We start from the raw sequence: 55918 nt of genomic DNA on the forward strand, positions 1-55918 counted from the left end.
CTCTCTTTCCCAATCTCTCTGCTACCTTCTCTAATGCATGGAGCTCTCCCTCAGACTCAACGTTGACCATTAAAATCTCTCTTTCAAGGGAAAATAAGAGCTCATCTTCCCTCTTTCCAACCCCTGCAAATACAACCTTTTTAGGGTCAATTCCCGCAGTTAAAGCTCTGAAAATCTCCCCCATAGAGACCGTATCTGCTCCGGCTCCAAGCTCCTTTAAGACCTTTAAAACGTGGACGTTTGAGTTTGACTTGACGGCAAAACAGGTTGTGTGGGGAACGCCTGAGAAAGCAGAGTCAAACTCGTTAAACCAGTGTTCTAAAGCTCCTCTGCTGTAAACGTAAACTGGAGTTCCGATAGATTCTGCAACTTCTTTTAGAGAAACCCCTTCAAAGCAGAGCTCCCCGTTTTTGTATCCCAGCTTCGGGTAAATCTCCTTCATTTAACCACGCTCCTCTTCTCTTTTGCTCTCTGGAAAAACTCTTTAAGCCCTTCTTTATCCTCTTTCTCTATGAGTTTTTCAACCTCCTCAAGAGCTGCTTTAAAGGTTTTCAGCGAGTTTAACAGGTTTTCCCTGTTGGCTATGCAGATGTCCCTCCACATTATCGGATCGCTCATGGCTATTCTGGTAAAGTCTTTGAAACCGCCGCCAGTATAATCAAAAAGGTTCGTCTTTACCTCTTCTGAAAGTCTATCTATTGCTGAAACTATTGAGTAGGCAACAACGTGGGGCAGGTGGCTCACAGCTGCAAAGACCCTGTCGTGGTAAAAGGGATCCATCTCTACAATCTCGGAGCCTAAGTTCCTCCAGAGTCTCTTTACTTTCTCAAGGGCTTCTGGATCTGTTCTCTCCGTTGGAGTTACTATGAACTTTGCGTTTACAAAAAGGTTCTCAACTGCGTTCTCAACTCCCGATTTCTCCGTTCCCGCTATCGGGTGCCCACCAACAAAGGGGGCTACTCCCTCAAGGAGTTTTTCGCACTTTATTACAAGCTCTCCTTTAACGCTTCCAAGGTCTGTTACTACAGTTCCCTTTCTTATGTAGGGTTTTATCTGCTCTATAACGGTTTCATAAACTCCAACAGGGGTTGCTATCACAACAAGGTCTGCACCTGAAACGATTGAGTGTTTTATGCTTCCCCTATCTATGAACTCAAGCTCTAAGCCTTTCTCAATGGCTTCAGGGTTTATATCTACGGCCGTTATCTTTCCGGGAAAGCCTTTGAGCTTAAGATTCAGCGCAAATGAACCACCTATGAGCCCCAGTCCTATTATGCAGATTTCATGAAAGTCCCACTCCAAGGGAGCTCTCCTTAAAGGTTTTTAAGTGCTGTCAGAATTTTACAGGAGTTTTCAAGTGCAGAGATGTACATAAGGGCTTCTTCCGGCGTTTTCCCTGCTGCAAAAGGACCGTGGCTGTAAACAACGGCAACAGAGGTTTCTTTAAGCACTTCCGAGAGCTTTTGGGCGACCTCTGGTGAGGAAACAACTTTTTGGGCTTTTACAACGGGGACTTCACCTAAAAGGAGCTTTCCTTCTGAATCTGCAGGGACTATTTTCTCGGTTTTCAGTGAACAGGCAACTGTAAACGGTGAGTGGGTGTGGAGAATCGCTTTAACGCTTTTGTTTGCTCTATAAATTGCTCTGTGAACAACCAACTCCATAGAGGCAAACCTGTCAAGTGCCGGATTCTCTTCTAATGTTGTTAGAACGAAATCCTCTTCTTTCAGGTAGCCTAACATTTTTCCTGAGCGCTTTATCAGAATGTTTTTCCCAATCCTCATGCTGATGTTTCCACCGTGGGTATCTGTAAGACCTGCTTCAAAGGCGATTCTTCCTACTCTTATTAGCTCTTTCCTCTCTTTCAGGAAAGGAACCATTTTTCCTCCAAATGAAAAGGCCGCCAAAAGGCGGCCTCTTTTGTGTTTAGTAGAGATAAAACTTTACTTCTTCCTCTTTCTCAACCTCTCCATAGCTATCTGGATACTGGCCCTTAATCTGTCTATTGCAATTGCCAGTTTTGTTATCTCGTCTTTAACCTCTTCCTCTTTCAATCCTCTTACTCCAAGGTCTAAGTCAAGTTTTCCAACGCTGATATCGTGGGCTGCCTGTGTAAGTTTTTCAATTGGTTTAATTATCTCGTTTTTGGCAAAGTACCAGAAGATTATGAATGCTAAGAGGAGTGCCAGGACGTTCCAGATATCTACCATTTTCATGGCTGTTCCTATAAGGCTTGGTGGAACGATTATTACGCTGATGATTCCACGGAGCTCCCCTTCTTTGTACCCAGAGGCCCTCTTGAAAGCCTCTTCTCCATACTTTGCAATAATGGCCTTCTTGAAGATAGGATCAACCTGATCAGGGGTTCCATGACACTTTAAACAGCCTTTTTCAACCTTGAGGGCTTTTGCAAAACGGAACTTATCTCCGTCCCATCCCCAGTACTCTCCAGATGAGTTTCCTTTCTTAAGCTCTTTCTTTATTTCTCTTATAGCTTTTGCTTCCCATTTATCCGGTTTGTCTGTAGGTGATAGATACCTATCTGAAACTGCTTTAAAGCTCCAGCCGTACTCTATGTTTGTTAGCTCTGAAAGTTCCCTCGTTGCCAGAGCCGGGTTGTGGGCGTAGAAGTGGACTTCATCTAAGTTCTGGAGCTCTTCTCCTGTCCTGTAGCTTTTTAAAACACCGTTCTGGGCATCAAGTGCAACGAGGTAGCCGGTATCGGGGTTGTACTTGTCTTTCGTCCATACAGTTCCAAAGCCTGCTATCCAACGTCTGAAGATAATAACCTGTTGTGCAATTAACCTACCTTCTTTTATAAGCTGTTGCTGGTAATTCTTGTCAAGGAGGTGGAGGAAGGAAGCAGTTGCAAGTGCAACAACTATTATGAAAACGATGAGAACTTTTTGTGAAATGCTCAGATTTTTAATTCCCATCAGCTCCTCCTCTCAACAAGAGTGTTATCTCATCCTTTAACCTCTCCCTGCAGCTCTCCCCCTCTATTAGGCATGTGTCTGGAATTTTCTCTATCAGGTTTTCAACGAAAGTGTCTATCATATTGACAGGAAGCTTTGTTATTTCCATATCTTCAAATGTTTCCTCAACTAAGAACTCTCCCATAGGTCCCATTGCTTCCACCAACAGTTCCCTTATTTTCTCAAAGACTTCTGGGTTAACGAAGCCTGTTTTTTCCTCTGTCTCTTTTTCTTTTGTTGTCGGTTTGGAAATTTCCTCTGCTTCCCTGATGAATCCTTTTTCTTTTAAAGCGTATATCTTTTCCAGTCCGCTCTTAAAAGATTTTGCTCCGTGAAAGATGGCTTTTGCAAGGTTATTTCCTTTAGATATGAGGGAGATAAGCTTCCAGCTTTCCGGATCTATAGTCACCGGTTCTCCTATGTCTTCTGAGAGTTCAAATACGGGGTTTCTCTTAAAGAGCTCCTTAAGTTTTTCTCCCATTTCATCCTGTTCTTTTGTGAAGTCCATCATAACAGCAATAGTATCTATCTCTTCTATGGGTTCTGTTTTTACTTCTTTCTCCAGGAAAGAGAACCTTCCCTTTTCCCACATTGCAATGTAGTGGAGGATAAACTTTACGGCTTCCGATAGGGAGATTTCTCCTTTTCTTACTCTTTCCTTCAGCTCTTCTAAGAACGGGACGTTGGTTTTGAAGTTTATAACTTTCCCATCCTTCAGCTGTAGAGTTATACTTTCTCCATTGCTGTTGAGGAGAACCTCACCAGTTTTCTTCCCGATGCTTACTATCTGGAGCAGATCAAGAATTTCTGAGTAGGAGGAGAAATCGCCCCTCAGTTCCATGGTATCTCCCAGTATTACTTCGGTGTTAGAATAATCCTAACACATATACCAGTATAGGAGAAGTGGGAAATGGCAGTTTCCTACAATGAGGATGTTAAACTGGGTAATTCTGTTTTTCACGTTCAAACAGAGTACTACAAAAAGAGCGGTAAGGTTGTTTCAAACATCTTTAAAGACGGCCTTTCTATAAAGAGGTTAGAAAAGAGTGTTGAAGAAGGAGCAGATGTTGATTCGGCTGTTGCTCAGTTTCACAGTTATGTTGTAGAACGTCTCAGGAGCAGCGTTAAAAAGAGAGTTTCTCAGAAGAAAGGAGTTCTTTCTATTTCTGATTCTGTTAGGGAGGAGCTCCTCAACGTTCTTAACCCATACTTCGGTGTTGCCTCTTCTTTTGTTATAGATGAGGCTCTTTCACATTCTGGAAGTGTTGATGATTTTCTTGATAACCTTCTTGAAGGATTACCGAGTAATATTAGAGATGCACTTAGTGAGAAACTCTCGTCCCTCCTTCCTTCAATTTCGGTTTCCCAGGTGCCTTTAGAGGAAAAGGGCGGTGTAGAGCCAGAAGAGTTTACCGAAGAGAAAAAGGAGAAAGCCCTTAAGATACTCTCAGATTATTTTGGAATAATGTCCCTTTCAGTTCTGGAAGATGCCCTTGAAGAGTGGAAAAGCGGAGACTACAGTGAGCTTGTAGAGCTCATAGTTTCCCACCTGAATGATGAGAAGGAGAGGGAAGAGCTCTACCATAGACTTATGTTTCTATAAACTCAGGATTGAAAGATCTATTAACTTTTTCAGAAAAGAGTTTCAGAGATTGTAGCTCTTTTTCCGAAAGGTGAAAGTTAAGACATTTAAGGTAATTTTCACAGAGTTTTTCCGGGAGATTTAGTTCAGGAGCATATTCTCTGCAAATATCAGGATAGTGTTTTTCTCCATAATCCCTTGATTCTATAAGTTTTCGGTAAAATTTTACTACTTCCTCTTTTTTTCGGCTATAGCTCTCTCTTCTTACTGCCCATAGTGCAAAAACAAATGGAAGTCCGGTCAGGTTAAACCACTCCTCTGCCAAATCGTAAACAAAGGGAAACTTTTTCATCTTCATCAGCTTCAGGGCATCATCACCTATTGCCAGAACTGCCCTGGGGTTCCGCGGCAGTGTATTCTCTTTCAACGAGTAGTAGTAGAAGTTTGGTTCAACACCGTAGACCTCTCTCAGGAGATACTTGAGGAGCTCCTTTGAGGTCATGGAGCTCCGTGTTATCCAGACATCCTTCCTGTGGAGCTGGTGGATGGGGACAGTTGAGAGGAAGAGGACGCTTACAACCCTCTTCTCTGCAGAGATTGAAAGGTCTGGAAGTAATAGGTATTTCTCGCTGTTCTGGATATACTCGTAGGAGGAGATTACAGAGATGTCTAAAAATCCTTCGTTTAGCAGTCTGTTGAGCTCAGATGGAACGTCCTCAACAAACTCCACCCCGGAGCTATCAACAACTCCTTTTATAAAGCCATAGTAGACGGGAACGGTGTTCAAGTATTCAATCTTTCCAACCTTCAGCATCCCTTCTTCAACCTCTCTAAAGTCCTGCAGACCGAGCAGACAGGAGCCGTTGTCGGCATTCCGCACACCTCACACTCGTTAAGCTCAAGTTGCTCTTTAAGCTCTTTCTCAAAAATGGGCTTTGCCTTTTTCAGGAACTCCTTGTAGAACCTGAGCTTCGTTCCGGGCATTTCGTGTTCTAACAGTGCTAAGGCCTGCTTGTATATTTTTGAAGTGGCCTCTTTTGCGTTGGGGCAGCCGGTTTCCATATACTCAATTCTGTTAAGAATTGCGTAGCTTACTGTCTCCTTTTCCGTCAAAAAGCAGAAAGGTTTAACCTTCCTTGCAAATCCTCTCTCTTCAGGGAGAACGGGATACTGCCTTCCTAAATAGCCTATCTCCCACCTCATAGTGTTTGACAGGAGGAGGGCCGACTCGTCGTCTAAGTTGTGTCCCGTTGCAACAACCCTGAATCCTTGTTCCTTAGCGATTCTGTTCATCAGATACCTCTTGAACGTTCCGCACACAGAGCAGACGTCTCTCCTCTTTGCCCCTTCAGCTATCTCCTCTATCGTGTATCCGAACTCCTCCTTCAGGTTAAAGACAATGAGAGGCCTTCCTATCCTCTCTGAGAACTTCCTGCAGACTTCAAGTGATTTTTCTGAATACTCCCAACCTTTTATTCCGAGGCTTATGTGGATTCCGTAGGTTTCGTATCCTAACCTGTGGAGTGCTAACCAGAGCGAGAGGCTGTCTTTACCTCCTGAAACGGCTACGGCAACCTTCTCCTTCCTTGAGAACATTTTGAACTGCTTTACGGTTTTCTGAACCTGCCTCTCAAACCACTCTATGAAGTGTTCTCTGCAGAGGGCTAACCTGTGGTGCCTTAGGTATATAACTGCTTTTGTCCTCTTTCCCTTTGACTTACAGATCTTGCAGAGCATTCCTTACCTGCTTTTGAGTTTTGAACTATTCTATCAGCCCTTTATCTCCTTCAGGGCCTCTTCAATCTCTTCAACGGTTGCCGTTGCCGTTCCCAGTTTCCCTACAACTATTCCTGCCGCAAGGTTTGCTATTTCTCCGGCTTCAACGGGGGTTGCCCCGGCTGCCACCGAGAGGGCAAAGGCGCTTATCACGGTATCCCCAGCTCCTGTAACGTCAAAGACCTGCTTTGCCCTTGTAGGAATGTGCTTAACGCTGTTTTTCATAACTAAAGAGAGACCTTTTTCGCTCCTTGTGATTACAGCGTAGTCAAGTTTGTACTTCTCTATCAGCCGTTTCCCGGCTTCTTCTGCCTTTTCATCAGTGTCAGGTAAAACTTTAACTGCTTGAAAGGTCTCCTTTATGTTTGGTGTCATTGCAGTAACTTCCTGGTAAAGCCTGAAGTTCTTCTCCTTCGGGTCTAAGAATACTGGAACTTCCCTCTTTATCTTCCCTGTGTGTTTGAAGAGCTCCCTCGTTACTACCCCTTTGCCGTAGTCTGAGATTACAACTGCATCAAACTCCCTGTAGTGGTTTAAGAGGAAAGAGATAACCTCTCTCTCTATCTTTTCCGGCAGGTAGTCTCTGCTTTCCCAGTCAACCCTTAGAAGCTGCTGTGAGCCGGCGATTATCCTGGTCTTCCTAGTTGTTGGCCGTGACGTATCGGTTATAAGGGTTTCCGTTTCTACCCCTAAGTTTTTAAGGAGCTCCCTTAACCTCTCCCCTGCCTCATCCTTTCCAACAACTCCTAAGGGGACTGCTTTTCCTCCCAGGGATTTAATGTTGGCAACAACGTTTGCAGCTCCGCCGGGTCTGAGGGTAACTCCTCTTGCCTCAACAACGGGAACTGGGGCTTCTGGAGAGATCCTCTCAACCGTTCCCTTTATATACTCGTCAACCATAAAATCGCCGATTACAAGGATTCTCTTGCCAGTGAAATTCCTGAGAATTTCCCTTCTAAACAAGGCCTTCTCCTTTAAGGCTTACAAACGTTTCTCTTCCAAGGATTATGTGGTCCAGAACTTCAATTCCAAGGAGCTTTCCAGCTTTTAAGAGCTCCCCTGTAATGGCAACGTCCTCCCTGCTGGGGGTAGGATCCCCAGACGGGTGGTTGTGGAAGAGGATAACGGCCTCGGCAAGGTCTCTAACAGCAGGGCTGAAGACCTCTTTCGGGTTGACTGCAGTTTTCCCGGTTCCTCCAACTGAAACGACGTGGACGTTTATGAGAAAGCCCTTCCTGTTGAGGGTCATAATTCCAAAGTGTTCGGTCTCTTTGTGGGAAAAGGGTTTCAGAATTTCAAAGGCCTCCTCGGGAGAGGATATCCTCTCCTTCCTGCTCCCCTTTACCCTCCTTGAAAGCTCAAAGGCGGCCTTCAGCGTTATGGCCTTTGCCCTTCCAAGCCCCTTAAACGAGCTCAGCTCCTCAACCGACGCTTTTGAGAGGTTCTCCAAACCCCCGAAGTGGTTAAGGAGCTCCCTTGCAAGGTCAACAGCGTTCTTCCCGCTGGTTCCGGTCCTCAGGAGAATGGCAATGAGCTCTGAGTCTGTAAGGTTTTCCGCCCCTATCTCTAAGAGCTTCTCCCTTGGCCTGTCAGACGGGGGGAGCTCCTTCAGTCTATACCTCAAGCCTTCAACTCCCTTAAAACCCTTGCACACCTTTCACAGACGTCCGGATACTCCTCATCTTTCCCAACGGTTTCGCTGTAGATCCAGCACCTCTGACACTTCTCCCCTTTGGCCCTTTCTGCCAGAGCTTTAACTCCTTTAACGTCTTCGCTCTCAACTGCCGTTTCCGGCGCCTCTTCAAGGGGAAGAACCTCCGCCTGGGAGGTGATGAAGATGTAGGGGAGCTCCTCCTCATACTCCTTCAGGAGCTTGTAGTCCTCTTCACCTGCATAGACCTTAACTGAAGCCTCCAGGGAGTGGTTTATGAGCCCATCCTTCCTTGCAACTTCCAGAGCCTTGTTTACAACCCCTTTAACTTCAATGAGCCTGTTCCACTTTTTAAGTATTTCCTCGTCAAGCTCCTCACACAGTGGCGGGAACTCCTCTAAGAAGACCGATTCCTTCTCAGCCCCCGGAATGTGGCTGTAGGCCTCCTCTGCAGTGAACGAAAGGATTGGAGCAATTAAAGTTGTGAGGCCGTAGAGTATTCTGTAGATGGCCGTCTGGGAGCTCCTCCTCTTCTTAGAGTCGGGGTGCTCACAGTAGAGGGCGTCTTTACTTATGTCTAAGTAGATTGAGCTGAGCTCAACGGAACAGTACTCGTAAACTCTTCTGAATACCCTGTTGAACCTGTAGCTGTTGTAGTCGTTGACAACGTCGTTCACAACCTGCTGGAACCTGTTTATCGCCCACCTGTCAATTTCGGAGAGCTCCTCGTAGGGGAGTGCCTTTTCTGGGGTGAAGTCTGAGAGGTTCCCAAGCATAAACCTTATGGTGTTCCTAATCTTCTTGTAGGCATCGCTCACCTTTTTGAGGATGTTGTCTGAAATCCTCACGTCCTCTGTGAAGTTCTCACTTGCAACCCACAGCCTTAGAATGTCTGCACCGTATCGTTTAACAACGTCTAAGGGAGATATAACGTTCCCCAGAGACTTGCTCATCTTGTAGCCCTTCTCGTCTAACGTAAAGCCGTGGGTGAGGACTGAGCGGTAGGGAGCTCTCCCTCTCGTTCCGCAGGACTCTAACAGGCTTGCCTGGAACCAACCCCTGTGCTGGTCTGAACCTTCCAGGTAGAGGTCTGCAGGCCAGGAGAACTCCGGCCTCCTCTCAAGGACTGCAGCGTGGGAAGAGCCTGAGTCAAACCAGACGTCTAAGATGTCCATCTCCTTCTCAAACTCGTTTCCGCCGCACTTGGGACAAGTAAAACCTTCAGGCAGGAGTTCTTCAGCGCTTTTCTCATACCAGGCGTCTGCAGATTCCTTCTCAAAGATCTCTGCAACTCTGTCTGCAATCTCCTTGGAGTAGATGACCTCGCCGCACTTCCTGCAGTAGAAAGCAACTATCGGAACGCCCCAGATCCTCTGCCTTGAGATGCACCAGTCGGGGCGCTGCTCAACCATGTTCCTTATCCTTACCCTTCCCCACTCTGGAATCCACTTAACCCTGTCAATTTCAGAGAGGGCAACCTGCCTGAGGGTTGGCTCTCCCCTGTCCATTGCGATGAACCACTGGGGAGTTGCCCTGAAGATTACTTTCCCTTTACACCTCCAGCAGTGGGGGTATGAGTGGGTTATCTTACCTGCGTATAAGAGGTTTCCGAGTTCCTTCAGCTTCTCAATGATTACGCCGTTTGCCTTCCATATTTTCATTCCCTTCAGCCACTGGGGGGCCTCATCTGTAAACCTTCCGTAGTCGTCAACGGGAACTAAAACGGGCAGTTCGTACTTCAGCCCAACTTGGTAGTCCTCCTCACCGTGGCCGGGAGCAATGTGGACAAGTCCCGTTCCCGTATCAGATGCAACGTAGTCTGCGAGAACAACCCTTCCTTCTCTCTCAACGAACGGGTGGGTGTAGGTTATCCCCTCAAGCTCAGTTCCCTGAACTTCCTTAACTACCTCACCTTCAATTCCCGTCTTCTCTTTAAAGTCCTCAAGGAGGGGCGTTGCAACAACGTAGTGTTTCTCGCCGGACTTCAGGATTGAGTAGGGGAGCTCCGGGTTAACGGCAACAGCAACGTTTGCAGGAAGTGTCCAAGGTGTTGTTGTCCAGATTACTAAGTAGGAGTCCTCAGGGAGAACACCTTTTCCGTCTTTTACCTTAAACCCCACGTAGATTGAGGGAGAAGTCTCATCTCCGTACTCAATTTCAGCTTCAGCCAGCGCCGTAACACAGCTTGGACACCAGTAAACCGGTTTCTTGGCCCTGTAGACGAGCCCCTTTTCGTAAAACTTCCCGAGCTCTCTAACAATATCTGCCTGATATTTTGGATCCATAGTTATGTAGGGGTTTTCCCAGTCCCCAACAACTCCCAACCTGATAAACTCTTCCCTCTGGGTGTTGACCCACTTCTCTGCGTATTCCCTGCAGAGTTTCCTCACCTCTAACGGGTCAACCTCGTCTTTCCTCTTCTTTATCTTCTTAAAGACAGCTCTCTCAATCGGCAGGCCGTGGCAGTCCCAGCCGGGGACAAAAGGAGTCTGGTATCCCTGCATCGCCTTAGACTTGACGACAATGTCCTTCAGAATTTTGTTGAGGGCGTGGCCTATGTGGATGTGGCCGTTGGCGTATGGAGGGCCGTCGTGGAGTATAAACTGGTCGTCGCACCTGTGCTCTTCAATCAGTTTCCTGTATAGGTTAAGCTCCTGCCATCTCTTTAACGTTTCGGGCTCCTTTTTGGGTAAGTTTCCCCTCATTGGGAATGCCGTTTTTGGAAGGTTCAGCGTCTCTTTGTAATCTTTACCGCCCATAGGGTTCCTCCTGAGAAAAGTGGCTCTATTTTATCAGAGTTGAAATATAATTCAGGCCGAAATTCTATGTCTTAAAAGGCGGGAAGATGAAAGAGATTGTCAAAGAGAGGGTGGTAGAGGCTGTTAGAGAAATCTACGGGGAAGATGCGGTTTCTGTTGTTGATAGGGCTTCGTTTGAAAAGCCCAAGAGAAAAGAGTTTGGAGACCTTGCAACAAACGTTGCCTTTCTCCTTGCAAAAACTTTGAAACAGCCTCCAAGGGCTATAGCTGAAGAGATTGTAAGGGTTTTAAGGGGAAGGGGAGACTTTGAGAGCGTAGAGGTTGCAGGTGGCGGATTCATAAACTTTAAGCTCTCCCAGTCCCTCTATACAGAGATTTTAAAGTCTGTAGTTGAGACAGATTTCTACGTTTCAGACATTGGAAAAGGTGAGAGGGTTCTCCTTGAGTACGTCTCTGCAAACCCAACAGGTCCCTTACACGTTGGCCACGGAAGGGGAGCCGTTGTCGGAGACGTTCTCTACCGCATTATGAGGCTTACGGGCTACAGGCCTGAGAGGGAGTTCTACGTAAACGACGCCGGCAGGCAGGTAAAGCTCTTAGGACTCTCCATCTACCTTAGGGCCAAAGAACTTAAAGGTGAAAAGATAACCCTTCCAGAGGACGCCTACTCCGGTGAGATTGAGATATGGAGCAGGAACTACATAAGAGAGCTTGCAAAGAGACTCTTAAAGCTAAAGCCAGACCTTTTGGAACTGCCGGAAGATGAGGCCGTTGAGGTAGCTGCAGAGTTTGGAAAGGAGGAGCTCCTCAAACAGATTCAGGAAGACCTGAAGGAGCTCCGTGTTGAGTTTGACAGCTGGTTCAGTGAGAGGGAGCTCTACGAAAAAGGCGAAGTTGAGCGGGTTTTAAAGATTTTAGAGGAGAAGGATTACATCTACGAGAAGGACGGAGCTCTCTGGCTAAAGACAACCCTCTTTGGAGACGATAAAGACAGGGTAGTCCGGCGCTCAAACGGAGAGTTTACCTACTTCGCATCAGACATTGCCTACCACTACAACAAGATAGAGAGGGGCTACGACAGAGGGATAGACATCTGGGGAGCAGACCACCACGGCTACATACCAAGGGTTAAGGCGGCCATTGCAGCCCTCGGTAAAGACCCGGACTGGCTTGAAGTTATCCTCATTCAGCTTGTTAAACTCTTCAGGAACGGTGAAGAGATAAAGATGTCAAAGAGGAAAGGGAACTTTATTCCCCTTAAATGGCTTATGGACGAGGTTGGAGTTGATGCTGTTCGTTTCTTCTTCCTGTTGAAGCGCCACGACACCCCTCTTGACTTTGACTTAGACCTTGCTCTTTCTACAAAAAGCGAAAATCCGGTTTATTACGTTCAGTATGCCCACGCAAGGCTCTGCAGCGTTCTTGATAAAGCGGAAGAGAGGGGATTTAGACCTTCGGCCGACCATCTGAACCTTTTGAACACAGAAGAGGAAAGAGAGCTTATACTTAGGTGCTACAGCCTGAAGTACGAGCTTCAGCAGGCAGCTTTAAAGAGAGAACCCCACAGACTTACCTACTACTTGATAGAGCTCTCCTCTGCACTCCACAGGTTCTACAACAAACACAGGGTTGTAGACAGTGAAAACGGAGAGCTTACCTCTGCCAGACTCTACTTAGTTGAAGGAGTTAGGAAAACCCTTGAGGTTGGTCTTGGTATATTAAACGTTAAAGCACCGAGGAGGATGTAATGGAAGGAGAGAGGAGGGTCCAGATTATTATTGCCGTAATTGCCGCTGTTCTACTTGCTTTTGCCTACGGCGTGGGCTACTACGTAGGGAAGGGAACAGGTATTGAGGAGGAGAAAAAGGTCTGCGAGATTCAGAAGAGACAGCTTATTAAGACCCTTTCCCGAATAACGCCGGTTTCAAGGCCTGAGCCTGTTGAGGAGAAAGTTGTGGGAGCTCCCCCTCTGAAAAAGGAGAAGAAACAGGAAGTTTCCACTTCAACAGCTGTGGCTTCAAAGGAAAATAATGGGAAAGCTCAAAAGGAAACAGTTTCCGAAAATCAGAAAGTTAAAACTGAAGAGAAAACCCAGCAGGAGGTTGTGGCTTCTAAGGAAGCTGTAAAGAAAGAGCAACAGGTAAAAACGGAAAAGCCAGTTATTCCTGTGGTTGAAAGTAAAGTTCAGAAAACAGAGCCGGTTAAGAAGACTGCTGTTTCTGAAAGTGTTGTTTCTAAACAGGAGAGAAAACCTGGAAAGAGATACTACCTTCAGGTTGGTATATTTAGGAACAAGGTTAATGCAGTTAAGCTGGCTCAGGAACTAAACAGTAAAGGTTTTCAGTCAAAGACCGTTTTTGGAAAGAGATACGTAAAGGTTATTGTTGGTTACTACGATTCTCTTCACCAGGCGAGGGTTGTTCAGAGGGAGCTCCGCTCAGCAGGGTTTGATTCAGTCCTTAAGTGGAGGAAGAATTGATAGACACCCATGCCCACCTCCACTTTCCCCAGTTTGATAAAGACAGGGAAGAGGTAATAAAGGAGTGTGAGGAGAAGTTAGACGCCGTTATAACCGTTGGCTGCGACCTTGAAGATAGTAGAAGAGCAATAGAGGTTGCCCAGCAGGGGAAGAACATCTATGCCTCCGTTGGTATCCATCCCCACGAGGTGAAAAACTACTCTGAGAAAGACTACGAGAAAATTATAGAGCTTGCAAAGAGCCCTAAGGTTGTTGCCCTTGGAGAGATGGGGCTTGACTTCTACAGGAACCTCTCTCCAAAAGAGAAGCAGTATGAAATCTTCCTGATGCAGATTGAAGCGGCGAAAGAGCTAAACCTTCCTGTAATAATCCACACCCGAAACGCTGCAAAGGAGATGGCAGAGTTTATAAGGAAACACTTTAACGGCGTTAGAGGAGTTATCCACTGCTTCAGCGGAGAGAGGGAGCTCCTTGAGGCAGCGTTAGACGCAGGCCTCTTCATCTCATACGCAGGCCCCGTTACGTATCCGAAGAACGAGGAGCTCCGCCAGACCCTCAAGTTCGTTCCATCCTCAAGGCTACTAATTGAAACCGATTCACCTTACCTTGCTCCTCAGCCCGTTCGGGGGAAGAGGAATAAGCCCACCTACGTAGCCTACACTGCAATGACGGTTGCAAAAGTTTTAGGCCTCTCCTTTACAGATGTAGACAGAATAACCACTGTAAACGCCAAAAGGCTTTTCAACCTGCCAATGAATCCCGAAGAGGAGAAAGAGAGGCTCGTCTACCAGGTTGGAGATAGGCTCTACATAAACCTTACAACCAAGTGTCCCTGTAGCTGTAAGTTCTGCTTCCGAGGAACGGAGAACTACATACTCGGCTACAACCTGAACCTTTCAAGGGAGCCGATAGCCGAAGAGTACATGTACCGAATAAAGAACCCGAAAGTCTACAGTGAAATCGTCTTCTGCGGCTACGGTGAGCCCTTTGAGAGGTATGAGACTCTGAAAAAAGTTGCAGAGTGGATAAAGAAGTTTGCAAAAGATGTTCCTGTAAGGGTGGATACCTGCGGGCTGGCATACTTGATAACGGGAAACAGGAACATCTTGGAAGAACTGAAAGGACTTGTTGATACATTCAGCGTCAGCGTTAACGCTTCAAGCCCTGAAGAGTATTACAGGGTTGTCCGTCCGAAGTTTGGTGAGAAGAGCTGGGAGGAGCTCCTTTCATTCATAAAAGATGCAAAGGAAAAAGGCTTTAACGTTTTAATCACTGCCGTTGACTACCCGGGGTTCAACAAGCAGGCCTTTGAAAGGTTTGCCAGAGAGCTTGGGGTAAACTTTAAGATAAGACCATTTAAGAGGTTCAAGCCTTGGGAAGAGTAGTTCGGTTTACGGTTTCAATAGACGAGAAACTACTTGAGAAGTTTGATGCCTTTATAGATGAAAAGGGTTACGTAAACAGGTCTGAAGCTGTAAGGGATTTAATCCGCTCAGCCCTTATAGAGAAAGACTTAAAGCCCGACAGCTTCGCCTTTGGAACCCTTACAATCGTCTACGACCACCACCAGAGAGAGCTTGTTGAAAAGATTACAGAGATTGAGCACAGCTACCTTAATAACATCATTTCAACAATGCACATTCACATAGACCACCATCACTGCTTAGAGATAGTTGCTGTTAAAGGAAAGGTTAGAGAGATAAAAGAACTTGCAGATAGAATTTCTTCTCTTAAAGGAGTTAAACACGCAAAGCTTGTATTTACCGGCGTTGAACCTTAGAGGAAACTGTCTATATTCCCGTTGGAGTAAACAGATTGGGAGGTAAAGATGGCTGGCCACTCCAAATGGGCAAACATTCGCCATAAAAAGGCGGCTCAGGATGCTAAAAGAGGAAAGATTTTCACGAAACTTGCAAGGGAAATAACTGTTGCTGCAAGGGAAGGGGGCGGAGACCCTGAATCCAACCCCAGGCTCAGGGCTGCAATAGAGAGGGCACGTAAGTTCAACATGCCGAAAGAGAACATAGAGAGGGCCATAAAGAGGGGAACGGGAGAGATAGCCGGAGAAACCTTTGAGGAAGTTACCTACGAGGGTTACGGCCCCGGTGGAGTTGCAATAATTGTTAAGTGTTTAACCGATAACAGGAACAGAACAGCTGCGGAAGTCAGACATGCCTTCTCAAAACACGGGGGAAACCTTGGAACTTCCGGCTGCGTCTCCTGGATGTTTGAGAGGAAAGGGATTATTGTTGTTCCCGGAGATAAGTATGATGAGGAGACTGTAATGCTTGCGGCCCTTGATGCAGGGGCAGATGACGTTGTTTCAGAGGATGGAAAGTTCATCGTTTACACCCAGCCTTCAGAACTTGAAACTGTGAGGAAGGGTCTTTTAGATGCAGGAATTGAGATTGAAGAGGCAAAGCTTGACCTGATTCCAACGACCACAACGAGAGTTGAGGGAGATACAGCCCTTAAAGTTCTGAAACTGCTTGAAGCCCTTGAAGACCTTGATGACGTTCAGGAGGTCTACTCCAACTTTGACATGCCGGAAGAGGTTATGAATAATGCGTAAATTCTTGATTCTTTTTCTTCTCCTTTCCCTTCCGGCTTACGGTGGAGATTTAAAGAATATGGTTGAGAGGGAGTCTTCTTTTCTCTCTTCCTGCTCTTTTTCTTCAACTTCCTGTGATACTCTGCTTAACATTCCCTGGGATAAGCCATCTTTTCAGTTCTGGCTCTCTTACTACAGGAACAGGTGGAACAGGGTAAAACTCCTTTCGCAGGTTGACTCCTTTAAAGTCCTCTACCCCACAGTTAGGAAGATCTTTCGCCGCTACGGGCTTCCTGAAGATCTCTCACTCCTTGCCATTGTTGAGAGCAACGGGAACCCGGCAGCCGTTTCAAAGGCTGGAGCTGCAGGCCTCTGGCAGTTGATGCCGGGAACTGCCAGAAAGTTAGGACTTAAAGTAAACTGGCTGATAGATGAGAGGTTTGACGTTGTTAAATCCACTATTGCTGCTGCTAAGTATTTGAAGGAGCTCCACTCCCTCTTCCACCGCTGGGATCTGGCCATAGCCGCCTACAATGCAGGCCCTGGAACGATAGAGAAGCGTTTAAAGAGGCTTGGAGCAGACCAGTTCTGGGATCTAACAAAACTTCCAGATGAAACCCTTGAGTATGTTCCAAAGTTTTACGCTGTTCTCTCCGTTGTTAAGTCCTCTAAGGTTCTTAAAGAGAATTCATCTAACAATTTGGTAACAGTTAAAGTAGCTTCAAGGACTACTCTTTCAAGGGTTGCAAGGGCTTTAAAGGTTCCATATTCCGTTTTAAAGAGGTTCAACAAGCAGTTCCGAAGGGGCATAGTTCCGGCAGGATACTATGTTTATCTACCTTCCCGTTCTATTAAAAACTTTAAGGTGTTAAGGTATGCGAAAAACTCTAAAGTTTACGTTTACGTTCCTAAAAGAAGAGAGAAGCTCACAGTTATAGCCCGCCGGTTTGGTGTCCCTGCTAACTTTATAAAAAAATTAAACAGTCTTAGATATAACGTTGCCTTTAAAGGCCAGCCTCTTGTCATTGTGAAGTTGGGAGAAAAGAGAGAGAATGGAAACAGTTAGAGAAACCGATACGGTTATCCTTTTTGACCCGGAAAAAGGAAAAAAGTATTTCTTGAACCTTTCCCTTACCAAGGGGAAGTTCAACACGGAAAAGGGAGAGATTGATCTATCTCAACTTGTAGGAAAACCCTACGGTTCCGCCGTAAAAACCCACAAAGGGCATACCTATCTTCTCCTGCCCTCTACACTTTACGAGTTCATAATGTTCAAGCTGAACCGTTTGACCCAGATCGTTTACCCAAAAGACGCTGCCTACATACTCTTAAGGCTTGACGTTAAGCCGGGAGACACGGTTGTTGAGAGTGGAATTGGAAGCGGAGCTCTCACTGCCGTTTTTGCCCAGGCTGTTGGTGAAGCGGGAAAGGTTATCAGCTATGAAAAGAGGGAGGAGTTCATAAAAAACGCCCTCTCAAACCTGCGGAAAGTTGGGCTTGATTCAAGGGTTGAGGTAAAACACAGGGACATTTCAGAAGGGTTTGACGAGGAAGAGGAGGCAGATGCCCTCTTTTTGGATGTTAGGGAACCCTGGCTTTATTTAGATAAGGCCTACTCTGCCCTGAAGCCTGGTAGGTTTCTGGGGATTTTAGTTCCAACTGCCAATCAGGTCATAGAGACTCTTAAGGTTTTAGAAAGTATGCCGTTTATAGACTTAGAGGTTTCAGAGATTCTCCTGAGGAAGTATAAAACTGTTCCAGAAAGGTTCCGGCCTGAAGACAGGATGCCAGCCCATACAGCTTATCTTATATTTGCAAGAAAAATACCGGAGGGGAACTTTTAAATGGGAGGGCTTGAAATACTAACCAAGTCGGGGATTGTTGGCTATACCATATTTGCCCTTTCAGTTTTTGCACTGGCAGTGGTTATAGAGAAACTTTTAACACTCAGAGTGGGAAAGCTTATTCCTAAGGAAGACCTCAAACTTCTCCTTGACTTTCTCAGACAGGGAAACGTTGGAGATGCCGTTGAGCTCTGTAAGAGGAGGAAGAGTTTCCTCTCTCTCATTGTTCTTGATACTCTGAGGAACCTTGGGGAGCCGACCAAGGAGAACTTCCTCAACGCCTTTGAAGTAAGTGCCAGAAGGCGGTTTACTGAGCTTGAAAGGGGAATGGTTCTCCTTGCAACAACTGCCGCAATCTCCCCCCTTTTGGGTCTTCTTGGAACTGTTCTTGGAATGGTAAAGATATTTGGGGTTTTAACTGGAGGAGGAGCTATAGGGAGCCCCCAGCAGCTCTCTGCCGGTGTGGCAGAAGCCCTTTTAACAACTATTCTGGGTCTTATTGTGGCAATTCCCGCTGTTGTCATGTTCAACTTCTTCAATAAAAAGCTTGACAAGATAGCAGCTGAAGTTGAAGCTGCAGGTGTCCTTCTTGCCAACAACTTTAAGGGGCTCAAGTAGTGAGGGTAGCAACCTGGAACGTTAACTCTATAAGGGTTCGCCTTTCATTAGTTCTTAACTGGCTTGAAGAGACAGAAACAGACGTTCTGGGAATGCAGGAGATTAAGGTTGAGGAGGACCTCTACCCCTACTCATCTTTCAAGGAGACCGGATATACCTGCGAAGCCCACGGACAGAAAGCCTACAACGGCGTTGCAGTCTGCTCTAAGAGAGCTCTCCAGAAAGTAGTTAAAGGGTGGCCCGACGGCGAGGAAGATGAGAAAAGGATAATTACAGCTTACTTCAAGGATTTCACACTTGTTAATGTCTACGTTCCAAGAGGAGGTGAGAGGGGAACGGAGAGGCACGCCTATAAGATCTACTTCCTCACAAAGCTAAAAGTTTTCCTTACAGAGAACTTCTCCCCCTCAGATCCCTTAATTGTTTTGGGGGACTTCAACGTTGCCCGTTCGGAAATAGATGTTTACGACCCGGACATCTGGAAAGGAAGGCCGGGGTTTATGGACGACGAGAGGGAAGCACTTGAGGAATTACTCTCCTTTGGGCTTTATGACCTTTTCAGGGAGAAGAACCCTCAGCTACAGAAGTTCAGCTGGTTTGACATAGAGACCGGTGCTTTCTCAAGACACAGGGGATTGAGGATAGACTACATCTTTGCCACAAAACCTCTGCTTGATGCCTGTTTAAAGTGCGATATTGATTACAACGCCAGGAAGAAGAGAGATAATCTATTACCTTCAGACCACGCTCCTGTTTACGCTGAGTTCAGAATTTAGGCGTATACGCTGATGGAGCTCCCACCGCCTACGTTCTGATTCAGGGAGTTTATCAGAGTCATTATTGTCTGATACATAACTTCCTGAGCCTTAGACATTGCGAAAAGCCCTCTTATCTCGCTTAGAGCTCTCTTCCTCATCTCCTCAGGCATCTTCCCAAGGAGTGAGATTACCTGTTTCATCTGGTCTTCAGGTAGCCGTTTTAAAAAGTTCAGCTGGCCGGAAGACTGGAAGTTCGGGTAGAATAAAGAGTATCCGTAGTTTCCTACCTTTCCTATCACAATTTCCTCTGAAATCGGTTTACATTATTTATTATCGTCAAATCCTGCAAAACTTTGAATTTTGTAAGATATTCCCCACAAATTTCAGGGAGGTTCTGTAATGGAACAGCTCAAGAAAATGATAGAGGAAGCGTGGGAGAACAGGGAGCTCCTCAAGGATGAGAAATATAAGGAAGCCGTAAGGGAAGTTATTGATCTCCTTGATAAGGGAAAGGTCAGGGTTGCAGAGAGGATAAGCGTTGGAAACTGGAAGGTCAACGACTGGGTCAAGAAGGCCATTCTCCTCTTTTTCCCCATTTCAGAGATGAAGGTTATGGAAGTTGGACCCTTTGAATACTACGACAAGATACCCCTCAAGAAGGGCTGGGACAAGCTTGGCGTAAGGGTTGTTCCCCCTGCAACTGCCCGCTACGGCTCATTTATAGAGAGCGGCGCAATTCTCATGCCTTCTTATGTCAACATCGGTGCATACGTTGGCTCCGGAACGATGGTTGACACGTGGGCAACGGTCGGCTCATGTGCACAGATTGGGAGAAACGTTCACCTCTCCGGTGGAGTTGGAATAGGTGGAGTCCTTGAGCCACCAAACGCAACTCCTGTAATCATTGAAGACAACTGCTTCATAGGTTCAAGGTGCATCATCGTTGAGGGAGCAATCATTGAGGAAGAAGCCGTTTTAGGTGCAGGTGTTGTAATAACTGCCTCAACTCGCATTATTGACGTTACCGGAGATGAACCTGTTGAGTACAGGGGAAGGGTTCCTGCAAGGAGCGTTGTGATTCCCGGAACGAGGGTTAAGAAGTTCCCCGCCGGCGAATACCACATCCCCTGTGCCCTCATTATCGGAAAGAGGAAGGAGTCAACGGATAAGAAAACATCACTGAACGAAGTTCTTAGGGAATTTAACGTTCCCGTTTAAGGAGGAAGCCTTGAGCAGCAAGTTCTACGTAACAACGCCAATTTACTACGTTAACGATAAGCCCCACTTGGGCCACGCCTACACAACAACAGCTGCAGATGTTGTTGCCCGTTTCAACAGGTTTTTAGGTAAAGACGTTTTCTTCCTCACGGGAACTGACGAGCACGGCCAGAAGATACAGCAGGCGGCCGAAAAGAGGGGAATGTCTCCAAAGGAGTTCGTTGACTCTTTAGTTCCCGTCTTTAAGGAGCTCTGGAAGAAGTTAAACATCTCCTACGACCACTTCATAAGGACGACAGACCCATACCACGTAAAGGCTGTTCAGCACATTTTTATGGAGTGCTACAAAAAGGGAGATATCTACTTAGGGGAGTATGAAGGCTGGTACTGTATTCCCTGTGAGACCTACTACACGGAAAAAGACCTGTTAGAGGGGAAGCTCTGCCCCGCCTGTAAGAGGGAAGTTGTAAGGGTTAAGGAGGAGAGCTACTTCTTTAGGCTCAGCAAATATCAGGACAAACTCTTAGAGCTCTACGAGAAGAACCCCGACTTCATAGCTCCAGAGTTCAGAAGGAACGAGGTTATAAACTTTGTTAAGCAGGGTCTTAAAGACCTTTCCATCTCAAGGACCAGCTTTACCTGGGGAATTCCCGTTCCCATAAACGAAAAGCACGTTATTTACGTCTGGTTTGACGCCCTTACAAACTACCTCTCAGCCATAGGTTACCCTGAAGATACAGAGAGGTTCAACCGCTACTGGCCTGCAGACCTACACCTGGTTGGAAAAGATATTCTCCGTTTCCACGCCGTTTACTGGCCTGCCTTCCTCATGTCTGCCGGTCTTCCCGTTCCCAAGAGGGTCTTTGCCCACGGCTGGTGGACTGTTGAAGGAGAGAAAATGAGTAAATCTAAAGGAAACGTTATTGACCCGTTTGAGATCGTAGAAAAGTTCGGAGTAGATCAGGTCAGGTTTTTCCTCTTCAGGGAGGTTTCTTTCGGTTTGGATGGAGACTTCTCCTATGAAAAGCTCGTTGCCAGGATAAACGGAGAGCTTGCAAACGACCTTGGGAACCTGTTTAACAGAACCCTCTCAATGTTGAGGAAATATCGGAAGAGCGTTGTTCCAGAGCCGAAAGGTGTTGAGGAGGAGCTTGACGTAAAGCTGAAAAACAAGGCCCTTGCAACTCTTGAGAGTTTAAAGGAGCTCATCCCAAAGGCCGAGCTTACAAAGGCTTTAGATGAAATCTGGCAGTTTGTCGGGTTCGTCAACTACTACATAGACAGGAGAGCTCCCTGGAGCCTCAACAAAGAGGGAAAAGAGGAGCTTGATAGAGTCCTCTACAACATGGTTGAGTCTTTAAGATTCATAACAGCTTTTGTTTACCCCTACATGCCTGAATCTGCCCAGAAGATGGCAGACCTGTTAAGGCTCGGTAGAAAAGTTGAGGATTTACGCTCATCTGAGTTTGAGGAGTGGGGAGGGATAGAGCCCGGAAAAGAGGTTGAAAAGGGAGGGATTCTCTTCCCGAGAATTGAGTATGATAAAGAGACGGGAGAGGTTCGCCTGGCAAAGACGAAGAAAGGTTAAACTTAGATAAGGAAATACACGAAAGAGGACTACATAGAACTCATCGGGAGGGCTCTTGAGGGAGCTCTCCCCCCAAACTCCTTAATAATCTTCTTCGGCTCTATTCTCACAGACCGGTTTTCCAGAACTTCAGATGTTGACGTTGCCATCTACTCTCCGGGTCTTTCAGATTCTGAGTTCTTAAAGCTCTACGATGTAGTTGAAGAACTCCCCATTCTAAGGGATGTTGATATAGTTAACCTTGAGACCGTTTGAAATCCTGAGCTCTTGAGGAAAGTCCTTGAGGAGGGGCTCTTTTGGAAAAGAGACGAAGGGCTTGTGAGAGATTTGAGAGAGCGTTTAAAAAGGAATGAGCTTGTTCACGCCTACGATGAGGAGAGGGCAAGAGAGATTTTTGGTGAGTTAAAAAACCCGGAAATTTCGGAAACTTTTTCTGAAGTTTTAAAGGGGATAAAGGGGGACTGACCCCCTAAGTTCCCATTTCCCACGAGTTGAGGTATTCAACCTGTTCAGGAGTTAGCTCATCTATCTCTATACCCATGGCCTTAAGTTTCAGTTCTGCAACCTTCCTGTCAAGGTGTTCCGGAACAACGTAGACGTCAGGCTTCAGGTTTTTCCCTTCCTTAACAAGGTACTCTGCAGAGAGGGCCTGGTTGGCAAAGCTCATGTCCATAACAGACGCAGGGTGTCCTTCAGCTGCAGAAAGGTTTACAAGCCTTCCCTCTGCCAGCAGGTAGATTCTCCTTCCGTCTGCCATTTTATACTCATCCACAAACGGCCTTACCCTTCTCTTCTCAACGGCCAGTTCTTCAAGTGCCGGTATGTCTATTTCAACGTTAAAGTGTCCTGAGTTGCAGACGATTGCTCCGTCTTTCATTCTCTCAAAGTGCTCTCTCCTTATAACGTGGATGTTCCCAGTTACCGTGCAGAAGATGTCCCCAATTTCTGCTGCCTTCTCCATAGGCATAACCCTGTAGCCGTCCATTCTGGCCTCTATTGCCTTTATGGGGTCAACCTCTGTAACTATTACCTCAGCCCCCATTCCCTTTGCCCTCATTGCAACGCCTTTACCGCACCAGCCGTAGCCGGCAACAACAAAAACTGAGCCTGCAAGGAGCCTGTTTGTTGCCCTTAAGATTCCGTCTATCGTTGACTGCCCCGTTCCGTAGCGGTTGTCAAACAGGTGTTTTGTCATTGCCTCGTTTACAGCTATAACCGGGTAGCGGAGAGCTCCTTCCTTCGCCATAGCCCTCAGCCTTATAACCCCTGTCGTTGTCTCCTCGGTTCCACCGATAACGTTTTCAATTAACTCCTGGTGCTTCATGTGGAGTGTTGAGATAAGGTCTGCCCCGTCGTCCATCGTTATGTGGGGTTTTCTCTTGAGAACTTCCTCTATGTGCATGTAGTAGGTCTCTTCATCCTCTCCCTTAATGGCGAAAACGGGAATGTCGTAGTATTTAACCAGTGCTGCTGCAACGTCGTCCTGAGTTGAAAGGGGGTTTGATGCACACAGGTAGACCTCAGCTCCGCCCTCTTTTAGCGTTCTCATCAGGTTGGCCGTTTCAGTGGTTACGTGGAGGCAGGCTCCAATCCTTATTCCCTTTAAGGGTTTTTCTTCTATGAACCTCTCCCTTATCTCCTTCCTCAGAACGGGCATGTCCATCTCTGCCCACTCAATCCTGTTCTTCCCAAGGTCTGCCAGTGAAAGGTCTTTAACGTGGTATTCCATTCTCTCCTCCTCTCAGGAACTTCTTTATTTTCTCGTAGATCTCAGGGAGTCTGTCAATTAAGGCCTGAATCTTTCTCCACTCCCTGTAGGGCCTTGCAGGGAATCCTGCGTAAGTTCCCGGCTCTTTCAAACTCTTTGTAATTCCAGACTTTGCCGCAACGGTTATGTTGCTCCCTATCTCTATGTGGCCTGCAACTCCAACCTTTCCGGCCAGAGTTACAAAGTCTCCAATCTTTGTGCTTCCGGAAATTCCCACCTGAGAGACGATAAAGCAGTATTTACCTATTTTTACGTTGTGGCCTATCTGGACAAGGTTGTCTATCTTTGTTCCCTCTCCAATTACCGTGTTTCCAAGGGTTCCTCTGTCTATGGTTGTGTTTGCTCCTATCTCAACAAAATCTTCTATTACAACCCCTCCAACCTGAGGAATCTTGTGAATCTTCATCTCCTTTTTGCTGAATGCATATCCGAAGCCGTCTGAACCGATTACGGCTCCAGAGTGAATTCTCACGAACTTCCCTATTTTCACCCTGTCGTAGATTGAGACGTTTGGGAAGATAACCGTGTTGTCACCTATCTCACAGTCCCGTCCTATGTAAGTTCCCGGGAAGATGTAGACGTTGTTTCCTATCTTCGTTCCCCTTGAGATGTGGACGCCGTTCCCGACGTAACACTCCTCCCCTATTTCAACTCCTTCCTCTATCCTTGCGTTTAGGCAGATGCCCGGTTCGGGGAGCTCCTCCGGGTAGAAAATCTCTAAGAGCTTTGCAAAGGCAACGTAGGGCTCTTCACAGATGAGCTGAGGGATTTTGAGCTCTTTGAGGGGAGCTCCCGTCAAAACCGCAGAGGCCTTTGTCTCCTTCAAGAACTTTTTGTATTTGGGGTTTGTGAGAAACGTTATCTCTCCCGCTTCTGCCCTGTGGATCTCTGAAACGCCTGTTATCTCTATATTTTCATCACCAATAACCTGACACCCGATAAGTTCAGCAATTTCGCCTAACTTCATTTCCCGGCCTGCTGGTTGTAGAGTTTGATTATGGTTTCTGTAAGGTCATACTTCGGAGAGGCTGCAATTATCCCGGCCTCTCTTGCGTCAACTATCATCGGGATGTTCTTCTCCTTCTGGTAGTTCTGAATCAGCTTAACAACCTCTTTAATGAGCTCCATCGTGTATTTCTTCTCAAGGTTCATAACCTCAATCTGGGCGTCCTGCTGGTAGCGCTGCAAGTCCCTTATCTTCTGCTGGAGCTGGTCTTCAAGCTTGCTCTTCTCCTGTTTACTGATTACGGGGCTCTGGAGCTTCTGCTTGATCTGTTCAATTTCCTTCTTCATCTGTTCAATCTTCTTCTTAGCCTGAGAGATTTTATTCTCTATCAGAGTTTTGGCCTGCTTTCCCTTTACAGACTCGTTTATTATCTTCTGCATATCAACGTAGTAAACTGCAAAGGTCTGCTGGCTCTTCTTCTCAGCAGAGAAGGATGGAGTTGAAACTCCCGTTATCAACGCTGCTGAGATAACTGCTCCGATTAGTGCTTTTCTCATTTAAACCTCCGTTTTGCTTAGAAATAGCTTCCCATTCCAAAGTGCCACTCAGAGGAGCTCTCCCCCGTTCTCCTGTCAAGCTTCCAGCCAAGGTCTAACCTAATGGGCCCCATGGGAGTTAGAACCCTTAATCCTATACCTGCAGACTTTCTCATATCTCCTAACTTATACTCGTCCCACCAGCCGCCACCGATGTCTAAGAAGCCGATAAGCCTCAGCATCCTGTTGACGTCGTATCCCAGCTCAAAGTTAAATACAAGCTCCCTGTTGGCACCTTCAGGATCGCCGTTTTTATCCTTAGGTCCGGCTTCACCCCACTTGAATCCCCTTACTGTTGTATCGCCGCCAACGTAGAACCTGTAGTCTATCGGCAGTCTGCTTGTGTTTCCGAATGCGTCTGCATATCCAATTTTTGCGTGAACGGAGGCGATAAACGGCAGCTCAATGTCTATAGGCAGGTCGTTAAAGTTGAAGTAGTAGGCATACTCTCCAATTACCTTATAGAAGTCCTTATCGCCACCGAAGAAGTTTCCTGCAACCTGAGTTGTTACCTTGAAGTAGTCTCCCTTATGGGGAAGGAACCTGTTGTCCCTTAAGTCCCTTGAAATGAAACCTGTAACCATTCCAATTGTTTCAGTTCCTTCTTCCTCTTTAACGATATCTGGAGCGTCTTCGTCAATGTCTGTTATCTTGTCCCTCTCTATCAGGTATCCAGCTCCAACCTTCCAGTCTTCCCAGAGCCTTCTTGAGACGAGGGTTGAGAAACCGGTCTTCTTGCTGGTGTAGGTGAAGTACTCATACCTGTTGTGGTAGAGGCTGAGTGATAATGTTTGAGGTTTGTCAAGCCACCACCTGTGGTTGTAGTTGATAAAGAAGTCTAAAACTCTTGAACCAAACTGCAGGTTAACAGAACCTGAATCCCCGGTTCCAAAAAGATTACCTTTTGAAACGCTTAACATTCCCACCAGCTTTGAAACGGAGCTATAACCAGCACCGACAGAGAATACTCCGGTGAGCCTCTCTTTAACGTTTACGTCAACGTCAACCTTGTTTGTTCCTTCAACAACTTTTGGTTTTACGTCAACGTTCTCAAAGTATCCTGTGTTGAAGAGTCTCCTTATGGATCTTTCAAGGCGGACTGTGTTGAAAATCCCCGTCTCATAGAGGTCAAGTTCACGCCTTATGGTTCTATCTCTTGTTGAAATGTTCCCGTTTATCCTTATCCAGCGAACGTATGCCCTTTCTCCCTCGTATATGTGGAAGATTATGTCGGCAGTGTGGGTTTCAGGGTGTATTTTTACCTCTGGAACTGCGTTAGCAAATATAAACCCTAACTCTCCGTACTTCCTGATGATTTTCCTGGCCAGTTCGTCAACCAGTTTCTGGTTGAACCTTTTTCCAGATCTTAATTTCTTCTCAAGCTTCAGGAAATCTTTTGAGCTGAAGAGTCTATTTCCTACGAACTCAATTTTTCCAAACCTGTAAGGTTTACCCTCTTTAATAATTCTATAAACTACTCTGTAGCAGGAATTTCTCTCAAGTTCAACTTCTGGTTGGCCTACAACAACGTCTAAGTAACCCCTTTCTTTGTAGAGCTCCTCAATCCTCTTTACGTCTTCCTCTAAGTTTTCTTGGGAAAGTGGAGCGCTGAACCTGAGGTGGAATATTGATTTTGGTTTTGTTATCAGTACATCTTTTATGTCTCCGGAGCTTATAGCTCTGTTCCCCTTTACTTCAACGTCGCAAACTTCTGCTTTCTTACCCTCGTTTATTACGAAGGTAACTACTGCTCTTGTAGGTGATATCCTGTCTATTGTGTAGTAAACCTTTGTTCCCGGGTATCCCTTTTTGGCATAGAGTTCTTCTATTTTCCTGACAAGTGTATCTAAGTACTTGTAGTCAAGTGGTTTTTGGAGTTTTGTCTCTTTTCCCTCTTCTGTTACTAATCCCAACTCCTCTTTGAGTTTTTTAGATGAAATTTTTGAATTTCCCTTAAAAACAACGTCTGTTATTATCGGTTTTTCTTTAACGAAGTACCTTAGAATAACTCCGTTTTTTCCCTCTTTTGCATCAACAGAGATATTTTCAAAGTAGCCCAGTTTAAACAAACGTTTAATGTCCTGTGCAACTAACTTGGGTGAGAAGGGTTTTCCCGGTTTTTCAGATATGTAGTAGAGAATAGTGCTTGTTGGAACACTTTCATTTCCGATTACTATCACTTTTTCTACTTTTTCTTCAGCACCGTAGGAAAACTGAAATAGAGAAAACAGTAACAACAGGGTCAAGAGGACACTTCTCATTCTTCCCCCAGTTTCAAAGGTCGGTGGTAATAATATCACACCTTTTGGGAAGGTATATAGAGAAGCAACTTCCTCTTCCTTCTTGACTTTCAACTTCTACTTTTCCACCAAGTTTTTCCGTTGCCAGTTTAACTATTGAGAGTCCCAGTCCTGTTCCTCCAGATTTCCTTGAGCGGGAGCGTTCTACTCTGTAAAACCTCTCAAATATGAAGGGTAAATGGGATTTGGGGATCCCATATCCGGTATCACACACTTTAATTTCATCCTCGTTTTTAAGTTGTTTGAAGGAGATTTCTATCTTTCCCCCTTCTCTGTTGTACTTTATTGCGTTTTCTATCAAGTTTTTCAAAATGGCGTGAAGGAGTTTTTCGTCTGCACATACTTCAGCATCTTCTGGAATTTTTATTGAAAGCTGTATCCTTTTTTGAGATAGGAGCTCCGAAACGTTGTTAAGTATCTCCTTTATTAGGGGGAGAATTTTTACTTTTTCTAACTTCAGGGTTAGATTTGTACTCTCTAAAAGAGAGAGGGTTATCAGGTCTTCTATGAGCTGTTCCATGTAGTTAACCCTTTCCTGTGCTTTTGATATGTATTTGAGGGCTTTTGTATTCTCTTTGCACGTTTCTTCAAGTGTCTCAAGAGATATTTTCATTGCTGCCAGTGGTGTTTTGAGTTCATGGGAAGCGTTAGCTATAAAGTCTTTCTTAAGGGTTTCATACTTTTTCATTGGTGTCTGGTCTATAAGGAGCAGGACTTTTTCGTCCATGTCTGAACCGAAAATTACCTGTACGTAGCTGTCTTTTATCTTCTTTTCCTGCCAAACTCTATAACTTTCATTGAAAGCTTCATTTATCATTGATACTACGTCAAAGTCCTTTATTGCCTGGTAAAAGAACTTTCCAATGTCTTTCTCATCTATTCCGAGGAGCTCCCTGGCGAACCGGTTTGTGAATATAACCCTTCCGTAAGGATCCATTACCACTATTCCTTCCTTGATGAGGCTTAGAGCCCTTGCAAGGAGTTTTGATCTGTCAATGGGTGGCTGTTTCCCCTCTTGGCTCTTTTTCTTTAGCTTCTTGAGGAGTTTAACTCTCTTTCTTCTCTCGTTGAGAGCTACAGAGGCAAAGACTAATAGCATCAGAAACAGGAAAATGAGGAGTGCCAGAAGTAGCTGGTTCAAGTTTAGCTCCCGTTTGTGAGGTGTGATTTAATAGTTTATCATTAAGAAAGTAAAAATGACCTATAGGGAGGAGCTATGGCAGTAAGAGTTGCTATTAACGGTTTTGGCAGGATTGGAAGGAGTTTTTATCGGATTGTTCACTCAGATCCAGACGTAGAAATTGTTGCAATTAATGACCTTACAGATGCGAAGACCCTTGCCCACCTTCTCAAGTATGACTCAGTCCACGGCAGGTTTGATGCTGATGTCTATGCCGACGGCGATGAGTTAGTAGTTGACGGTAAGAGGATAAAGGTTTATGCCGATCCAAACCCTGAGGAGCTCCCCTGGAAGGAACTTGAAGTTGACGTTGTTCTTGAGGCTACAGGCCGTTTTAGGGACAGAGAGGGAGCAGGTAAACACTTGAAAGCTGGTGCAAAGAGAGTTGTCATCTCTGCTCCCGGAAAGGAGCCTGACATTACGATTGTTATGGGAGTAAACCACACAGAATACGACCCTGAAAAGCACAGAATAGTCTCAAATGCTTCCTGCACAACAAACTGTCTTGCTCCTGTTGCCAAGGTTTTGCTTGAAAACTTTGGAATTGTCTCCGGATTCCTCACAACAGTTCACGCCTATACTATGGATCAGAGGCTCCTTGATGCTCCCCATAGAGACCTTAGAAGGGCAAGAGCTGCTGCTGTTTCAATGGTTCCTACAACTACAGGAGCTGCAAAGGCTGTTGGTCTTGTTATTCCAGAACTTAAAGGTAAGTTCAACGGTATATCTATAAGAGTTCCAACTCCGGATGTTTCCCTTGTTGATTTTGTCTGTGTAGTAGAAAGGGGAGTTACTGTAGATGAGGTAAACAGGGCTCTGAAAGAGGCTGCCGAAGGAGACCTTAAAGGTATTCTTGATTACTCAGAAGAGCCCCTCGTTTCTATAGACTACCTGGGTAATCCTCACTCTTCTATTGTTGACGGCCTCAGCACAGACGTTATCAACGGAAACTTAGTTAAGGTTATTGCATGGTACGACAACGAATGGGGTTATTCAAACAGACTTGCAGACCTTATTAAGTATATGGCCTCTGTAGGGGTTTAGCCTCTTAGGGGGCTACCCCTTTATGTACTTCCTTAGAGCAAAGTTTTTCCACAGGAATTTCTCTGCCTTAAACCAGTTCTTAAGGATTAAGTCATTTTTCTTGTTCTTTAAAGGTAGAAACTGAAGACTTTTGTCAATAACGGGAACCGCCAAACCGCCAAGGGAACTCTTCTTTATTAAATAACCATCTGGAGTCAATACTGCTATTAAAAAGACGGCAATAGAGGCAAGAATCCATCCCCTTATAACTCCAAAGAAAAAACCCAGCACGTTGTTGACTATTCCCATTGCTGTTTCGTTTACCTTCCTGTTGATGTGGAAGGCTATGTACTTTGAGATTACAAAGGAAATTAGAAAGATGAAGATTCCGGAAACTATTACGGTAGTTTTGTCTGGCCTGCTGACCAGTACTCTGGCAACCAGAGGAGCAAAGATGTATGCGGCGTATAAACTGGCAATAATACCTGTAATGGAGATTATCTCCTCAATAAACCCTTTATTGAAGCCTCTTATTAGGTTCCAGCCTAAAATTATGATTATTAGGCCGTCTAAGACGTTGAGTGTTGTGAGGTTCACCACACCTCCAGGCTGAAGTCTATCCATTTTGCTGCAGTTATTATTTTACTGGTAGATACGAAGTCAACCGGCAGTTCCCTAATAATTTCCAATTTTTCAAGTGTTATTCCGCCGGAGACTTCAACTTTTATACCCGGTTTAGCCTCTTTTAGCCTTAGAGCTGCTTCTTTTACCTTATCTAAAGGCCAGTTATCAAGCATTACTATGTCAATTAAATCAATTACTTCAAGGGCTTCCTGAAGCTGTTTCTGGTTTTCAATTTCAACTTCAATTTTTGTGGTAACCGGTACCTGTTCTGAAACTTTTATAACGGCCGATTTAACTCCGCCAAAGGCTTTAATGTGGTTGTCCTTTATCATGGCGGCATCGTAGAGGCCTAACCTGTGGTTGAGAGCTCCCCCCACCTTAGTAGCGTGTTTTTCCAGTATCCTTAACCCCGGTGTTGTTTTTCGGGTATCAAGTAGCTTTACCTGTGAACCTTTCAGCTTTTCAGCAAACTTCCTCGTTGTTGTTGCAATTCCACTTAGCCGCTGAATCAGATTTAGAGCTGTCCTTTCGGCAGTGAGGATGGAGGGGAGCTCCCCCTCAATCAGACAGATAACTTCCCCACCTTTAAACTTTTCTCCTTCCTGTTTTAACCACTCTATCTCTGTTTTTGGGTTTACCGTTTCAAATGTAATATTAAACGGTTCTACACCACAGAGGATTCCCCTCTCTCTTGCTATGAGCTTTGCCTCTCCTTTTGTTTTATGGAGGGCTCTAGTAGTGATGTCTCCTGCGGCTCCTAAATCTTCGTTGAGAAAGTTTACAATTAGTCTTCTCAAGTATAGAGGGTTCATCTTTCCTCCGGAGGTAGTGTGGTAAGCATTCCAAACCTGATAACCGTTTTTCGGGTCTTTTTAGTGCCGGTTTTCATTATGGCTGTTTTTTACGGTAGATTCAAGGCGGCTTTCCTTACTTTTCTTCTGGCCTCCCTCAGCGATGCTTTAGATGGCTTTCTGGCAAGAAAGTTAAGTCAGATAACTCTTCTTGGGGTTATACTTGATCCGATTGCCGACAAATCTTTGATAGATTCTGGATATATTCTATTTTCTTTCGTTGAAAAGGTCATTCCTGTTTGGCTCTCTGTTATTGTGGTAAGCAGGGACCTCTTGATAGTCTTTGGAGGATGGCTCCTCTCCGTTTTTGGAAAGTTAGATAGTATTAGACCTACACTTTTAGGAAAGTTAACTGCGTTTTTGCAGTTCTTAACGATCCTGGTGGTTCTTGTAAAGGTTAATTACGATATCATTGGATTAAAAGAGCTCAAATTCCTCTTTTACCTTACAGGGGCTTTTACGATTGCCTCTGCAATTCACTATACGTATGCGGGAATAAGAGAGCTAAATGGTGAATAGGTATCTGCCAGAAATTTACCTGTTTTTAACGATAGTTCTTTTACTACTGCTGCTCTTTTCCCTAACGCCTGCACTTTTACCCTTTTTCATAGCTTCTATTCTTGCATATGTATCGCTTCCTATTTTTGACCTGTTTAACCAAATAACAAGAAAGAGGAGAGTTTCTGCTTTACTCACCATACTTACTCTGATTTTAATTTTGATTGTGGCGTTGTTTGTGGTTTTACCTACTGTAATTGGTCAGATTCAAAGTTTTATAAACTACTTACCTACTCTTGCTAAAAAGTTAGATTCCTTTCTTTTCTCTCATTTTGGAAAACACTGGTCAATATACCATCCGTTCAAGATAAAAAATCTTGCAGAGATTTTCCAGGAAATTTATTCAAAGCTGGGATCTATTCCTGTTGGAAGTATAATTTCTAAACTATTCTCTGGAGTTTTTTCAGTTCTCTCTATTGCTATTGATGTTGTTGTTGTCCCATTTCTTACCTATTATTTCTTGATTGAGTCGGATAAAATTCTAAAACTCTACATCTCCCTTGCTCCTGAATCAATACAGCCTGAGCTAAAAAACCTTATAAAAAAGGTTCACTCTGCACTATCAAGTTATTTAGTGGGGCAGATTGCTGTTGCAGTTTTCGTTGGAAGCTATTTAGCTATAGGTCTCTACTTTGTGGGAATTAAATACTCGCTCCTCATCGGCTTTGTTGCAGGTGTTCTAAACATGATTCCCTACGTTGGCTTTTTCTCCGGGCTTCTTCCTTCACTCCTCCTTGCCATATTTGACAACGGTTCCCTTGAGGCGGTTTTGGGCGTTTTAACCGTTTTCCTTACCGAGGCCGGCTTTGAGAACCTAATCTACCCCCTCGTTATGAGCAGAACCACAGGTATTAATCCTATTCTTATACTCCTTTTCATCTTTACAGGCGGTTACTTGGGAGGTTTCTTAGGAATCGTTGTTGCGGTTCCCCTTGCTGTAATGCTGATCCCTATATTTGAGAGTTTTCTTGAGAAAAAAGGGAGAAGAGAAGTTGATAGTAGGGATCACCGGTAATATAGGTTCTGGTAAATCTACTCTATCAAAATTTTTGAGTCTCAAAGGATTTACTGTTTACGATGCTGACAGGATAGGAAAGGAAGTTCTCCAGAAAGAGGCTAAGGATGATGTGGTAAGGATTTTCGGGAAGGAGCTCCTCACCAATTCCGGCCTCATAGATACCAGAAAACTTGGAGCCATTGTGTTTTCAGACCCCGATTCTCTCAAGAAACTTACCGGAATACTTCATCCTCTTATCCTTGAACGTCTTAAGCTTTTGAAGTTTAAATACTCTGATTCTGTAGTTTTTGTTGAGGCGGCCGTGGCCGTTGAGTATGGCTGGCACACTTTTTTTGACAGACTAATTCTTGTGTTTGCTTACAGAGGGCAAAGGCTTTTGAGGGCTGCTAAGAAATTTGGTTTAAAAGAGGCCTTAAAGCGTGATTCCCTTCAACTTCCCTACAGTGAAAAGTTAAAATACGCAGACTACCTTATCTGTAACACAGGAACTTTACTCCACCTTAAGGAACAGGCGGAGTTCCTGGTGAAGGAGATTCTGAGGTGCTGAGGGTTCTTTTCGTTGGAGATGTTGTTGGAAGGCCGGGGAGGAGAGCTCTCCACCTCTGGCTTGAGGAGAACAGGGATAGGTTTGATATCTGCATAGCCAACGGTGAGAACGCTGCAGGGGGTTTCGGCCTTACGGAGAAGATAGTCAACAAGCTCCTCTCCTACGGCGTTGACGTTATAACCGGGGGAAACCACACATTTGACAAGAAAGATATTTACCAGTTCATAGACAAGTATCCAATCTTGAGGCCTGCAAACTACCCTGAAGGGACTCCCGGAAGGGGATTTATAACCCTTGAGGTTAAAGGATTAAAAGTTCTAATTGTTAACCTGATGGGAAGGGTTTTTATGGAGTGTCTTGATAACCCTTTTAGGATTTTTGACGCTATATACGAAGAAAACCCTGCCGACGTTGTTATCGTTGATTTCCACGGAGAGGCCTCGTCTGAGAAACAGGCTTTTGGCTTTTACGCCGACGGCAGAGCAACCGCCGTTTTTGGAACCCATACCCACGTTCAAACTGCCGATTTGAGGCTGCTTCCACAGGGTACACTCTACATTACAGATGCTGGAATGACCGGAGCTACGGATACCGTAATAGGGATGGAGCCGAAAGAGGGGGTAGACAGGTTTGTAAAACAGCTTCCTGTAAGATTTAAAGTTCCAGAGAAGGCAAAGGTTATCCAGTTCTGCGGTGTTCTGTTTGAGATTGATGACGACCTGAGGGTTAAGGGTTTCCAGAGAATTTACGATTTCTACGAGAGAGGAGAGGATGGCGCTTATATTAGACGGGAGAGCTCTCTCTGAGAAAATAAGGGGAGAGCTTAAGGAAGAAGTAGAGGAACTTAGGGAGAGATTTGGGAGAGCTCCTACCTTAGCTGTAGTTCTGGTTGGGAACAACCCTGCCAGCGAGATTTACGTCAGGAACAAGATAAAGGCCTGCCAGAAGATTGGAATTAACTCCATTGACAGGAAACTCCCTGCAGAGATTACTCAAGAAGAGCTCAACAGAACCGTTAAAGAGCTCAACGAGAACCCTGAAGTTGATGGAATAATCGTTCAGCTTCCACTTCCCGGACAACTTTCGTGCAGGGAAGTAATTAACTACATCTCACCTGAAAAAGACGTTGACGGTTTTCACCCTGTAAACGTTGGAAAGTGTATGTTGGGGCTTTACGAAGAAGGTTTAATGCCCTGTACGCCGGCAGGGGTTATGAAGTTTTTTGAGGCCTACAACATCCCTTTAGAGGGGAAAAACGCCGTTATGGTAGGCCACAGCAACATTGTGGGAAAGCCTCTTGCAAACATGCTTTTAAATGCCAACGCAACGGTTTCCGTCTGCCACGTTTATACGGAAGACCTTGCCCACTACACCCGTTATGCAGACATCCTCTGCGTTGCCACCGGCGTTCCACACCTCATAAAGGCAGACATGGTAAAAGAGGGAGCCGTTGTTATTGACATTGGAATCAGCAGAGTAAATGGTAAGATAGTTGGAGATGTAGATTTTGATGCCGTGAAGGAGAAGGTTTCGGCAATTACGCCGGTTCCGGGAGGCGTTGGCCCCATGACCATAACAATGCTCCTTTACAATACGGTGAAAGCTTTTAAGATGAGGATGGGTGTTTGAAAGTTGTTCCCTACATTGATCAGGAAGGGTGTATTGGCTGTGGAATTTGTGTTGACGTTTGTCCTACAGGTGTTTTCGTAATGAGTGGAGAGAAAGCTGTTGTTATGTACCCTGAAGTCTGCAACGGCTGTGGAATATGCGTTGAGAACTGCCCCGTTGATGTTATAACTCTCAAGTGGACAGACCTGTAACCTTTCAGATAAAATCCCTTTCTAACTTATAAAGCCGGAAGGAGATGAAAAATGCTTTTGATATTAAAGTCCCTCTACCTGTATTCTGTATCCCTTTGGGTGGGAGCTCTCTTTTTCTTCACAGCCGTTGGGGCTCCTTTAGCATTCAAGGTATTAAAGAAAGAGGAAGCGGGAAAGTATACAGGAGCGGTATTCCCGAAATACTTTGGCCTTGGTTACATCTTCGGTCTTCTTGCCCTTATTTCTTTCTACCTGCTCGTTAAGGAGAATATGACTCTGATTGCCTCAGTAAATCTGTTTTTGCTTCTGGTTATGAACCTTCTTAACTTTGTGAACGGCCTGCTCATTGTTCCCAAAGCTGGCCTTTTAAAGGCTGAGTTTTACAGGAGTAACGACCGTTCTTACTACGATAGATTCTTAAAACTCCATGCAGTTTCTATGGCCTTAAACGGTATTAATGTGGTTTTAGGTCTTATGGTTATTGGAATAACCTCTCTCTATTTAACCTTTTAGAGGTTAGAGATGACGCTAAAGCAGAATTTTTATGCAGTTCTTGTGGCTGTAATTGTTGTTGGGGTTACCCTCTTTGCCCTTCAAAACTTTCAGGATGTTAATGTAACAATTCCCTTTTTAGGTGAATTTAAAACAAAGCTCTTTGTTGTTATAGTTTTTTCATTTCTATCCGGCTTTCTTACTGCCGGTTTTCTCTCTCTTATCCTTAAGATATTTTCCCTTCCTTCTAAGATGAGGAAAAAGGAGAAACGGGTTGAGGATAGATCAGTTCCTGAAGGTAGCAAGGATAGTAAAGAGGAGGAGCGTAGCTAAGGAACTCTGCGATTCGGGTGCCGTTAAAGTTAACGGCCAGTCTGCTAAGCCTTCAAGGGAAGTGAGAGAGGGAGACGTTGTTGAGATAGATACTCTGACCCGATTTTTAAAGGTGAAGGTTCTAAAAGTTCCGAAAAGGAAGAATGTTTCAAAAAGAGAAGCTAAGGAACTTTGCCAGATCCTTGAAGACCGGAAGAAAGACATCAGAGACATAATAGATCTGATATGAGGGGACGCTATGGGGACGTTTCTTGAGAGGGTTTTTGAGAATATTCAGGAGTTTCCCGGTAGAGAGATACTGGTAGATAAGAAGGGTGGAAGGTATACTCCGATTACGTTCAGGGAATTTGGGAATCAGATTTCCTGTTTGCAGAGATGGATGAGGGAGCTCTCCCCCGAAGACAGAGTGGTCATTTTTATGGAGAACAGGCCTGAATGGATAAGCTCTCTCTTTGCGGTTCTTTTCTCTGGTGGAATAGCTGTTCCGGTAGATTATCTTCTTACAGAAGAAGAGCTGTTTAACATTTTGAAGGATTCTCAACCAAGGTTTCTTATAACCAGCAGTAACAACAGGGAGATTGCAGAGAGAGCTGTCTCAAAGTTAGGATACCATGTTAAGGTTTTGAACGTTGATTCAGAGAACTTAAGAGATACCGGAAAAATAACTTTTAAAAAGAGAAACTTAGAAGATGTAATCCTTATTCTCTACACTTCTGGAACTACTGGAAATCCCAAAGGCGTGATGCTTACTCTGAAAAACCTGAACCATAACATTGAAGCCGTTGAGAATTTAAAGTTCCTGAGTGAAGAAGACCGGTTTGTTGCAATCCTTCCGTTTCACCATACGTATCCTTTGATGGCAACGGCAGTTCTGCCAGTTACTCTCAAAATTCCCCTCATTTTTATTGAGAAACTTACTCCTGCAGATATCCTTTCAACTGTTAATGACCAAAAAGTTACTATTATGGTTGGAGTGCCAAAGCTTTATCACGTGATTCACCACAATATAATGGCTGAGATTAAGAAGCTTCCACCCTTGAAGAGGAAGGTTGTTGAGGGATCTCTCAGAGCTTTCAGGAAGGGTGTTCCCCGCTTTGTCAGGAGAAAGTTCTTCTCAGAGGTTCATAAAAAAGTTGGTCAGCATCTCCGTTTTATGATAAGTGGAGGAGCAAAGCTCAGTGAAGATGTGTGGCGTGATATGGAAGCTATGGGGTTCAACATTTTGGAAGGCTATGGTCTTACCGAGACCTCTCCACTTATTTCTGTGAACAGGCCTGATAAGAAGAAAATAGGAACTGCGGGAGTTCCTGTTGACGGCGTAGAGGTTAGAGTGACGGAGTCTGGGGAAATAGTGGTAAGGGGTGACAACGTAATGAAAGGTTATTACAATAAACCTGAAGAAACCAAAAAAGTGATAAAGGACGGCTGGTTCTATACCGGAGATCTGGGGTATATTGATGAAGAGGGTTTCATTCATATTACCGGAAGGGCTAAAGAAGTAATAGTCCTTGAAAGTGGAAAGAATGTTTACCCGGAGGATATAGAGATAGAGCTGTTGAAAAGCCCTTACATTTTAGAGGTAGGCGTTTTCTTTCATGAAGGAAAATTGAAGGCTATTATAAGACCTGATTTTGAGCTTTTGGTTGAGGAAGGAATTGAAGATGTTAAGAGCTTCATAAAGAAAGAGATCAACAGACTGATGAAAGGATTTCAGCCGTACAAAAAAATAAAGGAATTTAAGTTAGTTGATAGGGAGCTCCCCCGAACGAGAATAGGGAAACTGAGGAGGTTTATGCTTCCCGACCTCTGGGAGGAGATTGAATAGATTTGGGGAAAAAGATGAAACTGAAATTCGCGAAAATCCAGGGAACGGGGAACGACTTTATCGTAATTAACAACCTTTCCAGCAGTTTTGAGAAGTTCTCAGAGACTCTCCCCCAGGAACAGGTTGTGAGGCTTCTCTGTTCAAGGCGGACGGGGGTTGGAGCAGATGGCCTCATCCTGATAGAGGACTCTTCCGTTGCAAACTTTAAGTGGCGTTTTTTCAACTCAGACGGCTCAACTGCAGAGATGTGTGGAAACGGTATGAGGTGCGTTGCCCGTTTCGCCTATGAAGAGGGAATAGCACCAGAGAAGATGACAGTTGAAACAGAAGCGGGAATAGTGGAGGCTGAAGTTAAGGGAAGGAACGTTAAAGTTAAGTTAACTCCCCCTTCCGATTTGAGACTGAACCTGAAAGTTGAAGGATTAACCGTTCACTTTATTAATACCGGTGTTCCACACGCAGTTATTTTTGTTAACAGGTTAGAAGACGTTGATGTAGAAAGTGTCGGAAGGAAAGTTCGGTTCTCGGAGCTCTTTTCTCCAAAGGGGGCAAACGTTAACTTCGTTGAAGTTCATCTGGGCAAAGTTCTGGTCAGAACCTACGAGAGGGGAGTTGAGGGAGAAACCCTTGCCTGTGGAACTGGAGCGGTAGCTTCAGCTCTCGTTGCCGCTAAAGTGTTTGGCCTGAAATCTCCTGTGGAAATTGAAGTGTCAACGGGAGAGAGGTTGAAGGTTTACTTTGGTGAAGACTTCAGAGAAGTTTACCTTGAAGGGCCCACAACCTGGGTTTACGATGGAGTTGTGAGAGACGAGGTTCTGAGTGGAAAGGGTTAAAAAGTTTGTTGAGTTTCTGAACCTCATTGGCTATGATGAAGTAAGAGTTCCAGAGAAAACCGGAGAGTTGGGGATGGAAAGCTTTGACCCTGTTTCAGAGCTTAAAAAGGTTGAAGAAGAGGCAAAGAGCTGTTGCAGGTGCAGGCTCTGTAAGACGAGAACCAACGTCGTTTTCGGTGAGGGAGACCCGAGAACAAACCTTATGTTTATAGGTGAAGCTCCAGGGGAGCAGGAAGACTTACAGGGAAGGCCATTTGTTGGAAGGGCCGGTCAGCTCCTTACACGTTTTTTAAACCTTTACGGCGTTTCAAGGGACAGAGTTTACATAACGAACGTTGTAAAGTGCAGGCCTCCCGGAAACCGGAACCCGGCACCGGATGAGATAGCTTCCTGTTATCCATTCCTTGAAAAGCAGATTGAGTTAATTTCCCCTAAGGTAATTCTCTGTTTGGGAGCCTTTGCTGCAAGGACCGTTCTCAACCTTCCAGAGAAGACTCCTATTTCAAAAATCAGAGGGAAGGAACAGAAGATAACCGTTAACGGCAAAGAGATAGTTGTAATTCCCACCTTCCACCCTGCCTACCTTCTCAGGAACAGGAGAGGGGAACCTGAGTTTCAGAAAGACCTTGAGAATGCCCTAAGGATAGCAGGTCTCATCTGATGGACAGGGTTTCCCTCATAAGGGAGATTTATAGACGGTTAAGTGAGCTCTTTCCGGTTCCCTATAAGCCCGGTAGAAACCCTGTTGGGCAGGCGGTCTTTACTGTTTTGAGCCAGAACACCACCGATAGGAATGCAGAGAAGTGCCTTGAGAACCTGAAGAAAGTTACAAACGGGAACCTGCTTAAGGTGGGGGAGCTCCCCTTAGAGAAGTTAATTCTGGCGATTCGCCCCTGTGGTATGTTCAATCAGAAGTCAAAGGCCCTTAAAGAGCTGATTTCAAAATGGCCTGAAGTTGAGAAGAGGTTGAGGGAGCTCCCTGCAAAAGAGGCCATAAAACTCCTTACCTCTTTTCCGTATATCGGTTCAAAAACTGCAAGGGTAATTCTCACCTTTGCCTTCAACAAGAACACATTTCCCATAGATACCCACTGTTACAGGGTTTTAAAGAGGCTCGGAATTTTTCCGGAAAACTGGGATAAGGACAGGATTTCAGAGTTTATGGAGAGCCATTTTGACGGAGAGTTCAACAGAGTTTTCCACTACAACCTCATAAGACTTGGAAGAACGATCTGCAAGGCCAGGAAGCCTGAGTGTGAAAAGTGCCCTCTGAAAGACCTTTGTGGGTATTATAGAGAAAAGAAAGAAACTAAAGAGGAAAAGTAGGAGCGGGGAGCTCCTACTCCTTCTCTACCTTAATCAGGTGGTGGGAAAGGCCAGACTTATCCTTATCAATCCCGAATGCGTAAGCCATAATCTCCGGCAGGAAAGAAGATGGAACCCTTGGCGGGTTTTCCATGTTTGTCTGGTAGATATCAAAAGATTTAAAACACAATGGGCAGGGAGTGGCTACTATGTCAGCTCCGACTTTCTTAACTCCGCCTAAAATCCTGTTCAGCTTTTTCAGAGTCATTGATTTATCTGTGAAGAAAGAGTGGTATCCGCAACAGGCATCCTTCCCTTCATAGTCATCAATAACTTCTGCTCCAAGGGCTTTTAATATCTCCTGTAGAGATGATGGGTTGTCGCTGTTGTCAACGGCAATCTCTTTCGGGTAGAGAACGTGGCAGCCGTAGTAGGCGGCAACTTTCCACCCCTTTAAAGGCCTTTTAACGGCCTGTTTTATCTTCTCATAACCGACAACATCTCTGAAGAAGTCTAAAAGATGGTATATTTTGCTCGTTCCTTTATACTCCAGCCCTTCCTCTTTAAGGAGCTCGTTTATCTCGTCCCTGAGCTTTTTGTTCGTATCAAGAGCCCTTTTTGCCTTTGCTATTACCATATAACAGGTATTGCACGAAACAAGCATATCAAGGCCTTCTTTCTCTGCAAGGGCAATGTTCCTTGCATTTATTGCGTAAGAGAGCTTCCTGTTCTCCTCGTCAATCGTGTTCCCGCCGCAGCAGGTTGTCTCCTCTAAAAGAACAACGTCAACGTCTATCCGCTTGAACATCTCCTTCATCGTCTCAAACATGTGGGCATCCTGCCCCTGAAAGCAGCAGCCCTGGTAAAAGCCAACTTTAACCATTACTGACCTCCTAAAAGACCTTTCAACTTAGAGATTAACCCCCGTGAACTCCTGCCCTCCTCGTGGGCTTTGTCAACGATTGTGCAGATGTCTGCCTTGAAGATATCGCTTACCATCTTGTCAATCTTACGGACGTGGGAGTAGTCAAGGTCTAACGCCTTGTCTTCCTTGGATAGAATCTCAAGGTAGATATCCCTGAACTTCATAAGACCTTTTGTAGGCTTTGGAACCTCCCAGACCTCAACTCCCATTTCAGTGTAGGCTTTTGTAAGTTTCTCCCTTGCTTCCTTATTCCCGTAAACCTCTTCTGGCAGGTAGAGTCTGTTTATCTGACCTGTAGCGTAGATCCAGTCAACGAAGTGCTTGAGCTTCTTGGCTCCCGGCTTGTCTGTAAACCCTTTCTTAACGGCCTGTCCTCTTAAGTTCTGTATGTCCTCTGCAGGTTTAACCCCTTTGGGACATACGTAAAGGCACTTCTGACACTGAACACAGCTCCAGAGACCTCCTGAGATTGCATACCTGATTCTCTTTTCTTTGGCTGTTTCTATGTCCCTCCTGTCAACCTGGAACCTGTAGGCCTTGGAAAAGGCAAATGGTCCCCTGTATCTCTCGTTGTCTGCAACAGCCTCACAGGCTGAGTAACATGAAAAGCAGAGCATACAGTGAATCTGGTCTTTGTAGGCCTCCATCTCTTCCGGATAAATGATGCTCTCGTGCATCGGGTCTGTGGGAACAACCCTCGGGTCTGGAACCAACCAGGGAATAAGGGTTTTCATCTTCTCTATCGGCTTGTCTATATCAACAACTAAGTCCTTGATAACCTTCATGTGGTTTAAAGGTTCTATCCTTAAAGGTTTTCCCTTCCAGGTCTCAACTAACTCTTTCATAGGAGTTTTACAGGCGAGTTTTGTCTTCCCGTTAACCTTCATTGAACAGGAGCCGCACACCTCACTCCTGCAGAAAGCCCTGAAGGCGAGGGTTGGGTCTAAGTTGTCCTTTATATACAACAGGGCATTGAGGAGCGTTCCCTCTACAGGAACCTCATACTCCTTGTAGTAAGGAGCTTGATCTTTTTCAGGGTCGTATCTGAAAACCTGTAGAACGGCAGTTTCCATAGCTTCCTCCTTAATACTTCCTTTCCTCTGGTGGGAACTTTGTAATCGTTACCGGCTTCCAGGAGAGCTCGTAGGTTCCATCCTCTTTTAACTTAACAACAGAGTGTTTCAGGAAGTTCTTATCGTCCCTCTTTGGGTAGTCCTTCCTCGCGTGAGCCCCCCTGCTCTCTTTCCTCTCAATTGCAGGAACGGCAATGGCTGGAGCCAGGTCAACGAGGTTTAAGAATTCAAGTGCTGTTATCAGGTCTGTGTTGAACTTCTTGCTGGTATCGTAAACCTTAACGTGTTTGGCCCTTTCCTTAATCTCCATCACTTTCTCAAGCCCTTCTCTCATAGACTTCTCTTCTCTGAAGACGCCAAAGTGCTTCATCATAACGTTGCCCAACTCTTTCCTTAAGTCGGCAACCTTTTCTTTTCCATCTGCTTCCATAAGCTCCAGTATTCTCTTTTCATCGTCTTTTGCCTTTGCAACAGACGGGTTTGTTTCTGGAGCTTCATCTGCATATTTAACTGCCTCAAGGGCTGTAAGCCTTCCGTAAACGAGAACGTCAAGTAGGGAATTGCCGCCTAACCTGTTTGCACCGTGGACGGAGATGCAGGCACACTCACCTGCAGCGTAAAGCCCTTTAATCGGGGTTCTTCCCAGCTTATCTGCATCAATCCCACCCATTGAGTAGTGGGCAGTTGGGGCAATGGGAATCGGCTCCTTAACCGGGTCAACCCCCTCGTAGAGGATTGCGTGTTCCCTTGTCTGTGGGAGCCTTTCGTTTATCTTCTCTTCTCCTAAATGGGTAAGGTCTAAACAGATGTAGTCGCCGTTTGGTCCACATCCCCTTCCCTCGTCTATCTCCGTCTGAATAGCCCTTGCAACAATGTCTCTTGGGGCAAGCTCCATCTTCTCAGGAGCATACCTCTTCATAAAACGCTCGCCGTCTTTGTTCCTTAAGTATCCGCCCTCTCCGCGGGCACCTTCAGTGACCAGAATTCCCGTTTTTGCAAGTCCCGTTGGGTGAAACTGGATAAACTCCATATCCTTAAGCGGTAAACCTGCTCTTAGAGCGGCGGCGGTTCCGTCTCCAGTGTTTCCAAGGGCGTTTGAAGTTCTATTCCAGTAAACCCTTGCATGTCCACCTGTTGCCAGGATTACCGCTTTAGTCTTTATGAGGTGAACACCGCCGTTCCTTATGTCCCAGGCCGTTATTCCCTCTACCCTTTCGCCGTTGTGGATTATTGAGAGGAGGAACCACTCGTTTAAAAATGTTACGTTGTTCTTGAGGCACTGTTCGTAGAGGGTCTGGAGTATGTAGAAGCCTGTTTTGTCAGCAGCGTAGCAGGTTCTTGGGAAAGAAGCTCCACCGAACGGCCTCTGGGCAATCCTTCCGTCTGGCCGCCTTGAAAATGGAACACCCCTGTGGGCTATGTCGTATATAACGGCGGCCCCCATTTTGCACATTATGTCAACGGCGTCCTGATCTGCCAAGAAGTCGCTACCCTTTACCGTATCGTAGGCGTGGGCTTCGGGGCTGTCTCCAACTGAGTGGGTTAAAACGGCGTTAATTCCACCCTCTGCAGCTCCGGTATGGGAACGGGTGGGGTATACCTTTGTCATAACGGCCACTTTTAGTATCGTATTCTCCGCCGCCCAGAGAGCTGCGTATAGACCGGCTCCACCGCCTCCTACGATTACTATGTCGTAGTCAAGCTCTACCATATATGAAACCTCCGGAAGATAAAGTTATAAGCATTTTATGAAAATTAAGAGCTTCTTAAAATTTTACAAAATTTTTACAAATAGTTAAACTGGAACGATTTATCCGTTGAAAATTCTGTTTTTCGCGTGTTTTCTATAATTTTTCAAAGGCAATAAAAGAATTAAAGAAATTTCATAAAGCAAGGAGGATCTATGCTTCAGTTTGACATTTTAATCGTTGGGGCTGGGGGTGCCGGTCTTTACGCTGCCCTTGAAACGAGTAAAAGGAAAGGGTTGTCTGTAGCTGTTCTCTCTAAGGTTTATCCTACCCGGTCACACACGGGGGCTGCCCAGGGTGGTATAAACGCCGCCCTTGGAAACGTTGCTCCAGATAGCCCTGAGAAACACGCCTACGACACAGTGAAAGGTAGCGACTTTTTAGCTGATCAGGATGCTGTTGAGCTAATGTGTGAAATGGCTCCAAAAATCATAAGGGAAATGGAGCACATGGGTCTTCCATTCTCAAGACTCAAAGATGGGAGAATTGCGCAAAGGCCGTTCGGTGGAGCTTCCTTTCCGAGAACGTGTTACGCTGCCGATAAGACAGGTCACGTTATGCTCCAGACCCTCTATGAGCAGTGTTTGAAAAACGGAGTGAAGTTTCTTAACGAGTGGTTTCTCCTTTCTATTGTCCATAACGGAGAAAGGGTTTCTGGCGTTGTAGCAATGGATTTGAGGAGTGGAGAGATTCACGGCATTCGTGCAAAGGCTGTAATTCTGGCGACAGGCGGTCACGCAAGGGTTTACTGGAATAGAACTTCTAATGCCCTTGGAAATACTGGAGACGGAACAGCTGCCGTTTTAAGGGCCGGTTTGCCTCTGAAAGATATGGAGTTTGTCCAGTTTCACCCGACAGGTTTGAGGAGGACGGGTATTCTCGTTACTGAGGGTGCCCGTGGAGAGGGCGGTTACCTGATTAACAATAAAGGTGAAAGGTTTATGAAAAAGTATGCTCCTGAAAAGATGGAGCTTGCTCCGAGGGATATGGTTTCAAGGGCTATAGAGACGGAGATAATGGAGGGAAGGGGATTTAGAGATGATGAGGGAAACGAGTTTGTCTACCTTGACTTGAGGCACCTTGGAAGGAAGAAGATTCTTGAGAGGCTTCCTCAGATAAGGGAGCTGGCCATTGACTTTGAAGGTGTTGATCCTATAGAGGAACCCATTCCCGTTCGGCCGACTGCCCACTACTCAATGGGTGGGATTGATGCAGATAAGCTGGGAAGAACCCCGATTAAAGGGCTTTACGCTGCAGGTGAGTGTGCCTGCATCTCCGTCCACGGTGCAAATAGACTTGGTGGGAACTCACTCCTTGACATAGTTGTTTTCGGGAAACTCTCTGGCGAGGATGCCATTAACTATGTTTCAGAAATTGGTTTTGCTCCCTTTGATGAATCTGAAGTTAAGAGGGAAGAGGAGAGGATTGACAGTCTGTTTTCTTCAGACGGAAAAGAGAAGCTGGTAGATCTGAGGAGTGAGCTTAGTGACGTTATGAGCTATGGCGCCGGCATTTTCAGGGAAGAGAAGAAAATGAAAGAAGCCCTTGAGAAGGTAAGGGAGATTAAGGAAAGGGCTAAACACGTTAAGGTTTACGATGGGGAGAGGACCTTTAACACGAATCTACAGCAGACCTTAGAGTTTTTAAACCTTGTTGAGATTGCCGAAACGATAGTTCTTCCGGCTCTGGAGAGAAAGGAGAGCAGGGGAGCTCACTACAGGACGGACTACCCTAAAAGGGACGATGAAAACTTCCTGAAACACTCAGTTGTTGAGAGAGGAGAGGATGGGGAGCTCCGCCTCTCATGGAAGCCCGTCGTAATCACCAAATACCAGCCAGAGGAGAGGAAGTATTAAGGGGGATAGAATGGAGAAGAGAGAGGTTCTTTTCAGAATAAAGCGTTTTAACCCTAAAAAGGACGAAAAGCCTTACTTTCAGGAGTATAAGTTAACTGTTCCAAAGGGTATGACGGTTCTTGAGGCCCTTCAACAGATAAAGGATACTCAAGATCCAACCCTTGCTTTCAGGGCTTTCTGCAGGAGCGCAATCTGCGGCTCCTGTGCCGTTAAGGTAAACGGTTTCCCAAAACTTGCCTGCAAAACCCAGATTTTCAACGAGCTTGACAAGTTTGGAACGGATACCTTAACACTTGAACCCCTTGATAACATGGAGATTATAAGAGACCTGATTGTTGACTGGGATAAGCCCTTTAAGAGAATGGAAGAGATGAAGCCCTGGTTGGTTCCAGACCCTGAGGTTGTTCCAAAAACCTTAGACGAGGAGAGTAGAGTTTATCCCAACGAACTTAAGAAGTTTGACTCCTTCACAGACTGTATTCTCTGCACTTCTTGTTTCTCCTCCTGTACGGCCACTCAGATTGACGAGAACTACGGTGGACCGTTCCAGCTTGCGAGGGTTTACAGGTTTGCAGTTGATCCTAGGGACGCCCTGAAGGCTGAAAGGTCAAAAATTGGCTACGCCTTTGATATGTGGAACTGTGTTCGTTGCAACAAGTGTGCAGACGTCTGTCCCAAACACATCTCTCCCGTTGATGGGATTATGAAGTTGAGAGGTCTTTCCATAGATGTTGGCCTGAAAGACAACCCAGGAGCAAGGCACGTTATGGCCTTCTACAAATCCCTACTTGAGTCCGGTATGCTCAACGAGGTTCTTCTTCCCCTTAGAACTAAAGGAATCAAGGGAGTTCTTGAGAACCTGCCTGTTGGAATAAAGATGATCCTCAGAGGGAAAGCCCACTCGCCGGTTATGAAGCCGATTGGAGAGCACGAAACACTTATTAAGGTGATGAAGGCCGCTATGGAGGTGGAGTGATGGGTAGATACGCCTTTTATCCGGGATGTGCTGCTAAGGGGGCTTCTAAAGAGCTTTACGAGTCAACTATTGCCGTTGCAGAGAAGCTTGGAATAGAGCTTGTTGAACTTCCACAGTTCAGCTGTTGCGGTGCTGGGGTTTTAGAAGAGGTTAAAGAAGCCGTTGACCTTGCCGTTAATGCAAGGAACCTTGCATACGCAGAAAAGGAAGGTCTGGACATAGTGACCGTTTGTAGCACCTGCCTTTTAGTCCTGAGGAAGACCAAGTATTTACTTGATAACGATGAAGATCTGAAAGAAGAGGTGAACGAAATTCTTTCTGAAGCTGGCCTTGAGTATAAGGGGACTGTTGACGTTAAACACTTCCACTGGGTTCTTTTAGAGGAGTTCGGAGAGGAGGGGCTTAGAAAAAGGGTTGTTAAGCCGCTTTCTAACTTAAAGGTCTATCCCTACTACGGCTGCCACACTGTAAGGCCTGAGAGTATTTTAGGTTTTGAGCCTTCAGAGAACCCTCAGTCTTTGGAGAAGATTATAAAAGCCCTTGGAGCTGAGCCCGTTTCCGGGGAGAGGAGACTTGAGTGTTGCGGTTTCCACGCCTTCTGGCCTGCTCCAAAAATGAGTATGAAGTTAACCGGTTTAAACCTTTTAGACGCCAGAAGAAACGGAGCAAACTGTATGACAACTCCCTGTCCTCTCTGCCACATGAACCTTGACGCAAACCAGTCAAGGGCACTAAAGGAAGTAGGAGAGAGCTTTAAGTTACCAGTTCTTCACGTTCCACAGCTTGTTGGATTGGCCCTTGGAATTGAACCTAAGAAACTGGGACTTCACAGGAATATCGTTCCTGTAAACTACTGATTGGGAGAGGGAGCTCCCCTCCCTTTCATTTAACTATCTCTGATTCCCGCCTTTTTGTAGGATAATTACCTTACCCTTTAAAACGGAGGGAAGAATGGTTACTCTCCTCTTCGTTATCGCTGCGGTTGTTCTGTTAATAGCCTACTTCACATACGGACGGTTTTTAAGGGATAAGGTCTTTGGCTTGAAGAAAGATGCCAGAACGCCTGCCCACGAGCTAAGAGACGGTGTGGACTACGTCCCTGCTCCAGCACCAGTCCTCTTAGGCCACCACTTCTCCTCTATTGCCGGTGCAGGGCCGATAGTTGGCCCAATAACTGCAGCTTCCTCTTGGGGATGGCTTCCTGCCTACCTGTGGGTTCTAATCGGAAACGTCTTCATAGGCGGCGTCCACGATATGAGCTCAATTGTCGCCTCCGTTCGGAACATGGCAAAGTCAATTGCAGAGATTGGGGGCAGATACCTATCAAAAAGGGCCGGTTTCCTTTTTAAACTCTTCATCTGGCTTGCCCTCCTCTACGTGGTTGCCGTTTTTATAAATGTTGCCCAGATAACTTTCAATGCTAAGGTTCCGTTGGTTGAAGGCGGCAAAGTTGTCTCTCTCCTTCCCATTGGTGGAGGAGTTGCAACCTCTGCAGTTATCTACATCTTTCTGGCCGTTCTCTTCGGAATTTCTGTCTACAGATTTGGTCTTTCCCTTAAGTGGGCTACTGTCATTTTCGTTGTCCTTGTCTACATTGCCGTTTATATCGGTCAACTCTTTCCCATAAACCTCTCTCCGGCAGTCTGGAACATCATCCTCCTCATCTACGTTGCTGTTGCCTCAGTAACTCCCGTCTGGATACTCCTCCAGCCCAGAGACTACCTCTCAAGCTTCCTCCTCTACGGTGCTGTTATAGGTGCAGGCCTTGGAATTCTCCTCTCCTTCGGTAATTTCCAGCCCCACATTCCTGCCTACTTAGGTTTTAACAGCGATATAGGGCCTTTAGTTCCGCTCCTCTTCGTTGTTATAGCCTGCGGTTCAATATCCGGCTTCCACTCTTTAGTTGGCTCTGGAACAACCTCTAAACAGCTTGATAAGGAGACAGATGCCCTTCCCGTTGGCTACGGAGCAATGCTCTTAGAAGGTCTGGTTGCTGTTATGTCTGTTATTTTCGTTCTCATCCTTACAGTTCCTGAGTTTCACATCCTCAAGAAAAACGTTGCAGCTATTTACGGAACAGGAGTTGGAAGGTTTATGGCAGTTCTGGGAATTCCTGAGAAGATTGGAGTTGCCTTTGGAATGCTTGCCCTCTCCTCCTTTGTTCTAACCAGCACAGATACGGGAACGAGGCTCGCAAGGTACGTTTTCACAGAGCTTACAGGAATAACAAACAGGTTTGTTGCCACCGGCGTTTCACTCATCATTCCAGCTTTCCTCGTCTTTCTCAAGTATAGAGATCCTGCCACCGGAAAGCTCCTTCCCGTCTGGAAGGCCCTCTGGCCTGTTTTTGGGGCTACAAATCAGCTGATTGCTGCCCTTTCCCTTTTCGTCGTTATGGTCTGGATGATAAAGACCGGAAAGGGTAAATACTGGTTCGTTACGGGAATTCCGTCCCTCTTTATGGCCGTTATCACCGTTTGGGCACTTGTTATGCTCTTTGTTAAGTGGAAATTTACAGTTATAGGAATTGCTGCCCTTGTTCAGGTTTTCCTTGCCCTCTGGATATTCTACGAGGGCTTTTTAGCTCTTAAAAAGCTTAAAGAGGAGAGTAATGGCTGAGGCTAAGAGTTTTGGCGAGAAACTCTTTTTCATCGCAACGGGGGTGAGGCTCCACGCAAAAGAGTATTTCTTAAGGGCTACAGGGCTTTTTAAGAAGTATGAATACTGCATAGCTTTTCCCTCTATCCCTGAAGGGCTCAAGGCTGAGAAGCTCCTGAAGGACTTTAAGGCTGTTTCTATTCCCATTCCCGATGAGATATTTGAAGGGTGCGGCGTTGGGGTTCTAGTCAGGGAAGAAGACCTTGATAGACTGCTCAAGTTCTTCAAGGAGAAGGGAGTCCTCGTTTCCGGAGTTTTTAAGAGAGAAGAGGATAGATTTGTAGAGGTGAAGAAGTGAAGCTGGCCGTTTTAGGCTCTGGAAGCTGGGGTTCTGCCCTTGCTGTCCACTTTGGCAGAAACGGTTTTGAGGTTTTCCAGTGGTGCCGTGAGACGGATGTGATAGAGTCTATAAACAGGGAGAGGGAGAATCCTGTTTTCCTGAAAGGTTTTAGGTATCCTGAAACTGTTGTGGCTACAGATTCGGTTAAGGAAGCGGTTTCAGAGGCAGATGTTGTCTTTTCCGTTATCCCTGCCCAGTTTACTCCCTCTTTCTGGGAAGAGCACAAGGGTTTAATAGCTTCCAGACCCTTAATCTGCGCAAGTAAGGGGATAGAGGTTAAGACTCTAAAGACCCTTTCTCAGAGGTTTGAGGAGATTTTTGGTTCACTTGAAAACTACTACGTCCTTTCAGGGCCTACATTTGCAAAGGAGATAGCCTCCGGCCTGCCTGCCGCCGCTGTTGTTGCAAACAGGAGTTCAGAGAGAGCTCTTGAGATGGTTAAGACTCTCAACACTTCCTCTTTCAGACTCTACGCCTCTTCTGACGTTCTCGGAGTGGAGCTCGGGGGAGCTCTCAAGAACGTGATAGCCATAGCAACGGGAATTTCAGACGGGATGGGCCTTGGGAACAACGCAAGGGCGGCCCTCATAACAAGGGGGCTTCACGAGATAAAGAGGCTTGGGAGAGCCCTTGGAGCAAGGGAAGAGACATTTTACGGCCTTTCAGGTGTTGGAGACCTTGTTCTCACCTGCACTGGAGACCTTTCAAGGAACAGGCAGTTTGGGCTTTTGGTTGCCAGAGGTGAAGACTTTGACGGAAAGCAGGTTGTTGAGGGTGTCCATACGGTGAAGGCCGTTGTTAACCTTGCCAGGAAACTCTCTTTGGAGATGCCGATCTCTCAGGCCGTCTATAAGATTATCTATGAAAAGAGGAACCCCGATGAGGTTATGAGGGAGCTCCTCTCAAGGCCGGTAAAAGAGGAGACACTTTAATGGGATGCTGCAACTTTGGAAGAGAGGATGAGTTTTTTCCCTTTGAGGAAGAGGCAAAGAGGTTCATAGAGGGGATACTTCCCCAGTGGAAGGCTGATAGGGAGTTCAGGGTGAGGACGAAGAAGGAGGAGCTCCGCCAGTTTGTCTCCTCCGTTAGGAACTCCCTCCTTGGCTATCCTGAAGAGGAGAAGCTCTCATACCTTGAATGCCTCCTTGAGAAACCTATACCTGAGGAAAAGAGAGAAGCCTTCTTTTACATATCCCAGAACTACCTGATTCCCTTCCTGAAAAGGCTTGTTTACTACAGGGCTAATGAACCTGAGGGATTTGAAGATCTGCTCTTCCTTGCCGATGAAATACTGAAGGAGCTCTCAACTTTTAAGAAACTGTTAAGAGAAGAAAAAGTAGAATTGGCCTTAGACGTTTTAATCTCTGCACTCTACCACCAGATGGAGGGGTAAATGATAGAGCGTTACATAGCAGACCTTGACGAGCTGAAGAAGAGCTTTATAGAGATGGCCGACATGGCCAAAAAGATAATAAACGACGCAATGGAAGCCCTCATGGAGAGGGATAAGGAAAAGGCCAAGGCCACCTATCAGTTTGACAGGCTCATAGACATAAAAGAGCTGGAGATTGAGGAGAGATGCGTTCGGATTCTTGCCCTCTACTCCCCTGAGGCTGCAGACTTAAGGTTTGTTGTTTCTATCTTAAAGAGTATTGTTGACCTTGAGAGAGTGGGAGACCTTGCAAGGGATATCTGCGAAACGGCCATAAGGCTCTCTGAAGTTCCACCCATAAAGCCCTACGTTGACCTTCCCAGAATGCTTAAGATAGTTTCTGAGATGCTTAAAGACTCGGTTATGGCACTTTTGAGAGGAGACGTTGAGCTTGCAAAAGAAGTAATAGACAAAGACGATATTGTTGACAGCTTCTACGAGAGGCTCTTTGACGAGCTTGTTGAGATTTCCCAGAAGAACCCTGAAAACGCAGCGATTGCGGTAAGGCTCATACTTGTTGTTAAGTCTTTGGAAAGGGTGGGAGACCACGCAACAAACATTGCCGAGTATGCCATCTACTACAAAACGGGAGACGTTGTTAAGCACAAAAAGGCTCAGGAATACCTTAAGAAACTTAAGGAAAAAGAGGCTGAAGGCTCCTCTGAAGGATAGAAATGGTCTCAAACCCTTTTCTCTTTTTAAGCTACGACTTTGGAGTTAGAGCTCTCTTAGCCTCTATTCTTACCGGTTTTGTCTGCTCTGCCGTTGGCTCATACGTAGTTTTAAGGAAAATGAGCTTTGCCGGGGCTGGCCTTGCCCACGTTGCCTTTTCAGGGGTTGCCTTCGGCTTTCTAATTGGTCTCTCTCCCATTTTAACAGCTCTTCTATTTACCCTTTCTGCCGCTGCTGTTATCTGGTATCTAAGCAGGAAAGGTCTCCACTTTGACGTTGGGATGGGAGTTCTCTTTGCAACCAGTATGGCACTGGCAGTTCTTTTCTTAAGCCTTTCAAACACCTACGGCGCTTCCGTCCTTTCATACCTCTTTGGAAGCCCGCTATCTGTTGAAACTCAAGATCTTTTAGTTCTACTATTTCTAACCGTTCTGGTTTCCCTCTTTTTCACCTTCCTCTGGCGGGAGATATACCTGATTACTTTCAGCGAGGAGATTGCAAAGGCCTCAGGCTACAGGGTTGAGCTGATAACGTTTTTGATGAACCTTCTCGTTGCCGCCGTCGTTACCTTCTCCCTTAAGGCGGTGGGAGCTCTCCTGGTTTTCTCACTCCTTGTTGTCCCCTCAGCCTCCGCCTTCAGGTTCTCTAAAAGCTACGGCCAGTATTTCACCCTTTCCCTTCTCTTTGGAGTCCTTTCAGGTTTCTTAGGAATGCTCACCTCGTTTGCATTAGATGCCCCCTCAGGAGCTACCATTACGCTGGTCTCTTTCTTAATCTTTCTTTTTTCCGCCGTTAAGTCCTAAGAGTTCCTTCAGCTTCAGTGCGTTTAGGGCTCCAGTTCCCCCTACCGTGTTGTTGAAGAAGACGCACTTGACCTCTGAGGAGCTCCTTTCTATCCTCTCTGCAATCTCTTTAAGCTCTTCTTCGGTGTAGGAGCTCCTGTATAAACGCTCTCTTCCGTGAAACCTGAAGTATGAAAGTTTTTCCGTTTCTTTACACCCCTTCAGCCACCCTAAACTCTCTGGAGAGTCTGAACAGACAACTGTTGTTTCAACCTCACTGAGGTGTTCTTTCCAGGTGGGGCTGCGGAGCTCCACTGCTACGTCAATTTCCTCTTTCCTGAAATTTTCAACTGTTCTGTTGAGAAACTCAAGGTTCTTCTCGCTGTAGGAGAAGCTCTTTGGAAACTGACCCAAAAGGCAGACCAAGTTCTCTTTCAGTATTTCCTTTACAGTAAGGAAAGGCCTAACGTTCTCTTCCGTCAGCTTTCTGTAGTGGGTTATTCCCCTGTAGAGCTTGAAAACAAACTTAAGCGGAACTTTACGGTAGTTTCTGATTGAGGACTTAACGGGAAGCCTGTAGAACGTTGAGTTAACTTCTAATCCGTTGAAGTGCTCTGCGTAGTAGAGGAGCCACTGGCTCATAGGCAAGTCTTCCGGGTAAAAAACGCCCTTCCAGTCCCTGTAGAAGAAGCCGCTTGTTCCAAGAACTATCAACGGCTTCCCTTAATAAGGTTCAGAACCTCCCTTACCCTCTTCCCAACGCTCCTTGCCGTTTTTAAACCCCACTCGTCAATCTCAAACTGGTCGTCTACCTGCTTTGCAACAGCCGCGCACCCAAAGTGTGCCGTTGGGTCTGAGTCTGAAACTAAGATCATTCCGTGGATGAGTGCCCAGGCGTGGATTGCCTGAAGCGTGTGTTCCTGACCGCCGTGCTTTGTTGCCCCAACGGCAATTGCGGCACAGACCTTGTCCTTCAGCTCCCAGTTAACCCTTAAAGTCCTTGACCTGTCAAACAGGGTCTTCAACATTCCCGTAATTGAACCGAAGTAGACAGGAGAACCGATAACTATAGCGTCGGCCTCCTTCATCTTCTGAGCTATCTCTTCATATCCATCTTTAACTACACAGATTCCGCCGTTCCTCTTACAGGCGTTACAGACCTTACAGTACTCAAGGACGTAGTCTGAGAGGGAGATGATCTCAGTCTCAAAACCCTCAAGCTCTTTAAAGGCTTCCTCTAAAAGGATGAGTGTTGACCCTTTCCTGTGTGATCCGTTTATCCCCAGAACTTTCATCTTCCCTCCTAACTCCTCTTCTTAAAGACGATTCTGATGGGTATTTTGTTGAACCCGAATGCCTCTCTTATCCTGTTCTCTAAAAACCGCCTGAAAGACTTTGGTATCCCCTCAGGGTAGTTTGAGAAGAGCAGGAACGTTGGCGGTTTCGTCTTTACCTGTGTTCCGTAGTAGATTTTGACAATCTTATTCTTGTAAACAGGGGGCTGGTGGATCTCCATCAGCTTCTGGAGAACCCTGTTGAACTCACCCGTTCTTACCTTCTTCGTATACTGCCTGTAAACGTCTTTTATCTGCTTGAGGAGCTCTTTTAGTCCTTTCCTCTCCTTCGCAGAGATGAAGACCCTTGGAGCGTAAGGAATAAAGTCAAATGTTAAGTCCAGCTCTCTGTGTATTCTTTCCCAGTCCTTCTCGCTCTTCAGCTTATCAATTTTGTTTACTGCAATGATTATGGGCTTGAACTTCTCAAGGGCTATTCCGGCGATTTTTGCGTCTCTATCTGTTGGCCCTTCTTCCGCATCAACTAAAAGAACGACAACGTCTGCCCTGTCTATTGCGTCTAAAGCCCGAAGATACGAGTAGTATTCAATGTCCTTTATCTTCCCTCTCCGCCTTATTCCGGCGGTGTCTATGAAGATGAACTCGTCGTCTCCTATCTTTACGTAGGTGTCTATTGCGTCCCTCGTTGTTCCCGGAACGTCGCTGACTATTGCCCTCTCCTCTCCTACAAGGGCGTTAAGAAGTGTGGATTTGCCCATGTTGGGCCTTCCAACTATTGCAACCTTTATGGGCTCTTTCTCCTCTTCCTCTATCTCATACTCCTTTCCGGCTGCAAGGTCTTCTGAGAGCTTGTGGAGCTCCTCCGTTTCCTCTCCGGAGATGAGCCTTTCGGCCTTCTCCCTCCTTTCCTTCTTCTCGTATTCCCTCCTTGCCGCCTCCTTCAGCTCCTCAGGGAGCTTTTCCAGTATCTTTTCTATTAACGTTGGAATTCCTATCTTGTGGATTGCAGAGATGGGAATAACCTCTTCAAAGCCGAGCCTGTAGAAGTCGTAGATAAGGTCTTCCATAAAGGGTTCGTCAACCTTGTTAACGGCCACAATTACTGGCTTTTTCCACTTCCTCAGAATCCTTGCAACTTCCTCGTCTAACGGAGTTACCCCCTCTTTTCCGTCAACTACGAAAACGATTACGTCGGCCTCGTCCATTGCCCTTTTGGCCTGCTCTGTCGTCTCTTTTGCAAACTCGTGGACCCTTCCCGTTGTATCAACTCCCCCTGTGTCAACGAGTAAAACGGTATGGTCGTCTAAATCTGCCTCCTGAACGATTCTGTCTCTGGTTACTCCTGCAGTGTCGTCTATTATGGCCACCTTCTTCCCAAGTAGCCTGTTGAAGAGTGAAGACTTGCCGACGTTAGGCCTTCCAACTATCGCAACAACGGGGAGTCTTCTCATACCTCCTCCGCCATTACCATGTCGTAGAGCTTCTTAAATACGCAGGTGAACTCAACGTTCTCGTCAAAGGCAAAGGGAAGAGTCTCAACCTCCCAGATCTCCTCTCCGTCGTATAGGTAGCGGGTTCCCAGGAATGCAACGTCGGGGAGCTCCCTGAAGTAGTACTCCCTCTCTCCCTCCTCTTTTGCCCTTTTCAGGAAACTCCTCAGCTCATCTACGGAATCAAAGTTCTTAGTTGTTGGAATCACAAACCTTAAAGCAGCGTAGGTGTTCCCACACTTCCTGCACTCCCCGTAGAGCTCCCTTGCATCTATAACGGTTCTGAACTTCCTCTCCTTTGCAAGTTCCTCAACCATCTCTATAAGGTCAACTAAAGGTTCCTCTTCCTCTCCTAAGTAGACTTCCTGTTCTGTCTCCTCTAACCTGTCTGGGTAAATGACCATGAGGGGAGCTCCGCAGTAGGGACACTCAACCCTTTCTCCCTCTTCAGGAGCAGGCTCTAAAAGGCCTATGAGCCTCTCAAAAAACTCGTTCATATCGTAGTCGTCTGCAACAAGCTCAATGGGTTCGCTGCACATTGAGAAATCGTACCTGTAGTTCCTGCTGATGAAGTCCTCCATCTCTCCTCCTCCTTCTTTGGTTTCACAGAAAATTTAACCACAAAAAGAAAAGGGGGAAGGCATTAGCCCTCCCCCTGAGTTAAAAGTTTATGGAATTACTGGTTTTGCTGGCTTTCCTGTGAACCTGCTTCGGGAGTTTCTGTTTCAACCTCTTTAACGGCCTTCATAAGTGCCTGCCCTACGTAGTAACTGGCAAGGAGCTCCAGTCCCCAAACAAGGAGTGTTGGGATAGCAGCTCCAAGGGTTACAGCTTCGGCTATTGGTCCTATCAC

63 protein-coding genes (1 of these 63 cut by a window edge) are annotated in these 55918 nt (G+C 45.8%); 37 read left to right on the forward strand and 26 right to left on the reverse strand.

The genetic code is table 11. The features are described 5' to 3' along the window. The 5 genes from F8H35_RS06225 to F8H35_RS06245 form a co-directional block, all read right to left on the reverse strand. Window positions 1-442, reverse strand: a 442-nt coding sequence (locus tag F8H35_RS06225; RefSeq protein ID WP_472572677.1) for a diaminopimelate decarboxylase family protein, incomplete at its 3' end; no start/stop codon positions are given. Further along, window positions 439-1302, reverse strand: coding sequence for a prephenate dehydrogenase (locus F8H35_RS06230; protein WP_472572678.1), 864 nt, complete (start codon window positions 1300-1302; stop codon window positions 439-441). The genes F8H35_RS06230 and F8H35_RS06225, both read right to left, overlap by 4 nt. Before the next feature lie 11 nt (window positions 1303-1313). Beyond that, window positions 1314-1880, reverse strand: coding sequence for a class II aldolase/adducin family protein (locus tag F8H35_RS06235; protein WP_472572679.1), 567 nt, complete (start codon window positions 1878-1880; stop codon window positions 1314-1316). Window positions 1881-1943: 63 nt separating this feature from the next. After that, entirely contained in the window at window positions 1944-2936 is a 993-nt protein-coding gene (locus F8H35_RS06240) for a c-type heme family protein (RefSeq protein ID WP_472572680.1), read from the reverse strand. Beyond that, window positions 2926-3816: a DUF4388 domain-containing protein gene (locus tag F8H35_RS06245; protein WP_472572681.1), complete on the reverse strand. Its 891-nt coding sequence runs from the start codon at window positions 3814-3816 to the stop codon at window positions 2926-2928. The genes F8H35_RS06240 and F8H35_RS06245 overlap by 11 nt, the downstream gene beginning before the upstream one ends. A gap of 69 nt (window positions 3817-3885) precedes the next feature. Here F8H35_RS06245 and F8H35_RS06250 point away from each other — a divergent pair, with 69 nt between their 5' ends. Then, complete coding sequence (locus F8H35_RS06250; protein WP_472572682.1) at window positions 3886-4578, forward strand: hypothetical protein; 693 nt, start codon at window positions 3886-3888, stop codon at window positions 4576-4578. Here the strand turns inward: F8H35_RS06250 and F8H35_RS06255 are convergent. The 5 genes from F8H35_RS06255 to ileS are packed head-to-tail and all read right to left on the reverse strand — an operon-like array spanning window position 4565 to window position 10743. After that, window positions 4565-5371, reverse strand: a complete 807-nt coding sequence (locus F8H35_RS06255; protein WP_472572683.1) for a menaquinone biosynthetic enzyme MqnA/MqnD family protein — start codon at window positions 5369-5371, stop codon at window positions 4565-4567. The two genes, F8H35_RS06250 and F8H35_RS06255, sit on opposite strands and share 14 nt — an antisense overlap. Beyond that, window positions 5365-6294 carry a TIGR00269 family protein gene (locus F8H35_RS06260; RefSeq protein WP_472572684.1) on the reverse strand — a complete coding sequence of 310 codons (930 nt, stop codon included), beginning with the start codon at window positions 6292-6294 and terminating at the stop codon, window positions 5365-5367. The genes F8H35_RS06255 and F8H35_RS06260 overlap by 7 nt, the downstream gene beginning before the upstream one ends. A 33-nt stretch (window positions 6295-6327) precedes the next feature. Further along, entirely contained in the window at window positions 6328-7296 is a 969-nt protein-coding gene (rfaE1, locus tag F8H35_RS06265; RefSeq protein WP_472572685.1) for a D-glycero-beta-D-manno-heptose-7-phosphate kinase, read from the reverse strand. Beyond that, window positions 7289-7957: a RadC family protein gene (radC, locus tag F8H35_RS06270; protein WP_472572686.1), complete on the reverse strand. Its 669-nt coding sequence runs from the start codon at window positions 7955-7957 to the stop codon at window positions 7289-7291. Before radC ends, rfaE1 begins: the two co-directional genes overlap by 8 nt. Then, entirely contained in the window at window positions 7954-10743 is a 2790-nt protein-coding gene (gene ileS, locus F8H35_RS06275) for an isoleucine--tRNA ligase (protein WP_472572687.1), read from the reverse strand. The genes radC and ileS overlap by 4 nt, the downstream gene beginning before the upstream one ends. Window positions 10744-10829: 86 nt before the next feature. Between ileS and argS the strand changes: the two genes are divergently transcribed. Genes argS through xth form a run of 9 tightly spaced genes read left to right on the forward strand, consistent with a single transcriptional unit; the run spans window position 10830 to window position 19011 of the window. Then, a complete protein-coding gene (gene argS, locus F8H35_RS06280; protein WP_472572688.1) occupies window positions 10830-12491 on the forward strand; it encodes an arginine--tRNA ligase in 1662 nt (553 codons plus the stop codon). Then, window positions 12491-13222, forward strand: coding sequence for an SPOR domain-containing protein (locus F8H35_RS06285; protein WP_472572689.1), 732 nt, complete (start codon window positions 12491-12493; stop codon window positions 13220-13222). Before argS ends, F8H35_RS06285 begins: the two co-directional genes overlap by 1 nt. Further along, window positions 13219-14607, forward strand: coding sequence for a YchF/TatD family DNA exonuclease (locus F8H35_RS06290; protein ID WP_472572690.1), 1389 nt, complete (start codon window positions 13219-13221; stop codon window positions 14605-14607). Before F8H35_RS06285 ends, F8H35_RS06290 begins: the two co-directional genes overlap by 4 nt. Further along, on the forward strand, window positions 14595-15002 hold the full coding sequence (gene nikR, locus F8H35_RS06295) for a nickel-responsive transcriptional regulator NikR (RefSeq protein WP_472572691.1): 408 nt from the start codon (window positions 14595-14597) through the stop codon (window positions 15000-15002). Before F8H35_RS06290 ends, nikR begins: the two co-directional genes overlap by 13 nt. 48 nt (window positions 15003-15050) lie before the next feature. Then, window positions 15051-15794 (forward strand): YebC/PmpR family DNA-binding transcriptional regulator, encoded by a 744-nt coding sequence (locus tag F8H35_RS06300; protein WP_472572692.1) that lies wholly within the window; start codon window positions 15051-15053, stop codon window positions 15792-15794. After that, window positions 15787-16839 carry a lytic transglycosylase domain-containing protein gene (locus F8H35_RS06305; protein ID WP_472572693.1) on the forward strand — a complete coding sequence of 351 codons (1053 nt, stop codon included), beginning with the start codon at window positions 15787-15789 and terminating at the stop codon, window positions 16837-16839. The genes F8H35_RS06300 and F8H35_RS06305 overlap by 8 nt, the downstream gene beginning before the upstream one ends. Further along, entirely contained in the window at window positions 16826-17617 is a 792-nt protein-coding gene (locus F8H35_RS06310; RefSeq protein ID WP_472572694.1) for a tRNA (adenine-N1)-methyltransferase, read from the forward strand. The genes F8H35_RS06305 and F8H35_RS06310 overlap by 14 nt, the downstream gene beginning before the upstream one ends. Continuing rightward, on the forward strand, window positions 17618-18235 hold the full coding sequence (locus F8H35_RS06315; protein ID WP_472572695.1) for a MotA/TolQ/ExbB proton channel family protein: 618 nt from the start codon (window positions 17618-17620) through the stop codon (window positions 18233-18235). Beyond that, a complete protein-coding gene (xth, locus tag F8H35_RS06320; RefSeq protein ID WP_472572696.1) occupies window positions 18235-19011 on the forward strand; it encodes an exodeoxyribonuclease III in 777 nt (258 codons plus the stop codon). Before F8H35_RS06315 ends, xth begins: the two co-directional genes overlap by 1 nt. Here the strand turns inward: xth and F8H35_RS06325 are convergent. Further along, complete coding sequence (locus F8H35_RS06325) at window positions 19008-19292, reverse strand: hypothetical protein (RefSeq protein WP_472572697.1); 285 nt, start codon at window positions 19290-19292, stop codon at window positions 19008-19010. The genes xth and F8H35_RS06325 overlap by 4 nt on opposite strands. A 100-nt stretch (window positions 19293-19392) precedes the next feature. Here F8H35_RS06325 and F8H35_RS06330 point away from each other — a divergent pair, with 100 nt between their 5' ends. The 4 genes from F8H35_RS06330 to F8H35_RS06345 all read left to right on the forward strand — a co-directional run bounded on the left by F8H35_RS06330 (window position 19393) and on the right by F8H35_RS06345 (window position 22264). Then, a complete protein-coding gene (locus F8H35_RS06330) occupies window positions 19393-20211 on the forward strand; it encodes a 2,3,4,5-tetrahydropyridine-2,6-dicarboxylate N-succinyltransferase (RefSeq protein ID WP_472572698.1) in 819 nt (272 codons plus the stop codon). A gap of 10 nt (window positions 20212-20221) precedes the next feature. Beyond that, entirely contained in the window at window positions 20222-21799 is a 1578-nt protein-coding gene (gene metG / locus F8H35_RS06335) for a methionine--tRNA ligase (protein WP_472572699.1), read from the forward strand. Window positions 21800-21901: 102 nt separating this feature from the next. Beyond that, on the forward strand, window positions 21902-22054 hold the full coding sequence (locus F8H35_RS06340; protein WP_472572738.1) for a nucleotidyltransferase domain-containing protein: 153 nt from the start codon (window positions 21902-21904) through the stop codon (window positions 22052-22054). A gap of 63 nt (window positions 22055-22117) precedes the next feature. Then, complete coding sequence (locus F8H35_RS06345) at window positions 22118-22264, forward strand: hypothetical protein (RefSeq protein ID WP_472572700.1); 147 nt, start codon at window positions 22118-22120, stop codon at window positions 22262-22264. Between the two features lie 4 nt (window positions 22265-22268). On the opposite strand, the gene ahcY is transcribed toward F8H35_RS06345, so the two are convergent. Genes ahcY through F8H35_RS06370 form a run of 5 tightly spaced genes read right to left on the reverse strand, consistent with a single transcriptional unit; the run spans window position 22269 to window position 28550 of the window. Next, on the reverse strand, window positions 22269-23528 hold the full coding sequence (gene ahcY / locus F8H35_RS06350; RefSeq protein WP_472572701.1) for an adenosylhomocysteinase: 1260 nt from the start codon (window positions 23526-23528) through the stop codon (window positions 22269-22271). Then, the gene (lpxD, locus tag F8H35_RS06355; protein WP_472572702.1) at window positions 23512-24534 is read right to left on the reverse strand and encodes a UDP-3-O-(3-hydroxymyristoyl)glucosamine N-acyltransferase; all 1023 of its coding nucleotides are present in this window, start codon (window positions 24532-24534) and stop codon (window positions 23512-23514) included. The genes ahcY and lpxD overlap by 17 nt, the downstream gene beginning before the upstream one ends. Continuing rightward, the gene (locus tag F8H35_RS06360; RefSeq protein ID WP_472572703.1) at window positions 24531-25070 is read right to left on the reverse strand and encodes an OmpH/Skp family outer membrane protein; all 540 of its coding nucleotides are present in this window, start codon (window positions 25068-25070) and stop codon (window positions 24531-24533) included. Before F8H35_RS06360 ends, lpxD begins: the two co-directional genes overlap by 4 nt. 17 nt (window positions 25071-25087) lie before the next feature. Continuing rightward, entirely contained in the window at window positions 25088-27370 is a 2283-nt protein-coding gene (gene bamA, locus F8H35_RS06365; protein ID WP_472572704.1) for an outer membrane protein assembly factor BamA, read from the reverse strand. A 13-nt stretch (window positions 27371-27383) separates the two neighbouring features. Beyond that, the gene (locus F8H35_RS06370; protein ID WP_472572705.1) at window positions 27384-28550 is read right to left on the reverse strand and encodes a sensor histidine kinase; all 1167 of its coding nucleotides are present in this window, start codon (window positions 28548-28550) and stop codon (window positions 27384-27386) included. 75 nt (window positions 28551-28625) lie between these two features. Here F8H35_RS06370 and gap point away from each other — a divergent pair, with 75 nt between their 5' ends. Beyond that, window positions 28626-29633 carry a type I glyceraldehyde-3-phosphate dehydrogenase gene (gap, locus tag F8H35_RS06375; protein WP_472572706.1) on the forward strand — a complete coding sequence of 336 codons (1008 nt, stop codon included), beginning with the start codon at window positions 28626-28628 and terminating at the stop codon, window positions 29631-29633. A gap of 12 nt (window positions 29634-29645) precedes the next feature. Here the strand turns inward: gap and F8H35_RS06380 are convergent, their stop codons facing one another. Together F8H35_RS06380 and nadC are read right to left on the reverse strand one after the other, a co-directional pair. Further along, entirely contained in the window at window positions 29646-30209 is a 564-nt protein-coding gene (locus F8H35_RS06380; RefSeq protein ID WP_472572707.1) for a CvpA family protein, read from the reverse strand. Next, on the reverse strand, window positions 30206-31048 hold the full coding sequence (nadC, locus tag F8H35_RS06385) for a carboxylating nicotinate-nucleotide diphosphorylase (protein WP_472572708.1): 843 nt from the start codon (window positions 31046-31048) through the stop codon (window positions 30206-30208). Before nadC ends, F8H35_RS06380 begins: the two co-directional genes overlap by 4 nt. Window positions 31049-31066: 18 nt before the next feature. Here nadC and F8H35_RS06390 point away from each other — a divergent pair, with 18 nt between their 5' ends. The 13 genes from F8H35_RS06390 to F8H35_RS06450 are packed head-to-tail and all read left to right on the forward strand — an operon-like array spanning window position 31067 to window position 39839. After that, window positions 31067-31606 carry a CDP-alcohol phosphatidyltransferase family protein gene (locus tag F8H35_RS06390; protein ID WP_472572709.1) on the forward strand — a complete coding sequence of 180 codons (540 nt, stop codon included), beginning with the start codon at window positions 31067-31069 and terminating at the stop codon, window positions 31604-31606. Further along, entirely contained in the window at window positions 31596-32660 is a 1065-nt protein-coding gene (locus F8H35_RS06395; protein ID WP_472572710.1) for an AI-2E family transporter, read from the forward strand. Before F8H35_RS06390 ends, F8H35_RS06395 begins: the two co-directional genes overlap by 11 nt. Continuing rightward, window positions 32638-33210 carry a dephospho-CoA kinase gene (coaE, locus tag F8H35_RS06400; protein ID WP_472572711.1) on the forward strand — a complete coding sequence of 191 codons (573 nt, stop codon included), beginning with the start codon at window positions 32638-32640 and terminating at the stop codon, window positions 33208-33210. Before F8H35_RS06395 ends, coaE begins: the two co-directional genes overlap by 23 nt. Further along, window positions 33207-34016, forward strand: coding sequence for a TIGR00282 family metallophosphoesterase (locus F8H35_RS06405; RefSeq protein ID WP_472572739.1), 810 nt, complete (start codon window positions 33207-33209; stop codon window positions 34014-34016). Before coaE ends, F8H35_RS06405 begins: the two co-directional genes overlap by 4 nt. Continuing rightward, the gene (gene folD / locus F8H35_RS06410) at window positions 33982-34839 is read left to right on the forward strand and encodes a bifunctional methylenetetrahydrofolate dehydrogenase/methenyltetrahydrofolate cyclohydrolase FolD (RefSeq protein ID WP_472572712.1); all 858 of its coding nucleotides are present in this window, start codon (window positions 33982-33984) and stop codon (window positions 34837-34839) included. The genes F8H35_RS06405 and folD overlap by 35 nt, the downstream gene beginning before the upstream one ends. Then, window positions 34836-35030, forward strand: a complete 195-nt coding sequence (locus tag F8H35_RS06415) for an ATP-binding protein (RefSeq protein WP_472572713.1) — start codon at window positions 34836-34838, stop codon at window positions 35028-35030. The genes folD and F8H35_RS06415 overlap by 4 nt, the downstream gene beginning before the upstream one ends. A 51-nt stretch (window positions 35031-35081) precedes the next feature. Then, entirely contained in the window at window positions 35082-35543 is a 462-nt protein-coding gene (locus tag F8H35_RS06420) for a DUF4149 domain-containing protein (protein WP_472572714.1), read from the forward strand. Between the two features lie 9 nt (window positions 35544-35552). Beyond that, window positions 35553-35855, forward strand: a complete 303-nt coding sequence (locus tag F8H35_RS06425; RefSeq protein WP_472572715.1) for a lipopolysaccharide assembly protein LapA domain-containing protein — start codon at window positions 35553-35555, stop codon at window positions 35853-35855. Further along, window positions 35797-36084 (forward strand): RNA-binding S4 domain-containing protein, encoded by a 288-nt coding sequence (locus F8H35_RS06430; RefSeq protein ID WP_472572716.1) that lies wholly within the window; start codon window positions 35797-35799, stop codon window positions 36082-36084. The genes F8H35_RS06425 and F8H35_RS06430 overlap by 59 nt, the downstream gene beginning before the upstream one ends. Before the next feature lie 9 nt (window positions 36085-36093). Further along, window positions 36094-37680: an AMP-dependent synthetase/ligase gene (locus F8H35_RS06435; protein ID WP_472572717.1), complete on the forward strand. Its 1587-nt coding sequence runs from the start codon at window positions 36094-36096 to the stop codon at window positions 37678-37680. Between the two features lie 14 nt (window positions 37681-37694). Beyond that, entirely contained in the window at window positions 37695-38513 is an 819-nt protein-coding gene (gene dapF / locus F8H35_RS06440; protein ID WP_472572718.1) for a diaminopimelate epimerase, read from the forward strand. Continuing rightward, window positions 38500-39174, forward strand: a complete 675-nt coding sequence (locus F8H35_RS06445) for a uracil-DNA glycosylase (protein ID WP_472572719.1) — start codon at window positions 38500-38502, stop codon at window positions 39172-39174. The genes dapF and F8H35_RS06445 overlap by 14 nt, the downstream gene beginning before the upstream one ends. Next, a complete protein-coding gene (locus tag F8H35_RS06450; protein ID WP_472572720.1) occupies window positions 39174-39839 on the forward strand; it encodes an endonuclease III domain-containing protein in 666 nt (221 codons plus the stop codon). The genes F8H35_RS06445 and F8H35_RS06450 overlap by 1 nt, the downstream gene beginning before the upstream one ends. Before the next feature lie 13 nt (window positions 39840-39852). Here F8H35_RS06450 and F8H35_RS06455 read toward each other — a convergent pair whose 3' ends face one another. The 3 genes from F8H35_RS06455 to F8H35_RS06465 are packed head-to-tail and all read right to left on the reverse strand — an operon-like array spanning window position 39853 to window position 43527. Continuing rightward, entirely contained in the window at window positions 39853-40701 is an 849-nt protein-coding gene (locus tag F8H35_RS06455; RefSeq protein ID WP_472572721.1) for a CoB--CoM heterodisulfide reductase iron-sulfur subunit B family protein, read from the reverse strand. After that, window positions 40701-41816, reverse strand: a complete 1116-nt coding sequence (locus F8H35_RS06460) for a succinate dehydrogenase/fumarate reductase iron-sulfur subunit (protein WP_472572722.1) — start codon at window positions 41814-41816, stop codon at window positions 40701-40703. Before F8H35_RS06460 ends, F8H35_RS06455 begins: the two co-directional genes overlap by 1 nt. Window positions 41817-41826: 10 nt before the next feature. Further along, entirely contained in the window at window positions 41827-43527 is a 1701-nt protein-coding gene (locus F8H35_RS06465; RefSeq protein ID WP_472572723.1) for an FAD-binding protein, read from the reverse strand. Window positions 43528-43719: 192 nt separating this feature from the next. On the opposite strand from F8H35_RS06465, the gene sdhA reads away from it, so the two are divergent. The 9 genes from sdhA to F8H35_RS06510 all read left to right on the forward strand — a co-directional run bounded on the left by sdhA (window position 43720) and on the right by F8H35_RS06510 (window position 52301). After that, on the forward strand, window positions 43720-45420 hold the full coding sequence (sdhA, locus tag F8H35_RS06470) for a succinate dehydrogenase flavoprotein subunit (RefSeq protein ID WP_472572724.1): 1701 nt from the start codon (window positions 43720-43722) through the stop codon (window positions 45418-45420). Window positions 45421-45430: 10 nt separating this feature from the next. Continuing rightward, a complete protein-coding gene (locus F8H35_RS06475; RefSeq protein ID WP_472569457.1) occupies window positions 45431-46396 on the forward strand; it encodes a succinate dehydrogenase/fumarate reductase iron-sulfur subunit in 966 nt (321 codons plus the stop codon). Then, on the forward strand, window positions 46396-47253 hold the full coding sequence (locus F8H35_RS06480; protein ID WP_472572725.1) for a CoB--CoM heterodisulfide reductase iron-sulfur subunit B family protein: 858 nt from the start codon (window positions 46396-46398) through the stop codon (window positions 47251-47253). Before F8H35_RS06475 ends, F8H35_RS06480 begins: the two co-directional genes overlap by 1 nt. Before the next feature lie 94 nt (window positions 47254-47347). Then, the gene (locus F8H35_RS06485; protein WP_472572726.1) at window positions 47348-49015 is read left to right on the forward strand and encodes a carbon starvation CstA family protein; all 1668 of its coding nucleotides are present in this window, start codon (window positions 47348-47350) and stop codon (window positions 49013-49015) included. Further along, window positions 49008-49352, forward strand: a complete 345-nt coding sequence (locus tag F8H35_RS06490; RefSeq protein ID WP_472572727.1) for a putative Se/S carrier protein — start codon at window positions 49008-49010, stop codon at window positions 49350-49352. Before F8H35_RS06485 ends, F8H35_RS06490 begins: the two co-directional genes overlap by 8 nt. Continuing rightward, window positions 49349-50326, forward strand: a complete 978-nt coding sequence (locus F8H35_RS06495; RefSeq protein WP_472572728.1) for an NAD(P)H-dependent glycerol-3-phosphate dehydrogenase — start codon at window positions 49349-49351, stop codon at window positions 50324-50326. The genes F8H35_RS06490 and F8H35_RS06495 overlap by 4 nt, the downstream gene beginning before the upstream one ends. Next, window positions 50326-50787, forward strand: a complete 462-nt coding sequence (locus F8H35_RS06500; protein ID WP_472572729.1) for a hypothetical protein — start codon at window positions 50326-50328, stop codon at window positions 50785-50787. Before F8H35_RS06495 ends, F8H35_RS06500 begins: the two co-directional genes overlap by 1 nt. Then, window positions 50788-51498, forward strand: a complete 711-nt coding sequence (phoU, locus tag F8H35_RS06505; RefSeq protein ID WP_472572730.1) for a phosphate signaling complex protein PhoU — start codon at window positions 50788-50790, stop codon at window positions 51496-51498. A 2-nt stretch (window positions 51499-51500) separates the two neighbouring features. Next, window positions 51501-52301, forward strand: a complete 801-nt coding sequence (locus tag F8H35_RS06510; RefSeq protein WP_472572731.1) for a metal ABC transporter permease — start codon at window positions 51501-51503, stop codon at window positions 52299-52301. Here F8H35_RS06510 and F8H35_RS06515 read toward each other — a convergent pair. The 5 genes from F8H35_RS06515 to F8H35_RS06535 all read right to left on the reverse strand — a co-directional run. Further along, entirely contained in the window at window positions 52269-52994 is a 726-nt protein-coding gene (locus tag F8H35_RS06515) for a DUF72 domain-containing protein (protein WP_472572732.1), read from the reverse strand. The genes F8H35_RS06510 and F8H35_RS06515 overlap by 33 nt on opposite strands. Then, the gene (locus F8H35_RS06520; protein ID WP_472572733.1) at window positions 52991-53575 is read right to left on the reverse strand and encodes a flavodoxin family protein; all 585 of its coding nucleotides are present in this window, start codon (window positions 53573-53575) and stop codon (window positions 52991-52993) included. The genes F8H35_RS06515 and F8H35_RS06520 overlap by 4 nt, the downstream gene beginning before the upstream one ends. Window positions 53576-53583: 8 nt before the next feature. Beyond that, window positions 53584-55026: a ribosome biogenesis GTPase Der gene (der, locus tag F8H35_RS06525; RefSeq protein ID WP_472572734.1), complete on the reverse strand. Its 1443-nt coding sequence runs from the start codon at window positions 55024-55026 to the stop codon at window positions 53584-53586. Then, on the reverse strand, window positions 55023-55646 hold the full coding sequence (locus F8H35_RS06530; RefSeq protein WP_472572735.1) for a hypothetical protein: 624 nt from the start codon (window positions 55644-55646) through the stop codon (window positions 55023-55025). Before F8H35_RS06530 ends, der begins: the two co-directional genes overlap by 4 nt. 95 nt (window positions 55647-55741) lie before the next feature. Beyond that, window positions 55742-55918: the end of a hypothetical protein gene (locus F8H35_RS06535; protein WP_472572736.1), read on the reverse strand. 411 nt of this gene lie beyond the right edge of the window; the window shows 177 of its 588 coding nt (coding positions 412-588); its start codon lies beyond the right edge, outside the window — the gene reads right to left on this strand; it ends in the stop codon at window positions 55742-55744.

Origin of the sequence: Thermovibrio sp., from assembly GCA_015488335.1 — a bacterium.
Classification (GTDB): domain Bacteria; phylum Aquificota; class Aquificia; order Desulfurobacteriales; family Desulfurobacteriaceae; genus Balnearium.

Bases quoted from the DNA above. Each gene is read 5' to 3' on its own strand.
- F8H35_RS06245 (WP_472572681.1), bottom strand. From the start codon at position 3,816: ATGGAACTGAGGGGCGATTTCTCCTCCTACTCAGAAATTCTTGATCTG.
- ileS (WP_472572687.1), bottom strand. From the start codon at position 10,743: ATGGGCGGTAAAGATTACAAAGAGACGCTGAACCTTCCAAAAACGGCA.
- F8H35_RS06480 (WP_472572725.1), top strand. From the start codon at position 46,396: ATGGGTAGATACGCCTTTTATCCGGGATGTGCTGCTAAGGGGGCTTCT.
- F8H35_RS06305 (WP_472572693.1), top strand. From the start codon at position 15,787: ATGCGTAAATTCTTGATTCTTTTTCTTCTCCTTTCCCTTCCGGCTTAC.
- F8H35_RS06455 (WP_472572721.1), bottom strand. From the start codon at position 40,701: ATGGTTAAAGTTGGCTTTTACCAGGGCTGCTGCTTTCAGGGGCAGGAT.
- F8H35_RS06510 (WP_472572731.1), top strand. From the start codon at position 51,501: ATGGTCTCAAACCCTTTTCTCTTTTTAAGCTACGACTTTGGAGTTAGA.
- F8H35_RS06460 (WP_472572722.1), bottom strand. From the start codon at position 41,816: ATGGAAACTGCCGTTCTACAGGTTTTCAGATACGACCCTGAAAAAGAT.
- F8H35_RS06395 (WP_472572710.1), top strand. From the start codon at position 31,596: ATGGTGAATAGGTATCTGCCAGAAATTTACCTGTTTTTAACGATAGTT.
- F8H35_RS06425 (WP_472572715.1), top strand. From the start codon at position 35,553: ATGACGCTAAAGCAGAATTTTTATGCAGTTCTTGTGGCTGTAATTGTT.
- F8H35_RS06330 (WP_472572698.1), top strand. From the start codon at position 19,393: ATGGAACAGCTCAAGAAAATGATAGAGGAAGCGTGGGAGAACAGGGAG.
- F8H35_RS06465 (WP_472572723.1), bottom strand. From the start codon at position 43,527: ATGGTAGAGCTTGACTACGACATAGTAATCGTAGGAGGCGGTGGAGCC.
- argS (WP_472572688.1), top strand. From the start codon at position 10,830: ATGAAAGAGATTGTCAAAGAGAGGGTGGTAGAGGCTGTTAGAGAAATC.
- F8H35_RS06500 (WP_472572729.1), top strand. From the start codon at position 50,326: ATGGGATGCTGCAACTTTGGAAGAGAGGATGAGTTTTTTCCCTTTGAG.
- phoU (WP_472572730.1), top strand. From the start codon at position 50,788: ATGATAGAGCGTTACATAGCAGACCTTGACGAGCTGAAGAAGAGCTTT.
- ahcY (WP_472572701.1), bottom strand. From the start codon at position 23,528: ATGGAATACCACGTTAAAGACCTTTCACTGGCAGACCTTGGGAAGAAC.
- nadC (WP_472572708.1), bottom strand. From the start codon at position 31,048: ATGAACCCTCTATACTTGAGAAGACTAATTGTAAACTTTCTCAACGAA.
- folD (WP_472572712.1), top strand. From the start codon at position 33,982: ATGGCGCTTATATTAGACGGGAGAGCTCTCTCTGAGAAAATAAGGGGA.
- F8H35_RS06420 (WP_472572714.1), top strand. From the start codon at position 35,082: ATGCTTTTGATATTAAAGTCCCTCTACCTGTATTCTGTATCCCTTTGG.
- lpxD (WP_472572702.1), bottom strand. From the start codon at position 24,534: ATGAAGTTAGGCGAAATTGCTGAACTTATCGGGTGTCAGGTTATTGGT.
- F8H35_RS06300 (WP_472572692.1), top strand. From the start codon at position 15,051: ATGGCTGGCCACTCCAAATGGGCAAACATTCGCCATAAAAAGGCGGCT.
- F8H35_RS06260 (WP_472572684.1), bottom strand. From the start codon at position 6,294: ATGCTCTGCAAGATCTGTAAGTCAAAGGGAAAGAGGACAAAAGCAGTT.
- F8H35_RS06315 (WP_472572695.1), top strand. From the start codon at position 17,618: ATGGGAGGGCTTGAAATACTAACCAAGTCGGGGATTGTTGGCTATACC.
- sdhA (WP_472572724.1), top strand. From the start codon at position 43,720: ATGCTTCAGTTTGACATTTTAATCGTTGGGGCTGGGGGTGCCGGTCTT.
- F8H35_RS06250 (WP_472572682.1), top strand. From the start codon at position 3,886: ATGGCAGTTTCCTACAATGAGGATGTTAAACTGGGTAATTCTGTTTTT.
- F8H35_RS06360 (WP_472572703.1), bottom strand. From the start codon at position 25,070: ATGAGAAAAGCACTAATCGGAGCAGTTATCTCAGCAGCGTTGATAACG.
- F8H35_RS06520 (WP_472572733.1), bottom strand. From the start codon at position 53,575: ATGAAAGTTCTGGGGATAAACGGATCACACAGGAAAGGGTCAACACTC.
- F8H35_RS06285 (WP_472572689.1), top strand. From the start codon at position 12,491: ATGGAAGGAGAGAGGAGGGTCCAGATTATTATTGCCGTAATTGCCGCT.
- F8H35_RS06235 (WP_472572679.1), bottom strand. From the start codon at position 1,880: ATGGTTCCTTTCCTGAAAGAGAGGAAAGAGCTAATAAGAGTAGGAAGA.
- F8H35_RS06530 (WP_472572735.1), bottom strand. From the start codon at position 55,646: ATGGAGGACTTCATCAGCAGGAACTACAGGTACGATTTCTCAATGTGC.
- bamA (WP_472572704.1), bottom strand. From the start codon at position 27,370: ATGAGAAGTGTCCTCTTGACCCTGTTGTTACTGTTTTCTCTATTTCAG.
- F8H35_RS06310 (WP_472572694.1), top strand. From the start codon at position 16,826: ATGGAAACAGTTAGAGAAACCGATACGGTTATCCTTTTTGACCCGGAA.
- F8H35_RS06450 (WP_472572720.1), top strand. From the start codon at position 39,174: ATGGACAGGGTTTCCCTCATAAGGGAGATTTATAGACGGTTAAGTGAG.
- gap (WP_472572706.1), top strand. From the start codon at position 28,626: ATGGCAGTAAGAGTTGCTATTAACGGTTTTGGCAGGATTGGAAGGAGT.
- dapF (WP_472572718.1), top strand. From the start codon at position 37,695: ATGAAACTGAAATTCGCGAAAATCCAGGGAACGGGGAACGACTTTATC.
- F8H35_RS06475 (WP_472569457.1), top strand. From the start codon at position 45,431: ATGGAGAAGAGAGAGGTTCTTTTCAGAATAAAGCGTTTTAACCCTAAA.
- F8H35_RS06255 (WP_472572683.1), bottom strand. From the start codon at position 5,371: ATGCTGAAGGTTGGAAAGATTGAATACTTGAACACCGTTCCCGTCTAC.
- F8H35_RS06435 (WP_472572717.1), top strand. From the start codon at position 36,094: ATGGGGACGTTTCTTGAGAGGGTTTTTGAGAATATTCAGGAGTTTCCC.
- der (WP_472572734.1), bottom strand. From the start codon at position 55,026: ATGAGAAGACTCCCCGTTGTTGCGATAGTTGGAAGGCCTAACGTCGGC.
- F8H35_RS06240 (WP_472572680.1), bottom strand. From the start codon at position 2,936: ATGGGAATTAAAAATCTGAGCATTTCACAAAAAGTTCTCATCGTTTTC.
- F8H35_RS06485 (WP_472572726.1), top strand. From the start codon at position 47,348: ATGGTTACTCTCCTCTTCGTTATCGCTGCGGTTGTTCTGTTAATAGCC.
- F8H35_RS06490 (WP_472572727.1), top strand. From the start codon at position 49,008: ATGGCTGAGGCTAAGAGTTTTGGCGAGAAACTCTTTTTCATCGCAACG.